Source organism: Bartonella phoceensis (assembly GCF_902825145.1).
In the GTDB taxonomy this organism is placed as follows: Bacteria; Pseudomonadota; Alphaproteobacteria; order Rhizobiales; family Rhizobiaceae; genus Bartonella; species Bartonella phoceensis.
Window position 1 is genome coordinate 346,029 of record NZ_CADEAD010000002.1, and the last position, 57,671, is coordinate 403,699.

General features: G+C 38.1%; 50 protein-coding genes, 3 tRNA genes and 4 pseudogenes (1 of these 57 only partly in view). 34 read left to right on the forward strand and 23 right to left on the reverse strand.

Annotated features, from left to right (window positions below):
• On the forward strand, window positions 1-589 hold the 3' end of the coding sequence (locus J7R07_RS03645; RefSeq protein ID WP_208435576.1) for an NADP-dependent malic enzyme. The gene continues 1,709 nt to the left of window position 1, outside the view; only the last 589 of its 2,298 coding nucleotides appear in the window; its start codon lies off the left edge, out of view; it ends in the stop codon at window positions 587-589.
• A gap of 54 nt (window positions 590-643) precedes the next feature.
• On the opposite strand, the gene secB is transcribed toward J7R07_RS03645, so the two are convergent.
• Window positions 644-1,126 carry a protein-export chaperone SecB gene (gene secB, locus J7R07_RS03650; protein WP_208435577.1) on the reverse strand — a complete coding sequence of 161 codons (483 nt, stop codon included), beginning with the start codon at window positions 1,124-1,126 and terminating at the stop codon, window positions 644-646.
• A gap of 146 nt (window positions 1,127-1,272) precedes the next feature.
• Entirely contained in the window at window positions 1,273-1,779 is a 507-nt protein-coding gene (locus tag J7R07_RS03655) for an FxsA family protein (protein WP_208435578.1), read from the reverse strand.
• Window positions 1,780-1,961: 182 nt separating this feature from the next.
• On the opposite strand from J7R07_RS03655, the gene J7R07_RS03660 reads away from it, so the two are divergent.
• Complete coding sequence (locus tag J7R07_RS03660; RefSeq protein WP_208435579.1) at window positions 1,962-2,654, forward strand: Tim44/TimA family putative adaptor protein; 693 nt, start codon at window positions 1,962-1,964, stop codon at window positions 2,652-2,654.
• Window positions 2,655-2,712: 58 nt separating this feature from the next.
• Window positions 2,713-3,303 (forward strand): Smr/MutS family protein, encoded by a 591-nt coding sequence (locus J7R07_RS03665; protein ID WP_208435580.1) that lies wholly within the window; start codon window positions 2,713-2,715, stop codon window positions 3,301-3,303.
• 975 nt (window positions 3,304-4,278) lie between these two features.
• Here J7R07_RS03665 and J7R07_RS03670 read toward each other — a convergent pair.
• Genes J7R07_RS03670 through J7R07_RS03680 form a run of 3 tightly spaced genes read right to left on the reverse strand, consistent with a single transcriptional unit; the run spans window position 4,279 to window position 7,468 of the window.
• Window positions 4,279-5,286, reverse strand: a complete 1,008-nt coding sequence (locus J7R07_RS03670; RefSeq protein WP_208435648.1) for an Hsp33 family molecular chaperone — start codon at window positions 5,284-5,286, stop codon at window positions 4,279-4,281.
• A gap of 35 nt (window positions 5,287-5,321) precedes the next feature.
• The gene (argF, locus tag J7R07_RS03675; protein WP_208435581.1) at window positions 5,322-6,257 is read right to left on the reverse strand and encodes an ornithine carbamoyltransferase; all 936 of its coding nucleotides are present in this window, start codon (window positions 6,255-6,257) and stop codon (window positions 5,322-5,324) included.
• Entirely contained in the window at window positions 6,254-7,468 is a 1,215-nt protein-coding gene (locus tag J7R07_RS03680; RefSeq protein ID WP_208435582.1) for an aspartate aminotransferase family protein, read from the reverse strand. The genes argF and J7R07_RS03680 overlap by 4 nt, the downstream gene beginning before the upstream one ends.
• A gap of 458 nt (window positions 7,469-7,926) precedes the next feature.
• Between J7R07_RS03680 and J7R07_RS03685 the strand changes: the two genes are divergently transcribed.
• On the forward strand, window positions 7,927-8,454 hold the full coding sequence (locus tag J7R07_RS03685; RefSeq protein WP_208435583.1) for a GcrA family cell cycle regulator: 528 nt from the start codon (window positions 7,927-7,929) through the stop codon (window positions 8,452-8,454).
• A 605-nt stretch (window positions 8,455-9,059) separates the two neighbouring features.
• Here the strand turns inward: J7R07_RS03685 and J7R07_RS03690 are convergent.
• The 5 genes from J7R07_RS03690 to ccmA are packed head-to-tail and all read right to left on the reverse strand — an operon-like array spanning window position 9,060 to window position 11,987.
• Window positions 9,060-9,662 (reverse strand): DsbE family thiol:disulfide interchange protein, encoded by a 603-nt coding sequence (locus J7R07_RS03690; RefSeq protein WP_208435584.1) that lies wholly within the window; start codon window positions 9,660-9,662, stop codon window positions 9,060-9,062.
• Complete coding sequence (locus J7R07_RS08345; protein ID WP_246464839.1) at window positions 9,646-9,888, reverse strand: hypothetical protein; 243 nt, start codon at window positions 9,886-9,888, stop codon at window positions 9,646-9,648. The genes J7R07_RS03690 and J7R07_RS08345 overlap by 17 nt, the downstream gene beginning before the upstream one ends.
• Complete coding sequence (locus tag J7R07_RS03695; RefSeq protein ID WP_208435585.1) at window positions 9,876-10,652, reverse strand: heme ABC transporter permease; 777 nt, start codon at window positions 10,650-10,652, stop codon at window positions 9,876-9,878. Before J7R07_RS03695 ends, J7R07_RS08345 begins: the two co-directional genes overlap by 13 nt.
• 46 nt (window positions 10,653-10,698) lie before the next feature.
• Entirely contained in the window at window positions 10,699-11,364 is a 666-nt protein-coding gene (ccmB, locus tag J7R07_RS03700) for a heme exporter protein CcmB (protein WP_208435586.1), read from the reverse strand.
• Window positions 11,361-11,987, reverse strand: a complete 627-nt coding sequence (gene ccmA / locus J7R07_RS03705) for a heme ABC exporter ATP-binding protein CcmA (protein ID WP_208435587.1) — start codon at window positions 11,985-11,987, stop codon at window positions 11,361-11,363. Before ccmA ends, ccmB begins: the two co-directional genes overlap by 4 nt.
• Window positions 11,988-12,273: 286 nt before the next feature.
• Here ccmA and acnA point away from each other — a divergent pair, with 286 nt between their 5' ends.
• The 11 genes from acnA (at window position 12,274) to gpsA (ending at window position 26,803) form a co-directional block, all read left to right on the forward strand.
• Window positions 12,274-14,961 carry an aconitate hydratase AcnA gene (gene acnA / locus J7R07_RS03710; protein ID WP_208435588.1) on the forward strand — a complete coding sequence of 896 codons (2,688 nt, stop codon included), beginning with the start codon at window positions 12,274-12,276 and terminating at the stop codon, window positions 14,959-14,961.
• 229 nt (window positions 14,962-15,190) lie between these two features.
• Window positions 15,191-15,454, forward strand: coding sequence for a 30S ribosomal protein S20 (gene rpsT, locus J7R07_RS03715; protein ID WP_208435589.1), 264 nt, complete (start codon window positions 15,191-15,193; stop codon window positions 15,452-15,454).
• A gap of 716 nt (window positions 15,455-16,170) precedes the next feature.
• Window positions 16,171-17,742, forward strand: coding sequence for a chromosomal replication initiator protein DnaA (gene dnaA, locus J7R07_RS03720; protein ID WP_208435590.1), 1,572 nt, complete (start codon window positions 16,171-16,173; stop codon window positions 17,740-17,742).
• Window positions 17,743-17,929: 187 nt separating this feature from the next.
• Window positions 17,930-19,051 (forward strand): DNA polymerase III subunit beta, encoded by a 1,122-nt coding sequence (gene dnaN / locus J7R07_RS03725; RefSeq protein WP_208435591.1) that lies wholly within the window; start codon window positions 17,930-17,932, stop codon window positions 19,049-19,051.
• Window positions 19,052-19,071: 20 nt separating this feature from the next.
• Window positions 19,072-20,205, forward strand: a complete 1,134-nt coding sequence (gene recF / locus J7R07_RS03730) for a DNA replication/repair protein RecF (protein WP_208435592.1) — start codon at window positions 19,072-19,074, stop codon at window positions 20,203-20,205.
• Between the two features lie 52 nt (window positions 20,206-20,257).
• Window positions 20,258-20,722, forward strand: a complete 465-nt coding sequence (gene aroQ / locus J7R07_RS03735) for a type II 3-dehydroquinate dehydratase (protein ID WP_208435593.1) — start codon at window positions 20,258-20,260, stop codon at window positions 20,720-20,722.
• Window positions 20,723-20,837: 115 nt separating this feature from the next.
• Window positions 20,838-21,809: a ubiquinol oxidase subunit II gene (cyoA, locus tag J7R07_RS03740; protein WP_208435594.1), complete on the forward strand. Its 972-nt coding sequence runs from the start codon at window positions 20,838-20,840 to the stop codon at window positions 21,807-21,809.
• Between the two features lie 92 nt (window positions 21,810-21,901).
• On the forward strand, window positions 21,902-23,920 hold the full coding sequence (gene cyoB, locus J7R07_RS03745) for a cytochrome o ubiquinol oxidase subunit I (protein ID WP_208435595.1): 2,019 nt from the start codon (window positions 21,902-21,904) through the stop codon (window positions 23,918-23,920).
• A complete protein-coding gene (locus J7R07_RS03750) occupies window positions 23,917-24,582 on the forward strand; it encodes a cytochrome (ubi)quinol oxidase subunit III (RefSeq protein WP_208435596.1) in 666 nt (221 codons plus the stop codon). Before cyoB ends, J7R07_RS03750 begins: the two co-directional genes overlap by 4 nt.
• The gene (gene cyoD, locus J7R07_RS03755) at window positions 24,582-25,358 is read left to right on the forward strand and encodes a cytochrome o ubiquinol oxidase subunit IV (RefSeq protein WP_208435597.1); all 777 of its coding nucleotides are present in this window, start codon (window positions 24,582-24,584) and stop codon (window positions 25,356-25,358) included. Before J7R07_RS03750 ends, cyoD begins: the two co-directional genes overlap by 1 nt.
• A gap of 422 nt (window positions 25,359-25,780) precedes the next feature.
• Window positions 25,781-26,803 (forward strand): NAD(P)H-dependent glycerol-3-phosphate dehydrogenase, encoded by a 1,023-nt coding sequence (gene gpsA, locus J7R07_RS03760; RefSeq protein WP_208435598.1) that lies wholly within the window; start codon window positions 25,781-25,783, stop codon window positions 26,801-26,803.
• Between the two features lie 275 nt (window positions 26,804-27,078).
• Here the strand turns inward: gpsA and fabI are convergent, their stop codons facing one another.
• From fabI to fabA, 3 genes are read right to left on the reverse strand one after another with little or no spacing between them, the layout of a single operon-like run.
• Window positions 27,079-27,897: an enoyl-ACP reductase FabI gene (fabI, locus tag J7R07_RS03765; RefSeq protein ID WP_208435599.1), complete on the reverse strand. Its 819-nt coding sequence runs from the start codon at window positions 27,895-27,897 to the stop codon at window positions 27,079-27,081.
• 49 nt (window positions 27,898-27,946) lie between these two features.
• Window positions 27,947-29,167: a beta-ketoacyl-ACP synthase I gene (gene fabB / locus J7R07_RS03770; RefSeq protein ID WP_208435600.1), complete on the reverse strand. Its 1,221-nt coding sequence runs from the start codon at window positions 29,165-29,167 to the stop codon at window positions 27,947-27,949.
• Window positions 29,168-29,223: 56 nt separating this feature from the next.
• Window positions 29,224-29,733: a 3-hydroxyacyl-[acyl-carrier-protein] dehydratase FabA gene (gene fabA, locus J7R07_RS03775; protein ID WP_208435601.1), complete on the reverse strand. Its 510-nt coding sequence runs from the start codon at window positions 29,731-29,733 to the stop codon at window positions 29,224-29,226.
• Between the two features lie 232 nt (window positions 29,734-29,965).
• Here fabA and irrA point away from each other — a divergent pair, with 232 nt between their 5' ends.
• Window positions 29,966-30,460 (forward strand): iron response transcriptional regulator IrrA, encoded by a 495-nt coding sequence (gene irrA, locus J7R07_RS03780; protein WP_208435602.1) that lies wholly within the window; start codon window positions 29,966-29,968, stop codon window positions 30,458-30,460.
• A 63-nt stretch (window positions 30,461-30,523) separates the two neighbouring features.
• On the opposite strand, the gene J7R07_RS03785 is transcribed toward irrA, so the two are convergent.
• The 4 genes from J7R07_RS03785 to J7R07_RS03800 all read right to left on the reverse strand — a co-directional run bounded on the left by J7R07_RS03785 (window position 30,524) and on the right by J7R07_RS03800 (window position 35,047).
• A complete protein-coding gene (locus J7R07_RS03785) occupies window positions 30,524-31,078 on the reverse strand; it encodes an SH3 domain-containing protein (RefSeq protein ID WP_208435603.1) in 555 nt (184 codons plus the stop codon).
• Between the two features lie 1,228 nt (window positions 31,079-32,306).
• Complete coding sequence (gene rpsU, locus J7R07_RS03790; protein WP_208435604.1) at window positions 32,307-32,540, reverse strand: 30S ribosomal protein S21; 234 nt, start codon at window positions 32,538-32,540, stop codon at window positions 32,307-32,309.
• Window positions 32,541-32,739: 199 nt separating this feature from the next.
• Window positions 32,740-34,413 carry a formate--tetrahydrofolate ligase gene (locus J7R07_RS03795; RefSeq protein ID WP_208435605.1) on the reverse strand — a complete coding sequence of 558 codons (1,674 nt, stop codon included), beginning with the start codon at window positions 34,411-34,413 and terminating at the stop codon, window positions 32,740-32,742.
• A gap of 557 nt (window positions 34,414-34,970) precedes the next feature.
• Window positions 34,971-35,047 (reverse strand) — tRNA-Arg (locus J7R07_RS03800).
• A gap of 380 nt (window positions 35,048-35,427) precedes the next feature.
• On the opposite strand from J7R07_RS03800, the gene J7R07_RS03805 reads away from it, so the two are divergent.
• From J7R07_RS03805 to J7R07_RS08545, 9 genes and pseudogenes are all read left to right on the forward strand, one after another.
• Window positions 35,428-36,567 carry an efflux RND transporter periplasmic adaptor subunit gene (locus tag J7R07_RS03805; protein WP_208435606.1) on the forward strand — a complete coding sequence of 380 codons (1,140 nt, stop codon included), beginning with the start codon at window positions 35,428-35,430 and terminating at the stop codon, window positions 36,565-36,567.
• A complete protein-coding gene (locus J7R07_RS03810; protein ID WP_208435607.1) occupies window positions 36,564-39,701 on the forward strand; it encodes an efflux RND transporter permease subunit in 3,138 nt (1,045 codons plus the stop codon). The genes J7R07_RS03805 and J7R07_RS03810 overlap by 4 nt, the downstream gene beginning before the upstream one ends.
• Window positions 39,702-39,904: 203 nt before the next feature.
• Window positions 39,905-41,551: a glucose-6-phosphate isomerase gene (gene pgi / locus J7R07_RS03815; protein WP_208435649.1), complete on the forward strand. Its 1,647-nt coding sequence runs from the start codon at window positions 39,905-39,907 to the stop codon at window positions 41,549-41,551.
• A 92-nt stretch (window positions 41,552-41,643) separates the two neighbouring features.
• A pseudogene (locus J7R07_RS03820) lies at window positions 41,644-41,883 on the forward strand (ParB N-terminal domain-containing protein); the annotation flags it as partial.
• Window positions 41,870-41,977 carry a tail protein X gene (locus J7R07_RS03825; protein WP_246464841.1) on the forward strand — a complete coding sequence of 36 codons (108 nt, stop codon included), beginning with the start codon at window positions 41,870-41,872 and terminating at the stop codon, window positions 41,975-41,977. The pseudogene J7R07_RS03820 and the gene J7R07_RS03825, both read left to right, overlap by 14 nt.
• Window positions 41,978-42,057: 80 nt before the next feature.
• A complete protein-coding gene (locus J7R07_RS03830; protein WP_208435609.1) occupies window positions 42,058-42,237 on the forward strand; it encodes a hypothetical protein in 180 nt (59 codons plus the stop codon).
• Between the two features lie 213 nt (window positions 42,238-42,450).
• Window positions 42,451-42,545 (forward strand): annotated as a pseudogene (locus J7R07_RS08585) (DNA adenine methylase); the annotation flags it as partial.
• 195 nt (window positions 42,546-42,740) lie between these two features.
• Window positions 42,741-43,088, forward strand: coding sequence for a VOC family protein (locus J7R07_RS03835; RefSeq protein ID WP_208435610.1), 348 nt, complete (start codon window positions 42,741-42,743; stop codon window positions 43,086-43,088).
• A 191-nt stretch (window positions 43,089-43,279) separates the two neighbouring features.
• Window positions 43,280-44,028: pseudogene (locus J7R07_RS08545) on the forward strand (DNA adenine methylase).
• Between the two features lie 172 nt (window positions 44,029-44,200).
• On the opposite strand, the gene J7R07_RS03845 reads toward J7R07_RS08545, so the two are convergent.
• Window positions 44,201-44,290, reverse strand: a tRNA-Ser gene (locus tag J7R07_RS03845).
• A gap of 290 nt (window positions 44,291-44,580) precedes the next feature.
• Here J7R07_RS03845 and rplU point away from each other — a divergent pair.
• The 4 genes from rplU to J7R07_RS03865 all read left to right on the forward strand — a co-directional run bounded on the left by rplU (window position 44,581) and on the right by J7R07_RS03865 (window position 49,852).
• Window positions 44,581-45,072 (forward strand): 50S ribosomal protein L21, encoded by a 492-nt coding sequence (gene rplU / locus J7R07_RS03850; RefSeq protein ID WP_208435611.1) that lies wholly within the window; start codon window positions 44,581-44,583, stop codon window positions 45,070-45,072.
• Between the two features lie 11 nt (window positions 45,073-45,083).
• Complete coding sequence (rpmA, locus tag J7R07_RS03855; protein ID WP_208435612.1) at window positions 45,084-45,353, forward strand: 50S ribosomal protein L27; 270 nt, start codon at window positions 45,084-45,086, stop codon at window positions 45,351-45,353.
• 1,426 nt (window positions 45,354-46,779) lie between these two features.
• Complete coding sequence (gene ptsP, locus J7R07_RS03860) at window positions 46,780-49,284, forward strand: phosphoenolpyruvate--protein phosphotransferase (RefSeq protein ID WP_208435613.1); 2,505 nt, start codon at window positions 46,780-46,782, stop codon at window positions 49,282-49,284.
• Between the two features lie 478 nt (window positions 49,285-49,762).
• Window positions 49,763-49,852, forward strand: a tRNA-Ser gene (locus J7R07_RS03865).
• 417 nt (window positions 49,853-50,269) lie between these two features.
• Here the strand turns inward: J7R07_RS03865 and J7R07_RS03870 are convergent.
• Genes J7R07_RS03870 through J7R07_RS03880 form a run of 3 tightly spaced genes read right to left on the reverse strand, consistent with a single transcriptional unit; the run spans window position 50,270 to window position 51,397 of the window.
• Window positions 50,270-50,788, reverse strand: coding sequence for a 3-keto-5-aminohexanoate cleavage protein (locus J7R07_RS03870; RefSeq protein ID WP_208435614.1), 519 nt, complete (start codon window positions 50,786-50,788; stop codon window positions 50,270-50,272).
• 59 nt (window positions 50,789-50,847) lie between these two features.
• A complete protein-coding gene (locus J7R07_RS03875) occupies window positions 50,848-51,183 on the reverse strand; it encodes a GTP cyclohydrolase II (RefSeq protein WP_208435615.1) in 336 nt (111 codons plus the stop codon).
• The gene (locus tag J7R07_RS03880) at window positions 51,152-51,397 is read right to left on the reverse strand and encodes a hypothetical protein (protein ID WP_208435616.1); all 246 of its coding nucleotides are present in this window, start codon (window positions 51,395-51,397) and stop codon (window positions 51,152-51,154) included. Before J7R07_RS03880 ends, J7R07_RS03875 begins: the two co-directional genes overlap by 32 nt.
• Window positions 51,398-51,814: 417 nt before the next feature.
• On the opposite strand from J7R07_RS03880, the gene J7R07_RS03885 reads away from it, so the two are divergent.
• The 4 genes from J7R07_RS03885 to J7R07_RS03900 all read left to right on the forward strand — a co-directional run bounded on the left by J7R07_RS03885 (window position 51,815) and on the right by J7R07_RS03900 (window position 54,125).
• Window positions 51,815-51,964, forward strand: a complete 150-nt coding sequence (locus J7R07_RS03885; protein WP_208435617.1) for a hypothetical protein — start codon at window positions 51,815-51,817, stop codon at window positions 51,962-51,964.
• Window positions 51,965-52,407: 443 nt separating this feature from the next.
• The gene (locus J7R07_RS08590) at window positions 52,408-52,581 is read left to right on the forward strand and encodes a hypothetical protein (protein WP_425489179.1); all 174 of its coding nucleotides are present in this window, start codon (window positions 52,408-52,410) and stop codon (window positions 52,579-52,581) included.
• Window positions 52,499-53,053 carry a riboflavin synthase gene (locus tag J7R07_RS03895; protein ID WP_425489182.1) on the forward strand — a complete coding sequence of 185 codons (555 nt, stop codon included), beginning with the start codon at window positions 52,499-52,501 and terminating at the stop codon, window positions 53,051-53,053. The genes J7R07_RS08590 and J7R07_RS03895 overlap by 83 nt, the downstream gene beginning before the upstream one ends.
• 748 nt (window positions 53,054-53,801) lie before the next feature.
• Window positions 53,802-54,125 (forward strand): alanine--tRNA ligase-related protein, encoded by a 324-nt coding sequence (locus J7R07_RS03900; RefSeq protein ID WP_208435619.1) that lies wholly within the window; start codon window positions 53,802-53,804, stop codon window positions 54,123-54,125.
• A 203-nt stretch (window positions 54,126-54,328) separates the two neighbouring features.
• On the opposite strand, the gene J7R07_RS03905 is transcribed toward J7R07_RS03900, so the two are convergent.
• Window positions 54,329-54,610 (reverse strand): hypothetical protein, encoded by a 282-nt coding sequence (locus J7R07_RS03905; RefSeq protein ID WP_208435620.1) that lies wholly within the window; start codon window positions 54,608-54,610, stop codon window positions 54,329-54,331.
• Window positions 54,611-54,902: 292 nt separating this feature from the next.
• Between J7R07_RS03905 and J7R07_RS03910 the strand changes: the two genes are divergently transcribed.
• Window positions 54,903-55,091 (forward strand): hypothetical protein, encoded by a 189-nt coding sequence (locus J7R07_RS03910; protein WP_208435621.1) that lies wholly within the window; start codon window positions 54,903-54,905, stop codon window positions 55,089-55,091.
• 1,341 nt (window positions 55,092-56,432) lie between these two features.
• Here the strand turns inward: J7R07_RS03910 and J7R07_RS08550 are convergent.
• Window positions 56,433-57,015, reverse strand: a pseudogene (locus J7R07_RS08550) (MFS transporter); the annotation flags it as partial.
• Between the last annotated feature and the right edge of the window lie 656 nt (window positions 57,016-57,671).

Below are 57,671 nucleotides of genomic sequence, written 5' to 3' on the forward strand. Positions count from 1 at the left end.
TTATGAAACAGCCTTGATTGATATACGCCGAGCGATTGATGAAAAACCAAAAGAACGTTTGATTGGTATCTCAATGGCTATTTGCCGTGGGCGTACTATTTTTATTGCCGATACAGCCGTTTACGAGAAGCCGAATGCTAGAGAACTTGCTGATATAGCAGAACAAACAGCATCTTTCGTTCGTGGCTTCGGATATCAGCCACGGGTAGCGTTTGTAGCATTTTCTACTTTTGGTTATATGAAAGGGCAGGTTACACAGCATATTCAGGATGCTGTTAATATTTTGCATGAACGCGGAGTTAGCTTTGAATTTGATGGAGAAATGAGTGCTGATGTAGCGCTCAATTTTAAATTGATGCAACAATATCCCTTTATGGGACTAACAGAACCAGCTAACATTTTGGTAATGCCTGGATATCATGCTTCTTCCATTGCGAGCAAAATGTTGCAAGAACTTGGTGAAGCAATCATTATTGGACCTATGCTGATTGGATTAGAAAAATCTGTTCAAATTGTACCGTTTAGTGGAAACGATACGGATATCGTTAATATCGCAATGTTGGCTGCGTATCATGCGAAAAAGCTATAAAAAATAAAGGCCTCTGATACCTCAGGGCCTTTTTTATAATAAAAAAACAAACTTTTAAGATGGTTGTGCTTGACTCTGATTATCTTTTTGTTCTTCAGCAAGACGCTTTTGAAACAATGCTGCAAAATCGATCGGATCAATCCACAGAGGTGGGAACCCACCATTTTGAGTGGCGTCAGATATGATTTGTCGTGCAAATGGAAACAAAAGACGGGGACATTCAATAAAAACAAGAGGCATAACATGTTCTTGTGGAATATTTTTAATATGAAAAACACCACCGTAAATAAGCTCTACATGAAATAACGTTTCAGTATCATCATTCGCTTTAACAGAGAGAGACAAAACGACATCATAATTATCATCACCAACTGGATTAGCATTGACATTAATGTTGATATCAATTTGTGGTGTCTTTTCACGTGGACGCAGTGAACGAGGAGCATTAGGGTTCTCGAATGAAAAATCTTTTAAATATTGAGATAATACAGCAAAGATCGGCTCTCCACCACTGTTGTTCATTTCACTTTCGGCCATAGTACAAACCTTTTCATTATTATAATGTATAATTTCTCTTTTAGATCTATAGATAAAGCTGGTTATCACGCCTTGCAAAAGGTTGCAAGAAACGCCCTCCTTATCGTGATTATTATTTTGAGTTCGTTACAGATTTTTTTGGCATTTCAATGATTATCATCACTTTTATGCCATGGAGATTCTGTGGTATTATGAACTTTATAATCTTCTACTTTAAGATCAATTATTTTTTCAAAATTATTTTGAGCATTGGGTTTATTTTTAGTATGCATATTTATTTTATTTCTTAGTGATGAAAAAAAATACCATACGAGAGAACGGATTGGTCTAATAAGGAGTAATATTCCTAAAATATCGCTGACAAAACCAGGAAGAATAAGCAAAATTGCGCTAAGAATAACGAAGGCATTATCAAGAATATTGTTTTCTAATGGATGTCCTTGGATCAATTCATTTTGTATATTTTTTAAAAGACTAATTCCTTGGATTCGCAACAAAATACTTCCGATTATTGTTGTGAGGACAATCAAACTCAAAGTTGCTAGAATTCCAATTTCTTTTCCAACAAAAATAAAACCAGCGATTTCAATCAAGAAAGCACTGAGGAGGATAATAATAAAAAAGCGAGGTTTTATAGGGTAAGATTTTATCACATGAAAATTCCCTTCTTAAGGTTTAAGGTAAAAAATTATAAGAGCCATCTTTTTAACAATAAATAAATAAAGGCTATAAAAATATTTGAATGATGGATTCCTTATTTTACATATTTATTGATAAATGATATTGACTGCAATGTTTATTGCAGATTACCTAGATTTGGAGATTGATCATACCTATGGAATTTGACGTTATACTTGTCATAGCTCTTGTCATTATGGTTATCGTTTTTGTGCAACTCCGTAATGTATTAGGAAAACGGATTGGTTTTGAAAAGCCTCCTTTTGATCCTTATTCGCATTCTTCTAAAAAACAGGTTGAGGCAGAAACGGGTGACAATGTTGTTTCGTTCCCTCATCAGGGCAATTCGCAAAAAGGTGATTTTAGCGAAATTGATGCTATCGCACCGGAAGGAAGTGCACTGAATGAGGGTTTGCGAGCGCTCCGCAAGATTGATTCTCATTTTTCTCCTCAACTTTTTATAAAAGGTGCGCAAGTTGCTTATGAAATGATTGTAACAGCTTTTGCTAAAGGTGATCAAAATCAACTTAAAAGTTTGCTTTCTCAGGATGTTTTTGAAAGTTTTTGTGCTGCCATTGAGAAGCGAAAAAACAACAATGAAAGGGTTGAGTTTACTTTTGTTGGAATTAATAAGATCGAGTTTATTTCAGCTGCAATACAAGACAAGGATGAATTTATAACTGTGCGGATTATAAGTGAAATGATTTCTGTAACCTATAATGAGCAGGGAGAGCGTATAGATGGAGATCCTGAGGCTATTGTAGAAATTAAAGATATTTGGACTTTTGTTCGCAATAGCCTATCGTCGAATCCAAATTGGAAACTTTTTGCAACAGAAGATGAAAATTAAGATCTCTTTTGTTCATAAGATCGTATAAATAAGTTTTAATAAGAGATTGAAAATTGAAATGTCCACGGATGAATGGCTACAGGAGGAGGATTTATTAACTTCACAGGATCGTCTTTTATGGGAGAGGGTCCGTCGCACAGTAGTGCCACTTCGTGATAAGCTTCATTTATCTGTCAAAAAAGACGCTACAAATATCGATCATAAAAAACAGCGCGAAACACCAATCTTTTCATTATTTCAAAAGAGCCAACAGGAACCAACAGTGGTTAAAAAAGAAAGAAGAACGATTGCACAAATACATAAGATTCATTTCTTTGATCGTGTTACACATCGTAAAATTGCCAGCGGTTCTTATTCTATTGAGGCGTGTCTTGATCTTCACGGTTGTATACAGGAAGAAGCTTATTTTTTCTTAAAAGATTTTTTGCAGTCATCTCAGCAAAACGGATTGCGTTATGTGCTTGTGATTACAGGAAAAGGTCGGTCATTTGGAAGTGATGGTGCTTTGTATAAGTTTGTTCCCCTTTGGTTATCAACACCAGCTTTTCGATGTTATGTTCATGCCTTTGAACGAGCGGCTCGTCAGCATGGTGGGGGAGGTGCGCTTTATGTTTGGTTGCGCCGTTTTGTGCCGGGAAAAGGAGCATGATGTTATTTGGGTTGTTTCAATTTCAATATGAGTTTTATCAGCTATAGTATTTTACAAGCTATGTTTTTTGGAAGAGATGTAAGCGTATAGAATTTTATCACAAGATTCATGATATTGCGTCCAGTTTTTACAAACAATGGTTCTGCTGAGACAATTTTTTATAAGAATATTTCCCTTATCGCCAAAAAATATTTGTAGAATAAGTGATTTGTATAAAAATATCCAAAGCGTTACATGATTTTTGAGAAATCCAGATTTTTCTACAACAATAAAATGGTTGTTTTTTTGATTTTTTGATACTGAAGATAAACATAATAACATATTTGTATTGTTGTAGGCTACAGACAATTAAATTACCAAAAATCATACAACATTTTATTTTTGTTATTTTTCTTAAGAATATATACGGTAATGAAGTTTTATTGATATTATTCTTATATGTATAAAATAACATACTAATAACGTTATTATATTTACTATTTTCATACTATACCTGTATTTGCATCAAGATGATACATAAGAGCTATTTTCCACTTCTTTTACCTCCACGACAAGTACATCTTTTTGCTTCTCAATAGGAAGATTTGAAAAATAAAATACAGCTATATTCGGAGATTTTATTCAATATCAATGAAAAAATTTATTATTCAAATCAATTTCTTGTCAAAAGAGAAAAGGGTTTTTCTGAGGATTTATTCATTGTAAGAAACCAATGTTTGAAATCTCAAAAGTAAAGGAAAGCTTTTCTGAGAAAGAGAAAAATATATTTTAAAATATGTGCTATTTTTATAAAGAACAGAGAAAGTATATGCTGCTTTAAATAAGTGTACGATTGCATCAACAATAAAAGAGCAGTGTGCTCTACAAGATACACAAAATTTTTAACGGTTGATGTCAGCTACTTCTCACTTTTAATAGTGTCATTAAAGGGATTGTAATTGCAAGAAGCATTTTCTTATTTGTAAGAAATATGTGTTACGTTTTATTTTTATTTTCAGAAAATTCTTGAGGTTCAAAACGATAAGTTGCTGAGCAAAATTCACATGTGACTGAAATATATTTATTTTTAACCATTTTATTACGTTCATCAATGGGAAAACCTTCCAGCATTTCTTTAATTTTTTCACGTGAACAAGAGCATTGATCGACAAGAGAACAGGGATTAAAAACTCTAACACCGTGTTCATGGAAAAGACGAAACAATAGACGTTTACTGCCAACTTGGGGATCTGTCAATTCTGCATTTTCAATGGTTGCTGTTAGTGCTTTTGTTTCTTGCCACTGGTCTTCAAGTTGTGCATGGATTTTCGTTTCTTCTTGTTTTTTGTCCGGTTCACATATTTTATGATGAGATGATGCTTTGGGCAAGAATTGAGTCAAAAGTCCTCCTGCTCTCCAGCTTTTCTGTGGTTTCCCTTGTTGATCTCGCTTGATCAAGATGGCAACTGCCAAACAGATATCGGTGGGAATTTGTTCAGACTGATCAAAATAGATACGGGAAGCTTCTTGTAAATTTGATCCCTCTAATGCCACTATGCCCTGATAGGGTTGTGTATGGGGTCCTTGGTAGATGGTGAACGCTAGAGTACCTTTTCCCAAAAGTATTTCTGAAGATATTTGATCATTGTCTATGGCTTTTTTTAACTGTTTTTTATCAAAGCGAGCATAACCGCGTAAACTGGAAGGGGAAGCAAAGTCGCACACCAACATATTAACCGGTCCATTGGAATGGGTTTGTAAAATAAATTTCTCCTTAATTTTTAGAGAGGTCGCGAGCAGAACAGTCAAAACTAAAGCTTCTGCGAGAAGGTAAGAAACCGGTTCAGGATACTGATGTCTTTTAAGAATAGAATTCAAAGTTTCTCCAAGTTGTACAGCACGTCCACGGATATCAAGTTCTTCGACTTGAAAAGGAATAACAACATCATCTTCACTCAAGTGGATATTGTTGTGAGAGGATGTATCTGTGGCTTGTTCGTGCATCATATTTTTGCCTTTTATATGATTTGTTGTATAAGCTATTGTGAAGAGAAAAACGTATCTTGTAAACACCAGGAAAGAATTGCTTTTTGGGCATGAAGGCGATTTTCAGCTTCATCAAAAACAACGGAATGTACTCCATCTATCACAGAATCTACAACTTCTTCACCACGATGAGCAGGAAGGCAATGCATGAAAAGGGCATCGGGCTTGGCCAGTTTCATTAAAGCGTCATTAACTTGATAAGGCTGAAAAATAGAGCGATTGTGAGCACGAAATTCTTGTCCCATGGAAACCCATGCGTCAGTCATAATACAATCAGCATTTTTAGCTGCTTTTTGTGGATCATGGGTCAGTGTAATATGTGCCCCTCGTTCACATGCCCAGTTTACAAATTTTTCTTGTGGTTCACTGCCTTTTGGAGTTGCAATACGCAGATGAAAGCCAAAAAGAGCAGCAGCTTCAATCAAAGAATGAAGTACATTATTTCCATCTCCCATCCATGCAAATATTTTGTCTACAATTGGTCCACGATGTTCTTCATAGGTCATGATATCTGCTAGAATTTGACAAGGATGTGTATCATCTGTGAGGGCATTAACGACAGGAATTTGTGCGTATTGTGCTAACTCAAGCATTCGGTGATGGTATGTTGTACGGAATATAATAATATCCACAAAACGCGATAAAACGCGTGCAGTATCAGCTATGGTCTCACAATGGCCAAGCTGCATCTCTGACCCTGTAAGCATGATTGTATCTCCACCAAGTTGGCGCATGCTGATATCGAATGAAATACGGGTTCGTGTAGATGGTTTTTCAAAAATCATCGCGAGTATTTTGTTCACAAAAGGCTTTGAACCTTTCCCTGCTTTAAAAGAAGCTTTCAGGTTTTTCGCACAATCAATAAGAGCACGGCCTGTTGATGGGGTTAAAACGGATAAATCGGTGAAGTGGCGAAAAGCATTTGTCATGTTTTATAATACTTACTTTTTTTGTTTGTTTGCGAAATATAAGCAATTGCTTTTTCAATACGAAACAAGCTTTCATTTACTTCTTCTTCTTTAATGATAAGGGGAGGTAAGAAGCGCACTACATTGTTGTTAGCACCAACACTTAGAACATATTCCTTTTCCAAAGCATTTATGACTATATTTGAGGGAACAACACACTGAATGCCTATCATAAGGCCCACACCTTCAATTGCGCAGATAATATCAGGATAGATATTGAGAATATTCGAAAGTCCACTTTTGAACTTATTACCCATGTTTTGAACGTGGTCGAGAAAACCTGGTTCTAATATAGTATCGAGAACACTATTGCTTACCGCCATTCCAAGAAGATTTCCTCCGAAAGTTGACCCATGAGTCCCTGGTATCATACATTTTGCAGCTTTCTCTGTTGCAAGACAAGCTCCCAACGGAAATCCTCCACCCAGTCCTTTTGCGAGGGTCAGAATATCAGGTGTGATATCACTCCATTCATAAGCAAAAAGTTTTCCTGTTCGTCCAATGCCCGTTTGGACTTCATCCAGAATTAATAACAGATTATTATCATCGCAGATTTTGCGTAAAAATCTTAAATATTCGTGAGAGACCATTCGTATTCCTCCTTCACCCTGAATAGGTTCAATAAGAATAGCTGCAGTATTTTTATTGATAGCGTTCCGCAAAGCGTTTTCATTACAAAAAGGAATTTGAATAAATCCAACAGCTTTTGGTCCAAAGCCTTCAAGATATTTTTCGTGTCCGGTAGCAGCAAGCGTTGCAAGTGTACGTCCATGAAATGCACCTTCAAAAGTAATAATTTCAACGCGTGTCGGATGGCCAGATGCGTAATGAGTACGACGAGCAGTTTTGAATGCGCATTCAAGTGCTTCAGCGCCAGAATTGCAGAAAAAGACTTTATTGGCAAAACTGTTTACACAAAGTCGTGTGGCAAGAGCTTCTTGTTCAGGTGATTGAAAAAGATTAGAAATATGCCAAAGTTTTTCAGCTTGTCTTTTGAGGGTTTCGACCAACTTTGGGTGTGCATACCCTAATGCATTGACAGCAACACCAGATGTCAAATCAAGATAACGCTCTTCTTTATCGGAAATAAGCCATACGCCATTGCCTTTTTTGAAATGCAAATTACGTCGAGTAAAGCACTTATAAAGTGATTGTATAGCGGTAGAGCTCATTACTATTTCCTTTATATTTTAAATGTTATCGTACAATAAACAAAACACTGCTGCAAATAAGACAGTATTTTATCTTTATGTACAGCACGTTTTTACAATCCACATGGTAGGTCGTTATACTGCTTAGAAAAAAGCAATAAAGCTTTTATAAGAAACGTTTGCAGAAAAAAGTTTTAAGCAAATACAATAATTTAGTTTGTACTTTATTTGCAAGTTGGGGAAAACATTCTAAATAGACTTTTTAGGAAGGAAAGGCTCTTGTCATAAAGTGAGTGCATATTGTAGTTTGAATCAGTAAATAAAATTATGTGTTAGTTTATAAGTTCCGTAGGTTGAATGAGTTTTTTATGTTTGAGGTAGGCATAGAATTTTTCATTTGATTCATTGGGGACATTATTCAGACCTTTGAGGATGCAAAGGGGTGCATCTCATTGAGGTGATCAGAATGGAGTGCTGATATGGGTTGGACATATGAACGCGTTGAACTTCTTAAGAAGTTTTGGAGTGAGGGGTTAAGTGCAAGTCAGATTGCAGCTCAGTTAGGTGGGGTCAGTAGAAATGCAGTAATCGGTAAAGTGCATCGGTTGAAGTTACCGGGGCGTGGTAAGACAGCACAAGGGGCATCGCGTGCACAAAAGACACCTGCTAGCCCATCATCTCCGCGTGTGCGGCGCACGCCATCGACGGTTTTGCCAACAAATGCTACGTCTTGCAATGTTGGAGCAACAGCCTTAAAGATAGAGTCTGTAACGGAAGATATGACAGAAACGGATGTGCAGGCGAAATCAAATGTAGTGGTTCCTATATCACGCCAGCTTAATCTTTTACAATTGAGTGAAAACACATGTAGATGGCCTGTTGGAGATCCTTTAGCATCAGATTTTCATTTTTGTGGCGCTGATTCTGGTGAAAATAGTCCTTACTGTGCTTTTCATGCTAAAATAGCATTTCAGCCAGTATCTGAAAGACGACGTATAAGAATATAAAATTTGCAATGTAATTTCATATTGTCTTCTCTATCTTAGTCATTAATGATGGAGTTCTGTTATAAGAGAGATATTTGCGAAGGTGAGATTTCTCGTGAAATAGAGGCTATTTCCATCAAAGAATTTATTCACGTTTTGTATTTTCGTATCATTATGTGCTGTAAAGATGCAAATTTGTATCCATTTTCCTCATCTTTCTGTCTTTTACATTCTGTAGTGGAATTGTACTTTGCATGAGGAACAATACACTATTTGTTTATTAATATACTTATTTGAAAGAGACTTCTTTTTTGCTCCAAGTTTTATCCCGTGTGAGAATAGTATAATGTAAGATTGGTAGGGTAGAAACATTGTTATACTTATGAAAATACAAATCAGTACTATTATTATATTTATCAGTTTCTAATGTTATATCTTTTTTTAATATTAAAAGTTTTCATAAGAAATATATTCTGCCTTTTTTCAAATAGCTTTTACCTATGCATCGCTTTTTTTTGTGACATGCAAATAAATATTTTGAAGGATTCATCTTAAGGTGGAGTGAAATAAGAAAACCTAACAATGCTCTTATTCAATAGAGAGTGATGATGAATTAATTTTATGAATCAATGTATTATATCTTTTGTTATGATAGCTTTTTCAATTTTTGGCAGGATTTTTTTCTGATAAATTTGCCATGTTAAGGGTCCAACATGTTTGGCAATAATAATGCTCTCCTTATTTAAAAGAAAGGTTTCTGGTGGTCCATACACCCCCCAGTTAATGGCTGTATGACCTGAAACATCAAGACCGATAACTTTAAAAGGATTACCAAAATTATTCAAAAAGCGTTGGGCATTCTCTTTGCTATCCTTGTAATTAATGCCAATGAGGTCAAAACGTTGATCTTGTGCAATTTTCATAAGAAGTAAGTGCTCCTCGCGACAGGATAAGCACCAAGATCCCCAAAAATTGACTAATGTTACACGCCCTTTAAAGTGTTCTGAATTAAGAAAATTATTTTCATTACCAAGGATGGGAAGACGTGTTTTAGGAACTGGTTTTCCAGCGAATGTGTTTGAAAGAAGAGAAGCATCATGGGGATGCTTGTTCTCTATAAAGTAGAAGAAAAGTATCATAAGAAGAAAAAAAAATACAAATGGTCCAAAAAGACCTAAAAAGAGGGGTAAAGATATGTTTTTTTTAGGCTTTTTAGGAGTGATTTTCATTATGTTTTTCTTTCCGAAACAACTCTTTTTTATTTAGCTGTTGAAGGATTTTTTTTTGGTATGCAGCTTTGCAAAGGATATGCCCAATAAGGCATAAGAGGGAAATTGCAGAAAGTATGTAGCTCAAAACAACAATTTGCTCGTGGTGAAGGGTACCAAGAAACCAGTCAATTTGTTGAGAGAGATTTCCTAAAAGTCCGCTGTGAAGGCTATTTAGGTGGAACATGATGAGGAATCCTTATGTTGTGCACGACGGGCTTTTTTGATCTGAAGTATTTGAATATAACGACTATTGATTTCGTTTCGCATGGACATCAAATAGAGCAAAATAAACATAAAGATAAAACAAAATAGCATTGTTATGAGGGGCCATAACATAGCATTCTCAATTGTTGGGCCTCCTGAACGCAAAAGCGATGCGGATTGATGGAGTGTATTCCACCAATTAACGGAAAATTTGATAATGGGGATATTCACAAGTCCAACGAGTGTGAGAATTGCTGTTGCGTATGCAGCCTTTTCTTGATTATCAAAAGCGCGCGCAAGCATGATAATGGCAAGGTAGATGAAAAACAAGATAAAAACCGATGTGAGTCGCGCATCCCATACCCACCATGTTCCCCATGTAGGGCGTCCCCAAAGCGCACCTGTCATCAGAGCCAAAGCTGTAAAAATTGCTCCAATGGGTGCACCACATTTGAGTGCTACATAAGCAAGAGGATATCTCCTTAAACTTCCTAAGGCAGCAATACTTATGATGATATAACAAAATGTAGAAAGCCACGCGAAGGGCACGTGAATATACATGATCTTGACGGTGATACCTTGCTGATAGTCATCAGGAGAATGCATAATAAGAATAAGCCCTAAGATAAGAAGGCATAATGTTATACCAGTTAACCAGGGCAAAACGACACTACTTATTTTCATAAAACGGATTAAACTTATTGGGAGTAACCTCATTTTATGTGTGCGAGATATTTTATTCATGAAGTTTATAATAGGCAGAGTTTTACTGTGCGGCAATCATCTTTTATTATTCTGCTAAAAGCTTGAGTGTTATAGCGGCAACAGAAGAGCTAAAAAGGCTCAAAAGAAGTGAAAAAGCGATAAGAAGAGTCAAGGAAGTGAGAAAAGAAGCATTTGGATTTATTGGAGCTGTAGCAGCTGAAACGCCGAAAACCATGATTGGAATGATCCATGGTAAAATGATAATAAAAATGAGGAGAGTGCTGTGTAATAATGTTGTTGCAAGTGCTGCTCCTATAGCACCAATAAAAATAATAGCAGGTGTTCCGCATAAGAGAGTGAGTGTCGTTGTGAAAGTTATCGTGGCATTTAAATGGAGCATGAGTGCTAAAAGAGGCGTAACAAAAATAAGGGGAAGCATTGTTCCAACCCAATGGGCAAGGCATTTGATAAACACAATCAGTATGAAACTTTGTCTTTGTCCAGAAAGGATAAATTGATCGAGATTTCCATCATCACGATCGGTTTGAAAAAGCTTATTGAGATTAAGAAGTCCTGCGAGAAGGGCTGCGAACCATAATATACCTGGACCTATCTGTGCAAGCACTTTAGGATTTGGTCCGATGACAAAAGGGGTAACCACAATAACAGCGATGAAAAATAAAAGCCCTCTTAAAGAAGAGGCTTGTGGCGCTAGGGTTAATTTAAGATCACGCCAGAACAGTGCTTTCATTCTCTTCTCTCCTGGGGAGGTAAGAATTTTTCCAAAGCAATTTTATGATTTTCTGGAATGCCGAGGGGACTATGGGTTGCAGCAATAATCATACCGCCTTGATTGAGATGGTGCTGAAAAATATTGGTAAGAAGGGTGTGAGCGTAGCTATCAATTCCTAATATTGGTTCATCTAAAATCCAAATAGGACGATAAGAGAGCAAAAGGCGGGCAATAGCTACACGTCTTTTTTGTCCCGTTGACAGAACATTGAAGGATAAGTGTTCAAGATCAGAAAGGCCAATATCAGCAAGGGCTTCATGTGGATAACGTAGAGGTTGTCCATAAAATTTTGACCAAAATTGCAGATTATCGATAACAGACAAAAAAGGTTTCATAGCATTTTGAGGGCTGAGATAATGGCATGCAGTTGCTACCGGGTATGTTTGTTCCTGATCTTTGAGTATTATATTGCCTTCTGCAGCTTCAAAAAGGCCGACGATGATTCGTAATAATGTAGATTTTCCGATTCCATTTGGGCCTGTAATGGTCATAAGTTGCTGTGGCAACAAACAAAAGGAAAGGCCCTGAAACAGAACTTCTGCATTTCTGTGAGCTGCTAAATTTTCGCCCGATAACATCATATGCTTACCTATTTTACTTTTTTCTATAACCTTTATTGCATTCTAGGATAAAAAAATACGTTTTTTATGCAATTGTACCTAGAATAGTTCTAGAAATAGTTCTATAACGCGGATGTTGTATCAAGATCTGGTGTAGAATAGTTTTTAGTACCGATTTCCGAATTTACTAAAGAAGGGAATAGAAGATAAAAGTGATTACGTCTGCACTCAAGCTGCGACCTTGACTCGTAGTTTGTGTTGTTTGTTCCGAGAAATTGTATGGTTTGTAGTATGAGGGTAGACAGTCGTGACTCAAATTGATAGCTTTAATTGTTGTAGAACTTTAAATGTTTGTGGCAAGGAATATACTTATTATAGTTTGATTGAAGCGGAGAAGAATGGACTTCAAGGTGTCTCTCGCCTGCCGTTTTCAATGAAAGTAATTCTTGAAAATTTATTACGTTTTGAAGATGGTCGCTCGGTGAAGAGAGAGGATATCTTAAATGTTGCAAAGTGGTTAAACGATAAAGGGAGTGCTGGTGCAGAAATCGCCTATCGCCCTGCACGCGTTCTTATGCAAGATTTCACAGGTGTTCCTGCAGTCGTTGATCTTTCTGCGATGCGTGATGCTATGGTCAAACTTGGAGGGAATGCTGAAAAAATCAATCCTCTTATTCCCGTCGATCTTGTTATTGATCATTCAATTATTGTTGATGACTTTGGCAATCCTATGGCTTTTAAGGAAAATGTGGAGCATGAATATGAACGTAATGGTGAACGCTATCGTTTCCTAAAATGGGGTCAGCAGGCATTTCAGAATTTTCGCGTTGTACCTCCAGGAACAGGGATTTGTCACCAGGTTAATCTAGAATATTTAGCACAATGCGTGTGGCTGAAGAATGAGGCGAAGCATCAGACCGTTTACCCTGATACCTGTGTGGGAACTGATTCGCACACGACTATGGTAAATGGTTTAGGTGTTTTGGGTTGGGGAGTTGGTGGTATTGAAGCTGAAGCGGCAATGTTAGGCCAGCCTGTTTCTATGTTGTTGCCTGAAGTGATTGGTTTCCGTTTAACAGGTAAACTTAAAGAAGGTGTAACGGCTACCGATTTGGTATTGATGGTAACACAAATTCTACGCAAGAAGGGTGTTGTTGGTAAATTTGTTGAGTTTTTTGGACCTGGTCTGGAACATATGACGCTTGCCGATAGGGCAACGATTGCGAATATGGCTCCCGAATATGGAGCAACCTGTGGTTTTTTTCCAATTGATAAGGAAACGGTGCGTTATCTCAATATGACAGGGCGTGATGAGAATCGGATAGCTTTAGTGGAAGCTTATTCCAAAGCACAAGGGATGTGGCATGATGAATTCGTAACTGATCCCATTTTTAGTGATACAATTGAATTAGATATGGGAAGTGTTGTGCCTTCTATGGCCGGTCCTAAACGTCCTGAAGGGCGTATTGCATTGGAAGGTGTTGGTCAAGGTTTTGAGAAGGCATTGATCGAGGATTATAAGAAAACTTCTGAACAAGACAAGCGTTATCAAGTTGAAGGTGAAGAATACGCGCTTGGCCACGGTGATGTAGTAATTGCTGCAATTACTTCTTGTACAAATACGTCAAATCCAAGCGTTCTTATCGCAGCCGGTCTTTTGGCACGTAATGCTGTGGCAAAAGGTCTCAAAAGTAAACCATGGGTTAAGACTTCTCTTGCACCTGGTTCACAAGTTGTTGAAGCTTATCTGCATAATTCTGGTCTGCAAAAAGATTTAGATGCGCTAGGGTTTAATTTGGTGGGGTTTGGATGCACGACATGTATTGGAAATTCTGGTCCTTTGTACCCAGCTATTTCCAAAACAATTAATAATAACAGTTTAATTGCAGCTGCGGTTCTTTCAGGAAATCGTAATTTTGAAGGTCGTGTCTCACCTGATGTGCAGGCGAATTATTTAGCTTCACCACCTTTAGTTGTTGCACATGCTTTGGTAGGAACGGTGCGTAAAGATTTAACAAAGGAGCCTCTTGGAGTAGGTTCAGATGGTCAACCAGTTTATTTGCGAGATATTTGGCCAACCTCTAAAGAAATACAAGAGTTTATCGAAAAAAATGTCACCCGTAAGATTTTTGCTGAAAAATATGCGGATGTGTTTAAGGGGGACAAAAATTGGCAAAAAGTGCAGGTTCCAACGGGTTCTACCTATTCCTGGGATGAGCAATCGACATATGTGCGTAATCCACCATACTTTGATGATATGCGGAAAATTCCTGATGTTTTACCAGATATTAAAGACGCAAGAATTTTAGGTCTGTTTGGTGATAAAATCACGACAGATCATATTTCTCCTGCTGGTTCCATTAAGATTGATTCTCCTGCGGGTAAATATTTAACAGATCATGGGGTTCAAGTGGTTGATTTTAATCAGTACGGAACACGCCGTGGGAATCATGAAGTGATGATGCGTGGGACCTTTGCCAATATCCGCATTCGTAATTTCATGCTAGGAGAAAATGGTCGTGAAGGAGGTTATACAGTTCATTATCCATCGGGAGCAGAGCAAGCAATTTATGATGCAGCAATGGCGTATAAACGGGAAGGCGTTCCGCTTGTTGTTTTTGCTGGTATTGAATATGGTAATGGGTCATCGCGTGATTGGGCAGCTAAGGGTACCAATCTTCTTGGTGTAAAAGCAGTGATTGCTCAGTCTTTTGAACGGATTCATCGCTCTAATCTTGTTGGTATGGGAATTGTTCCCTTTGTATTTGAAGAAGGGGCGAGTTGGAAATCTTTGGGCTTAAAGGGAGATGAAAAAATAACGATAGAAGGGATTCATAACTTAAAACCGCGTCAGAAAACCATAGCCACAATCACTTTTTCTGATGGAATAATAAAAACTGTTCCACTATTGTGCCGTGTTGATACTGAAGATGAGTTGGATTATTTGCATCATGGTGGGATTTTGCAATATGTTTTGCGTAATCTGGCAGTTTAAATGCATTATTCATTGGGGAATAATTTAAATTATAAATGGAGTTTTCAAGGAATTTGGCTTTGTTTTTATACCTCTCTTTGAAAATTCGATTGACGTTGACTTGAGGATTGCATTATAAACTATGCAATTATCAGCAACTTTATAATGTTGTGTAGCTTAGATTTGTTTGGATTGGTAGAGTTGTCGTTTAGACTGGTCCTATCCAATGTGTTGAAAGAGAGATATATTTATGGCGAATACACCTTCCGCTCAGAAAGCGGTGCGCAAAGTTGCAGCACGCACGCAGGTTAATAGAGCACGCCGTTCACGCGTTCGTACTTTTATACGTAGGTTTGATGATGCTTTGGCTGGTGGCGATAAGGCATCTGCAGAGATGGCGTTTAAGGACTTTGAACCTGAAATTATGCGTGCGGTTTCTAAAGGAGTTTTTCATAAAAATGCTGCTGCACGAAAGGTATCGCGTTTAGCGAAGCGGTTAAAGGCTCTTAACTAAGGTTTTTTCATTTTGTTAGAATTGGACCAGCATTTTTTACAGATGCTGGTTTTTTTTATTTTTAAAAAATCCGACATTTTTAAAAGAGGGGAAGTTGCAGCGATTCTTTTCATGAAAAGGCAGAGAAGATTTAGAGAATTTATATGGTTATCCACAACCTTTGTGAATTTTTACAGAGTCTTTTTTGTCAAGCATTTTTATTTTTTTTTTTTAATCGGAAAAGATTCTTTAATTATCGGTAAATTTAGAGAAAAAAAATGAATTGAATCAATTATTTTTCTCATTCCTTATTTATGTGAGCAGATTTATAGCGGTTTTTTAGAGGCTTTTGATTTTATTTTGACCCCTTGCATTTTACCTCTGCTGTTTTGTATGGTTCTTATGGAAATTAAAAAATGTACAGGGGTCACGTCAACTCATTATCCTGTGTTATGTTGAGTGTAAGATTCTTTGGTTTAGGTTGTTATGGGCTCTTATTTTGTATAGGTGTTCTAGCGTGTTTTTTAATTTTTTTGATCGGTATGTTTGCCATTTTAGAAGAATGGATCGTATCATGAGGGCAAGTAAATCTTATTGGTCATCTTTATTTATGGGGTTGTAATGAAACTATCCTAGGGGGGATGAGTAATCTTATTTGGGGTAGGGCGTTTTGCCGTTGCTAAGTTTATTTTTAGCTGTTTGGCAGGACAAAATTTTTATTTTTATCAGGATGAAAGATGGTGGATAAATTGAACTCTAAAGCTAGTTCCTGTAAAGGGGTTTTGGTGAATGTCCTATCGGCAGAGAAAATAATAAAGAGTAGGATGACGGATAGAGGTAGGGCAGTTGACGGAAATGCTTCTAGAGAGCATCCTATTATTTCAGAAGAAGAAGGTGCAGCGGCTTTCGTGCGTGTGATGGCGCAATTAAAAGCGCAGGTTGGCATTGAGGCTTATACGAGTTGGTTTGGTCGTGTGAAGCTTGCTGAATATAGCCGTAATCTTGTAAAGCTTTCTGTTCCTACAGCATTTTTGCGTTCATGGATTAATAACCACTATGGTTCTCTTTTAACCAGTTTATGGAAACAAGAGAATTCAGCAATTCTTCGCGTTGAAGTCATAGTTCGCGGTATGAAGCGTGTTTCAGGAGGTGTAGTCTGTAAAACGAGTGCAGCTCCTGTTGCGCTGGAAGAGCGAACGCCTCCATCTTTTGTTGAGAATTACACAGAGCATTCCGTAAAGAATGTTCCAGCGGGTGTTTTTGGTTCACCGCTTGATTCTCGCTATACTTTTGAAAGTTTTGTGGAAGGTTCTTCTAACCGTGTTGCTTTAGCCGCTGCACGTTCGATTGCAGAAGGACATAAAAGTGCTTTAAGATTTAATCCTCTTTTTATTCATGCATCTGTCGGTTTAGGGAAAACGCATTTGCTTCAAGCTATTGCAGCTGCAGCTTTGAAGCGTCTAACACCTGCGCGGGTTATTTACTTGACCGCTGAATATTTTATGTGGCGTTTTGCAACAGCTATTCGTGATAACGATGCTCTTTCTTTTAAAGAGCAGCTTCGTGATATTGATATCCTCATTATTGATGATATGCAATTTTTGCAGGGAAAATCGATACAGCACGAATTTTGTCATTTGCTTAATATGTTGCTTGATAGTGCAAAACAAGTTGTTGTGGCTGCCGATCGTCCACCAGCAGAATTAGAATCGCTTGATCTTCGTGTTCGGTCTCGTCTTCAGGGAGGCGTAGCCCTTGAAATTGAAGCGCCAGATTATGAGATGCGTTTGAAAATGCTACATCAGCGGTTAAAGGTGGCACAACAAGATGATAATATGGTCTCGATTTCTAATGATATTTTAGAGTATATTGCGAGAATAGTTTTAGGGTCAGGACGTGATATTGAAGGAGCATTTAATCAGTTATTGTTCCGTCAGTCTTTCGAGTCTGATTTATCATTAGAACGGGTTGATGAGTTATTAGGTCACTTGACACGTTCTGGTGAACCTAAACGGATCCGGATCGAAGAAATTCAGCGTACAGTTGCGCGTCATTATAATGTTTCTAAACAGGATTTGTTATCTAATCGTCGGACACGTACAGTTGTGAAACCGCGACAAGTTGCAATGTATTTAGCAAAAATGTTGACACCTCGCTCACTGCCAGAAATTGGACGCCGTTTTGGAGGGCGTGATCATACGACAGTGTTACATGCTGTCCGTAAAATTGAAGATTTGGTTTGTGGTGATCAGACATTGGCCAAAGAGCTTGAATTGCTTAAGCGTTTGATTGGAGAGCAGGCTGCGTAGTGTTTATAGTTTGGCCTCTTTTGAGGAAATCTCGAGAGTATTTCATGAAGACAGCTATTTTTTCTTATAAAGGATTCACTTGCCATTTTAAAAGGGGTTGAATAGAATTTTGCAGATGATTCTTAAGAGGATCAGTTATGTTTCTAAAGAGTTTCTGTAGTTTTTGGTAAATTATAACGGAGATTTTATGCGTATTACAGTTGATCGCAGTCAATTTCTCAAGTCTCTTGGTCGCGTTCACCGTGTTGTGGAACGTCGTAATACTGTTCCTATTTTGTCAAATGTGCTGATTGATGCAGAGAATGGGAGTATGCAATTAAAGGCAACAGATCTTGATTTAGAGATTACAGAATCTTTTGTAGTCAATGTTGAACAAGCAGGGGCAATAACTGTTCCAGCACATTTGTTGTATGACATAGTTCGGAAACTTCCTGATGGCAGCGAGATTATGTTGTCAGTTGGTGAGAAACAAGCAAATAGGATGTCCGTTGTTTCGGGTTATGCACATTTTCAGCTTCAGTGCCTTCCGAAGATAGATTTTCCAGAGTCGCTTCCGGGTCAGTTTGGTTATCGTTTTTCCCTATCGGCATCAAAGTTGAAACGTTTACTTGATTGTACGCAATTTGCTATTTCTACTGAAGAAACCCGTTATTATCTTAATGGTATTTATTTTCATGTTATTAATGATGGTATTTTAAAGCTGCGTTTAGTTGCTACTGATGGTCATCGTTTGGCACAAGTTGACATGGAGGCTCCTTCAGGTTCTGATAATATGCCAGGTGTCATTATTCCTCGTAAAGCTATAGGAGAATTACAAAAACTTCTTTCAGAAGAGATTGATGGTGATGTGTGCGTAGAGCTCTCAGAGACAAAGATTCGTTTTTCTGTAGGTTCAGTAGTTTTTACATCAAAATTGATTGATGGGACATTTCCAGATTATCAACGTGTTATCCCTCTAGGGAATAATAAAAAATTAATCGTCAATAGGCAGGACTTTTCTTCTGCGGTTGATCGTGTTTCGACAATTTCAAGTGATCGTGGGCGTGCAGTAAAGTTAACGATTGAACATGAGCAATTAAGGCTTGTTGTTAATAATCCTGATTCAGGAAGTGCAGAAGATCAGTTAGTAGCAACTTACGCATTTGATCCGCTTGAGATAGGGTTTAATTCGCGTTATCTTTTAGATATTGCTGGGCAACTTTCAAGCGATGAGATGATTTTTATGTTGGCAGATGCTGTAGCGCCGGCTTTGATTCGTGATAATGATAATGCGGATGTGCTTTACGTGCTTATGCCTATACGCGTTTAGGGACAATTATTTTGCAATGCATGGCTGGTCATGTGCATAAAGTAGCAGTGAGACAGCTTAGGCTTGTGCGTTATCGCAATTATCCTTCTTTTAATATTCGTTTTTCAGGTCAGCATGTAGTTTTCATTGGTCATAATGGTGCTGGTAAGACAAACCTGTTAGAAGCGTTATCTTTTCTCTCTCCCGGTCGTGGACTACGGCGTGCGGCTTATTCTGATGTTAGCTTTGCAGATGGTATAGGTGGAGGGTTTGTTGTGTTTGCGCGTCTTCAATGTGCTCTTTATGGTGAAGTCAATATTGGTACAGCCTTGGACATTGATGAGAACAGTCGCAAAATACATATTAATGGTGTGAGCGAAACAAGTGATTATCTAACAGATTATTGCCATATAAGTGTTTTAACTCCTTCTATGGATGGACTTTTTACAGGTCCTTCTCTTGAGCGTCGTCGTTTTTTGGATCGTATGGTTTTGGCTATTGATCCTTTACATAGCCGCCGCATAACAGATTATGATAGGGTCATGCGTGCACGTAACCGTTTGTTTTTGAATGGAAATAAAGATTGCGCTTGGTTTGATGCTTTAGAAAAGCAAATGGCAGAGCTAGCAACGGCTATTGCTGCGGCGCGTATCGATGTTATTCGGCTTTTAAATGATTTGTTTGCGCAGATGCCATCTCAGATACCTTTTCCACGGGCTTTTTTGCAAATTGATGGTTTTTTAGAAGCGGCTCTGAGTAAGATATCAGCGGTTGAGGTTGAAGAGCAATTTTGTGATCGATTGCGACATAACCGTGCAATAGACCGTGCGGCTGGTCGGACATTAGAAGGACCACATCGCACAGAATTGCAGGTTTTTTATGCTGATAAAAATATGGCTGCTACATCGTGTTCAACGGGTGAGCAAAAGGCTTTACTGATAGGTTTAGTTTTATGTCATGCACGTTTAACAGGTATGATATCGGAGAAGGCTCCCATTCTTTTGCTTGATGAAATGGCTGCTCATCTTGATTCTCATCGACGAGCTGCTTTATTTGATATTCTTGATGAGTTAGGTGGGCAAACATTTATGACAGGAACAGATCGCCTTTTATTTGATGTCTTAAAAGGAAGAGCAGAGTTTTTTGAGATTAAGGATGGAGTTTTGTTGCAATAAGAGACATGCTAAAATTTTTTATAAAATGATCGTTGAAAAGAAGAGGCTTATTATGTCTACAATTATAACGGTTTTAAATGGTCCTAATTTAAATTTTCTCGGGAAACGTGAGCCAGAAATTTACGGATCTGAAACTCTAGAAGATATTGAAAAATTTTGCAAAGAATGGGCAAAAAAAGCTGGTGTGATAGTGCGGTTTCATCAGAGCAATTATGAAGGGCAATTGGTAGAATGGATACAGGCGGCAATTGGGATAAGCGCTGGATTGATAATCAATCCAGCTGCTTATAGTCACACATCTGTTGCAATTCTTGATGCTTTAAAAATGTTTTCAGGGCCAAAAGTAGAAGTTCATTTATCTCATATCTATCAACGTGAAGCTTTTCGGCATCACTCTTATACGTCTGCTGGTGTGGATGCAGTTATTTCTGGTTGTGGGAGTAATGGGTATTGGTTTGCGCTTGAATATATTGCTAAAAGACTTAAATTTACTATAGAAAAGACAAAACTTGTATAAGAATGGTGAGTGCATTTTAATTTACTTGATAATTCTTTTTAAATAGGTAAGCATATCATTAAGGTTTTGTTATTTTTTGATAACAACTTCCGATATATATGATAGGGCAGGTGAAATGATAAACTTTGTTAAACAAATAAAGATGCCCGTACTTTTAGGAGTAGCATTGCTTTTGTCGAGTTGTAAAGTAGATGTTCTTCAACCGGCGGGTTATGTAGCACGTCAACAGCTCATGTTAATTGTTATTTGTGTAGCTGTTATGCTTTGCGTTGTGATCCCAGTAATGGTGAGTGTGGTATTTTTGGCCATTAAATATCGTGCATCGAACACGACGGAAGAGTATTTACCTGATTGGGGGCACTCAAATAAAATTGAAGCATTTATGTGGGGTATTCCAATAATTATTGTGTTGATTTTAGGTTCATTGGCAGCCTATTATACCTATGAACTTGAGCCAGAAAATCCACTTCCAGTAGAAGTCGTTGGTGAAGGGAAGCCATTGCAAGTGGATGTTGTGGCTCTTAAGTGGAAATGGCTCTTTATGTTTCCTGAATATGGTGTTGCATCTATCAATGAAATTTACGCGCCTGCAGGCCGTCAGGTTTTGTTACAATTAACATCACATAGTTCTATTAATGCTTTTTGGGTACCAAAACTCGGCACGGTTCTTTATGCTATGCCACAGATGAATTCTAAGTTGCATTTGTTAGCTGATAAGCAAGGGATCTTCAACGGGGCTTCGGCAAATTACAGTGGTGATGGTTTTTCAGGGATGCGGTTTAAGTGGCATTCTGTATCTTCGCAGGATTTTGATGATTGGATTGCTAAAGCACGTGCTAATGGCAAAATCCTTGATCGTACATCTTATCGTCAACTTTCCATTGCGCCTCGTATGGGTGATATTCCTGCAAAGGAAAAGGATGCTGAAGTGCGTTATTTTGCACCCATTGAGGATCGGCTTTATTACCGGATTGTTAATCGATGTGTTGATGAAAATACGGTATGTAATGAAGATTTAATGAAGCGTGCTGCGGCTCAGACGCTTTGGGGTGCACTTTGTTCTGTTTTTGATCCTGATGTTATTTAGAATGTTGCTAATATTATTAGAGTATCGATCAAGAAAGAGCCTTTTTAAAATAAGGCTCTTTAAAGTGAAGTTTATTTGATACGGGTTAAGAAATGTTTGGAAGACTTACAGATCCTACTGCTGGTGCTTTTCATGCACTAGCACATGAACCGATTGTATTATACACATGTATTGCGATTGTTGTGGGTGGTTTAGTTGCTGTTATTGCTTTGACAGTACTTGGTTGGTGGGGAGTTCTATGGCGAAATTGGATTACAACAGTCGACCATAAACGCATTGGTATTATGTATATCGTGCTTGGTATTATTATGCTCGTTCGCGGTTTTGCGGATGCAATTATGATGCGGACGCATCAAGCTTTTGCTCTTGGGAGTGAGACAGCAGGTTATCTACCTCCTGAGCATTTTGATCAGATTTTTTCAGCACATGGCACTATTATGATTTTCTTCATGGCTACGCCGATTTTATTTGGTTTGTTCAATTATCTTATACCACTTCAGATTGGTGCCCGTGATGTTGCTTTTCCCTTCGCAAATAATTTGGGTTTTTGGATTACAGTTGCGGCAGCGGTGTTGATTAACATATCACTCGGTGTTGGGAATTTTGGTCGTGGTGGTTGGTTGATGTACCCACCTTTCACAGAGTTGCAAGATAGTCCAGATACAGGGGTAGATTATTATTTATGGTCACTTCAGCTTTCTGGTATTGCGACAACAATGGGGTCAATCAATTTTGTCGCAACCATTATTAAGATGCGTGCTCCTGGGATGACAATGATGAAAATGCCTGTCTTTTGCTGGAGCGCCTTTGTTAGCAATGTTCTTATTTTAGTTATTTATCCGGTCTTAGCTGTAGCATTTGCGCTCTTGGCATGTGATCGTTATTTAGGAATGAATTTTTTTACCAATGTTGGTGGTGGAAATCCGATGGTATGGGTTAACTATGTTTGGGTTTTTGGCCATCCTGAAGTGTATGTTTTGGTTGTTCCTGCTTTTGGAATTGTTTCTGAAGTTGTTTCAACTTTTTCTTCAAAGCGCCTATTTGGTTATACTTCAATGGTATGGGCAATGTTGGTTATTTTGATTCTTTCCCTTCTTGTTTGGGGACACCATTTCTTTACGATGGGTGGGGGTGAAGCTGTGAACACCTTCTTTAGTATTGCTACGATGATTATTTCGGTTCCAACAGGTGTGAAAGTCTTTAATTGGTTGCTGACTATGTATAAGGGGCGAATTCGCTTTGAGCCTCCAATGCTTTGGTGCATGGGGATGATCTTTACGTTCGTTGGTGGTGGATTAACGGGTGTTTTGTTGTCTATAGTGCCTGCTGATTGGCAGTTTCATAACTCGCTCTTTTTGATAGCGCATTTCCATCATACAATTATTGGAGGTGTCGTTTTTGCTTATTTAGCTGGGCTTGCTTTTTGGTTTCCAAAAGTTTTTGGTTATAAACCGAATCGGATGCTAGGTATTGCATCTTTCTGGTGTTGGTTTATTGGTTTTTATCTTGCTTTTTTCCCAGTTTATGCTCTTGGGCTCATGGGTGCGACGCGCCGTCTTCAACATTATATGGAGCCTAGTTGGCAGCCATTGTTTATAATTGCTGCAGTAGGTGCTTTTATTATCTTGCTTGGTATCCTTTGTTTTGTAGTCCAAGTTGTTTTGGCAATTTGGTATGGTATTAAGCATAAGGGACGCTTACCGGTAACCGTAAATGATTCTTGGGGTGATGCACGGACACTTGAATGGTCTATCTCTTCTCCGCCTCCTGCTTACAATTTTGCGATACTTCCAAATGTACAGTCTGATGATGCTTATTGGAATATGAAGAAGAATGGTTATCAGCGTCCAACAAGTGGTTTTTCAAAAATTCATATGCCGTCAAATACATCGGCTGGAATTGTTGCGGGATTCTTTTCGTTAGTTGTTGGTTTTGCGCTTGTTTGGCATATATGGTGGCTTGTTGCGATTGGAATGATCGGCTTTGTTGCAACGATTGTGTGTCATTCGTTAAAAGGTGATCACCATGGTTACTACATTTCAGCTGAAGAAGTGCAAAAGACAGAAGATGCTTTTACAGCTGTTCTTAAAAAACAAGGAGCAACCGTATGAGTACGATAACAATGAATAATACTCACCTTGATGAGCATCATCATGACAATAGCTCGACAATGGTATTTGGTTTTTGGGTCTATATTCTTTCGGATTTAATACTGTTCTCAACACTGTTCTCAGCTTTTGCCGTTTTTTCTGCTTCTTATGGTGGAGGAAAAGCGGGTAACGAATTTATTGATTTAAAATTTGTTTTGGTTGAGACCGCTATTTTATTGCTCTCATCAATTACTTATGGATTTGTAATGGTACAAGCGCATAAAGGTAAGCTTAGTGGCGTCCGTTTATGGATGGCTATCACATTTGTGCTTGGATGCTGCTTTGTTGGAATGGAAATTTATGAATTTCATGAACTTTTGAGTGAGGTGTACTATTACGATCCTGGTGCTTATGCTGGTATTGATCCTGCAACGGGTTTACAGCTTTTTGGACGAGAAGTCTTATCCGCTTATTGGTCAGCATTCTTTGCTTTGGTTGGCACCCATGGTCTTCATGTGAGTACCGGTCTTCTCTGGATGGTGGTGATGTTTTTTCATCTTCGCCGTCATGGTTTAGATCAAGATAATAAAACACGTTTGGCGTGCCTTTCAATTTTCTGGCATTTACTTGATATTGTGTGGGTTGGTGTTTTCACCATGGTTTATTTATTAGGAGCACTGTAATGAGCACGCATAACGAAGTACATGGTCCCAGCACTGGTTCCTATTTAGTTGGTTTTATTCTAGCTGTATTCTTCACTTTAGGTTCTTTTATTCCTGTGATGTATGGAATGATGGGAAGTTGGGCAATTAGCACAAAGGTTACCTATCTTATTGGGATGGCGATTATTCAGATTATCGTGCAGATTGTTTTCTTTTTGCATTTGAGTTCTGGTCCAGATGCTAAATGGAATTTAAGCGCTTTGTGGTTTGCGGTTATTTGTGCTTTTCTGATTATTGGAGGTACGTGGTGGGCTATTTCACATTTGAATTATAATATGATGGGTGGTTCAGGACGTATCGTTGAGTTGGAAAGATCGGAAAGGGATAGTTCTATATCAGCGGAGAAATCATCAAATACGCAAGAGACTGAGGGAGGTTTATTGAGTGACAAGATGCCCATGGAGCAATCACCGAGTATGGACTCCCCTGTAGAGCAGGCACCAGGCGTAGAAATGCCCGTGGGGCAATCACCAAATATGCAATCCCCTGTAGAGCAGGCACCAGGCGTAGAAATGCCCGTGGGGCAATCACCAAATATGCAATCCCCTGTAGAGCAGGCACCAGGCGTAGAAATGCCCATGGGGCAATCACCAAATATGCAATCCCCTGTAGAGCAGGCACCAGGCGTAGAAATGCCCGTGGGGCAATCACCAAATATGCAATCCCCTGTAGAGCAGGCACCAGGCGTAGAAATGCCTATGGAACAGGTGCCAAATGGGCAGACTTCTGTAAAGTAGGTTGCTAAAAATAAAAAACAATCCATGAAGCCAATGCCAAGTGCATTGGCTCTTTTTGTATGTGTGAGTTGCAAAAAAATTTGTGTGATGGAAGGTAAGAAATAGATACAGGAGCTATAGAATAATCATACAATTTTGAATGTGCTTTTATTTTGAACAATAAAGTTGAGTTTAGTGAAACCTTAATTTTGATTTGAGAGAAACAGTCATTTATAGAAAATACCAAGAATAACATTTATATAATTTAATTCAAAGAATATGAGAATCTTGAAAAGGTTTTAGGTTGTGTTAGAATAAAACTATAAGAGAGTAGTGTTCTTAAAAGCGAGTTTCTATTAAAAGTATCTTACTTGAGAGTATTTACCGCAATAGCCTATAATTAGTATTAAAAGCTGAAATTTGGAGAATAATCAGAAAATTTAATGAAAGCCATTTCGATGACAATTATTGGTGCTGGTTCTTTTGGCACTGCCTTGGCTATTGCTCTTGCCCGTAACGGCCATCGTGTTTTACTTTGGGGATATAATCCTCAACATATCAAAGAATTACAGAAGTATCGCTGTAACCGAGTATTTTTGCCAGATATTCGATTTCCTGAAAATCTATTGCTTGAAGCCTCACTTGAAACTGCAATAACAGCAAGTCGCGATATATTAATTGCTGTTCCAAGCCATGTATTTCACCAGGTATTATATAATGTTCAGCCTTATTTGGATCAACATTCACGTGTTATTTGGGCAACGAAAGGTTTGGAAAATGGTACAGGACGTCTCTTACAAGAAGTTGCTCGCGAAATTTTGGGCGATAAAATTCCTTTAGCTATCCTTTCTGGACCAACTTTTGCTAAAGAACTTGCTATCGGTTTACCTACTGCAATTACAGTAGCAGCTTCTGATCCTGAATTTAGTAAAGAGTTACAGCAACTTTTCTATTGTAGCAAAAGTTTTAGAGTATATAAAAGTTCGGATATGATAGGTGTTCAATTAGGAGGAGCGGTTAAAAATGTCATTGCTATTGGTGCAGGAATATCAGACGGCATGGGATTTGGAGCAAATGCTCGAATAGCTCTCATTACACGAGGCTTAGCTGAAATCAGTCGGCTAGGTGTTGCTATGGGTGCTGAGCTTTCCACATTTATGGGTATGACAGGTTTAGGCGATTTGGTTTTGACGTGTACTGATAACCAGTCACGAAACCGAAGTTTTGGAATGTTGCTCGGCCAAGGAGTGAATACAAAAGAAGCAGCCAAACAGGTTGGTCAAGTTGTTGAAGGCTATTTAAATACTAAAGAAGTATATACATTAGCAAAACGTATAGGGGTAGAAATGCCCATTACAGAGCAAATTTATCAAGTTCTGTTCTGTAATAAAAGTGTGATTGAAGCAGCTAGTACATTACTGAACCGGTCACTTAAAGATGAAATGCATGATACAGTATGCTTTTAAATTATTCAAACACATGAGAAATGCGATTATAGTTAATGGAACTTTGAGAAAGGTTGCGTTGACTATTAGGTAAGACGCTAATGCTTTAGCGCATTGGAGAGGTATATAAATTAATTAAATGAAAAAAATCTGCTTTATTGCTTGAGTTATATCTTTGAAAACGAGCTATTTCTTTCAATTATAGGCATTATACCTTAGAGAAAATAGCCAATAAGACACGTTTCAAACGATTGGCACATGACCCCTTCTGTACGTTTTAAAAGTACTGTAGTTCATTATTCACCACGAGTTTCTTCGCTTTGTTTTAATTCTTCAAGTGTTGGCATAGACATAATGTTATAACCTGAGTCAACATAATGAATTTCTCCAGTAACACCTGATGATAAGTCAGAGAGTAAGTAAAGAGCGGATTTTCCTATTTCATTAATATTTACGGTGCGGCGCAATGGCGCATTACGGCGTTGATACGAAAAAATTGCACGCGCAGCCGCAATACCATTACCAGCTAAAGTTCTCACAGGTCCCGCTGAAATTGCATTAACGCGAATATTTTGTGGACCAAAATCTGCGGCTAAATAACGTACCATAGCTTCTAAAGCAGCTTTAGCTACACCCATGATATTATAATTAGGGACAACTTGCTGTGAAGCTCCATAGGTGAGTGTTAAAAGCGTACCTCCATTGGGCATAAGCTTACCAGCACGCTGGGCAATCTCAGTAAAGGAATAAGCTGAAATGACCATTGTGCGCTTAAAATTTTCGCGTGTTGTAACATCAACGTAACGTCCCTTTAGTTGAGCTTTATCTGAAAAGCCAATAGCGTGTACAACAAAATCAATAGTTTTCCATTCTTTCTCAAGATATTCAAAGACACGATCGATATTTTCAATTTTTTCGACATCGCATTCAAGTAACAATTTACAACCGAGCTTTTCCGCTAGTGGTTGAACCCGCTTCCCGAAAGCATCTCCTTGATAGGTAAATGCTAATTCGGCTCCTGCTTTTGCTAGTTGGCATGCAATGCCCCATGCAATTGAATGGTCATTTGCAACCCCCATAATAAGGCCACGTTTGCCCTCCATCAAACCTTTCATATTATTCTCCGTAAGACCATGCTTTTTTCAACCAGCTAAGAATCCTTATTTATGTATAGCGTTGGAAAATGAGCGTTGCATTGGTACCGCCAAAACCAAATGTATTCGACAATACAGTATTAAGTTGTTGATTATCACGACGTTTGCGAACAATGGGCATATCGGCAAAAGCCGGATCAAGCTCTTCAATATGGGCGCTTTCACAAATAAAGTTATGATTCATCATTAACAATGTGTAAATTGCCTCATGAACACCCGCCGCTCCTAAAGAATGGCCTGTCAGAGATTTTGTGGCAGAAATTGGTGGGCATTGATCACCTGTTCCAAAAATACGACGAATCGCTTCTATTTCAGGGGGATCACCAACAGGCGTTGCTGTTGCATGAGGGTTGATATAATCAATTTTATCATTTACGGTCGCAAGCGCCATGCGCATACACCGTTCTGCTCCTTCACCAGACGGAGAAACCATATCATGACCATCGGATGTAGCACCATACCCAATAATTTCTCCGTAGATTTTTGCGCCACGTGCTTTAGCAAGTTCAAGCTCTTCAAGAACCAAAACACCAGCTCCCCCAGCAATAACAAATCCATCACGATTAGCATCATAGGCGCGTGAAGCTTTCTCTGGTACATTATTATATTTACTAGACATGGCGCCCATAGCGTCGAATAGAACAGATAATGTCCAGTCCAAATCTTCACAGCCACCGGCGAAGATACGATCCTGCCTGCCATATTGTATTAATTCATAAGCATTACCAATACAATGATTAGAAGTGGCGCAAGCTGAAGAGATTGAATAGTTCACTCCTTTAATTTTAAAAAAAGTTGCAAGCGTTGCGGATGCTGTAGAACTCATTGCTTTTGGTACAACAAAAGGACCAACACGCTTTGGACCTTTTTGACGTGTAACGTCAGCAGCTTCAACAATGGATTGCGTTGAAGCACCTCCAGAGCCCATAATGATGCCCGTACGCTCATTTGACACTTCATGAAGTTCTAAACCTGCATCAACGATTGCTTGATCCATAGCGATGTGATTCCAAGCAGTTCCACGTCCGTGGAAGCGTAAAGCACGCCGATCAACGAGTTCCTCTACATTAATATCAGGTTTGCCATAAACTCTACTACGAAAGCCTAATTCGGCATATTGGGGTGCATAGGAAATTCCAGATTTTGCTTCATACAAACTGGACAAAACAGCACCAGGATTATTTCCAATTGCGGAGACAATTCCCATTCCAGTTATAACAACTCGACGCATCCATACCTCCTTGTTTCATACAGAATAATAAAATATTCTTTTTACTGGAAATTATTTCAGTCTTCTTTAAATAAGGCAACACGTAAATCACTTGCTTTATAGATGGCTTCTCCATCTGCTTTTACCCATCCATCAGCTATGCCCAAAACTAAATTCCCACGTCGGATACGTTTAAAATCTATTCCATATTCAAGAAGTTGGGTTTGTGGAGTGACCATACCGGATAACTTTACTTCACCTGTTGATATAGCTCTTCCTTTTCCTGGTTCACCTAACCAACCGAGAAAAAAACCTGTTAATTGCCACATACCATCTAAACCGAGACATCCTGGCATGACTGGATCACCTATAAAGTGACAATCAAAAAACCATAGGTCCGGAGTAATATCAAATTCAGCGCGAACCATTCCTTTATTATATTCACCACCAGTTTCATTGATTTGAGTGATTCGATGAATCATTAACATTGGCGGTGCTGGTAATTGTGCATTACCCTTACCAAACATTTCGCCGCGAGCGCAGCTTAGAAGTTCTTCATAAGTATAGCGAGACTTTTGTTCAGCCATTGTTACTCCATTTATTTGTGTATATTTTGATTTCTGCGCTTTTCCCCATCTTACTTTTAGAGCAAATTTTAAGGAGAGGGAAATGATTTTATACCATTTTTAATGACAAAAGCCCTTTTTTATGTATTCTACGTGAATTGTATTTAAAAATGGAATATAAGAATTGTATTGTACTATTTCCATTTTTTGTATTTTAATCTTATTTGAACAAAAATATATTGTGGTTTTTAACATGTCAGTGAGCACAGACAATTTAAGTTTAAATGAAGAACAACAAACTGCGGAAGATTGTGGGAATGTTATACGTTATTATTCCAGTTCTATTTTGGAAAAACGTTTGCGCCAAAGCGGTTTACGGCCAACACGTCAGCGGTTAGAACTTGCTCATATGATTTTTTCTCAAGGTAATCGTCATATTGCTGCTGAAGAGCTATATGAAGAGGCAAGTAGGTTAGGTGTTCCGGTATCTTTAGCAACGGTTTATAATACACTTCATCAGTTTACTGAAGCAGGATTATTACGGATTATTGCTGTAGAAGGTTCGAAAACTTGGTTTGATACTAATACATCTGATCATTATCATTTTTATATAGAAGGTGAAAATCGTATTCTTGATATTCCTTGCAATTTAGGAGAAGCCCCTATTATTGGTAATTTGCCTCAACCACCAGAGGGCATGGAAATTTCACATGTTGATTTGATAGTTCGATTGAAACCGAAGAACTAATTTTATTATAGGACAGGGAAAGTTCAATAAGGAATAAAGATTGAATTTGATTAATGGAGAACTTTACCAGCTTTTAATTTTTTCATCCGGATAAATTCCCCATAATTGGGATTGTAGTAGCCATCCTCGGATATTATTAATATTTAGTTCGCACCAGTATCCATCGCATTGGCGGATATGACCAATGACATTTGGCTCTATTTCTGCTACAAGTTCCGCGTTATCAGTGGGGTTTTTGCGTAGCATCAATCTTTTTGTTTTATCTTTTTGCCATGGAATAGTTATAGCAGTTCGTTTTCCTGATAAAAGCGATTGATATACCCACCCCTCATCGCCTTCAGCATCGCGAATTTTGCGCCATTGATCATATTCTTGGATAATTTCAATAGGCAAGCCCGGTTTTTTGTAGGTAAAAATGATAGAATAATTACTTCCTGGTCCGATGCGCACATTAACACGGGTGGGTTTAATTGAAGCAAACCGTGGAAGCGGTAAACCGCTTGGTCCTACATTGAGTGTTTGTGCGTGCAAAAAGCGGGATGAACTTAATACAAAAAAACCTGCTATTAGAATACATAATGCAAATACTAAGAATCGAAACCAACTAGAATGTTGCACACTTAAACCTTTTTATCTCTTCATTTCATATATTGGCCATCTAGGAATTGGAAGATAGGATCGAGAATTGATTAAAGCTATGGCATATCGCTGGTTAAAGAGATCTAAATAATAAAGAAATTATTACAAAAATAATGGAATAAATAAGATAAAAATTTGAACTTTTTAATACAGATTTGTTTATGGGGGATACTTTTCAGTCAACCTCCAGTTCACGACAGCATCTCTGAATGCTATAATATAAAATCCATTGAGTATTACCATCTTTACTTATATGAGGTATAAACTGGTATCATCATTTTGTTTACTGGTTCAAAGTGTATCTAACCGCCCTTGTATTAGGGAAAAGCCAAGGCGTGATGGTTTTTTTGTAATTTCATAAACATAACGATAGTGGTTATGAGTGTTAATATTTCTACAGATTTTGCGATTATAGGGTACTAAGATCTGATTAATGGGTAATACTGTGTACAGTGCTTTAAAAAATAAAACGGGCTACATGGGCATATATAAATTTCAGATTATTATCTTGTAGCACTGTAGAACAATCGTTCTGAAGGGCGGTGATAGAAGGCACATTCATGCATGTTAAAAACACATTTGTCATTGATACCTGATTTAAACTTTTTGCATCAATTAAGTATGGAAGTGTAAAGTTGAACGGAAGATTCAGAATAGAACTTGCTCGTAGAATCTATACAGTAAATCACATAAGCGGTAAGTAAGAAAACAAATTAAAAAACTAATTTTTAATGAGATTGTTGGTGATTCAGAATCTTTGTCTTTTAGGGTGAGAAAAAGAAGCCAAGAGATATCAAGAATTATAGAATTTTATTGCTTTTATTGAAAATAAACAAGAGTACTGTGTATTTTATATTTTATCCTTTGCATACATAGTTATATATTATGACAGTATATTTATATTTTATGATCCAAGATGATTGCGAGAATTTAAAAAACACCCTACAATTGTTGCATGCCTCATAGAGTAACAACAAACTCTAACACTTTATAAGTAATAACTTATCATTTTTTCTTGAAACAGCTAAAAGTAAAGTAAAAACTACAATACGCATCAAAAAAGCATAAACCTTATATCTAACAACAAGAAAATAAAGTAGTGAAAAACCACACCCATAAGCTTGCAAACACAAAACACCCCTCCCCAATCATGTTTACATCCCTAACGATATAGCTTTTACACGACTCTAAAAAAGTTCATCGCACACTATTTTGATGAAGTAACTCGACCGTTACTAACAAAACCTTCTCTCTGTGCACGTTTACGAGCAAGCTTCCGTGTACGGCGAACAGCCTCAGCTTTCTCACGAGCACGCCTCTCTGATGGTTTTTCATAATAACCACGCATTTTCATTTCACGAAAGATACCTTCACGTTGCATTTTTTTCTTCAACGCACGTATCGCCTGCTCAACATTATTATCACGAACAAGTACTTGCACTATTTATCCTGCTTTGTTTTAGTGTCATAAATAATAGGAAAAAACCCATTTCCTTTTAGAAGAATATCTAAAAGGACATATACTGTAATAGTGTATATCATATAAAGAAAGCATTTGTCTATATCGCTTTTTAAAATTCTATTCTTTGTTACTATGGGCTACTTTTTTATAATGGACGATTGAGTTTATAAGTCTAAGGTCATGAAAGTCCTTGGATTTGATCATTTTCGTCAAGATAAATTTTTTCAGCGGCAGGGTAATGTGGTAAGCCAGGCATAGTCATAACATCTCCGCAAATAACTACAATAAAGCCTGCGCCTGCTGAGAGACGAACTTCACGCACAGGAATTTCAAAATCGACAGGAGCACCATATTGAGTAGGATCAGCAGAGAATGAATAGGGTGTTTTTGCCATACAAATAGGGTATGTACCATAACCTTCTTTTTCCCAAGATTCCAGCTGTTTGAGAATGGGATCTGCAATTACAGCTCCACGGCCACCATAGAGATTTTTTATAATAGAATTAATTTTCTGAACGAGTGACAAATCATCTTGATACAGAACTTTGAAATGGGAATCTTTTTCTTCAATCAAAGTTACAAGTTCTTGTGCAAGTTCTACAGCACCTTTACCCCCTTGTTCCCAATGTTTGCAGACAATAGCTTTGTATCCGGTTGTTGCGACTATTTTTTGTAATGTACTTATTTCAGCATCACTATCAGTGTTGAAATGATTAATGGCAACGATACAAGGGATGCCGTAGTATTCTATGTTTTTAATATGCCGTAAAAGGTTGACTGCTCCCTTTTGTAAAGCAGTGATATTTTCTTCTGCCAGATTATTTTTGTTCACACCACCATTCATTTTTAATGCACGAATTGTTGCAACAATCACTGTTGCATTTGGTACAATACCTGCTTGTCGGCATTTAATATTGAAAAATTTTTCTGCTCCAAGATCGGCTCCAAATCCTGCTTCTGTAACAACATAATCCGCGAGTTTTAAAGCAGTTTTTGTTGCTATAACTGAATTACAACCATGAGCAATGTTGGCAAAAGGTCCTCCATGAACAAGAACAGGGTTATTTTCAATTGTTTGTACGAGATTGGGTTGCATAGCATCTTTGAGAAGAGCCGTCATTGCTCCTTCGGCATTGAGATCAGCAACTGTTACAGGTGTTTTATCATAACGATAGGCAACAATAATTTTTTTGAGTCTTTGCGTAAGATTTTCTAGATTTGTGGCAAGACAAAAAAGTGCCATAATTTCTGATGCAACAGTGATATCAAAGCCTGTCTGGCGAGGAAAGCCATTGGTTACTCCACCCAATGAAACAACAACATCACGTAATGCACGGTCATTCATATCAAGGACTCGTTTCCAAACAACGCGGCGTGGATCAATATTTAGAGTATTTCCCCAGTAGATATGATTATCGATCATTGCGGCAAGAAGATTATGAGCAGCTGTAATGGCATGAAAATCACCGGTAAAATGCAAATTAAGATCATCCATTGGTACGACTTGGGCATAACCACCGCCAGCAGCACCACCTTTTATACCAAAACACGGACCTAAAGACGGTTCCCTTAAGGCAGCTATTGTTTTTTTTCCGATGAGATTGAGGGCATCATTGAGTCCAACTGTTGTTGTTGTTTTTCCTTCTCCTGCAGGTGTTGGATTGATTGCCGTGACAAGGATAAGTTTACCATCCGGATTTCTATTAAGCGATTTTATATATGCAGAAGAAATTTTAGCTTTATCATGTCCATAAGGAATGAGATTTTCATGTGCGATACCAATTTTTTGTGCAATTTCAGTAATGTGTTGTTTTTGAGCAGTGCGAGCAATTTCAATATCTGTTTTAGTCATAGGAAAATTCTTTAAATTTAGCTTTAGTTGACATCGAGGCGTGTATTATAAATTGGATGAGAAAGCCTATAGCATGTAGAGATAGGATAGTGCATTATAAAATTTGATAGCATACTGTGCAAGCAAGAATGCTTTCGTAAAATGGAAGTATTTATAATTTTTATGGGAGCACTCTATTGCACTTTTTGATTCTCTAAACAATTCACTCTATTCAGGACTTTTTCTATCTTACTAAAAAAGAATGCTGAAGGCCTAAAAATTTTGTGGCAGGAGTTTTTATGAAAATGATAAAGATTCTTCAAAAGAAGACAGAATATTTTGTTTTGTATTTTAAGAGCTGAAAGAGATCTTCAAAAACTGCCATCTTTGAAGAGTAAGCACACCTTAGAATCTGATGCATCTAAAAATAACTCGAAAAGAAGCTCTGATTCGCAATCAAGAGAAGCACGTATGGTGCCATCTGGCAACACTATAAAATACAAATGGAAAGTGATCCAATGAGAAGGGATACTATTTACAATTCCAACAATTACTGAAAAAATGGAAAATCCACACAATGGCGCACCCGAAGAGATTCGAACTCCTGACCCCCAGATTCGTAGTCTGGTGCTCTATCCAGCTGAGCTACGGGTGCACACACTATCCAATTTTGTCTTATCAAGACAAGGGGTTCCTAATCGTTTCATTGGGGAATTGCAAGTAAAACTTGTTGAAATTGAAAATTTTATCATTTTGTCAAGGATACATTTCAAAAAAGGCTACCGTATATTTTCGGTTTAGCTGTATTGTGATATGACTGTTTCTTGGTTGTATGAACGGTATAATTCAAGATGAACGATAGTTAACTTGACGTTTTAATTTACGAAAGATAGTCAAGCAAAAGATGAGATATGTTTTTTTCGGTGGGGATAAGACATGCTGCCTGCAGTTCAATCTTTATATGAAACTCGGATGTTACTGTTGAGGACTGTTTCAGAATAATTTACGTATTCATGATACAGCAAGGGTGGGTATATGGCATTATTAAAAAAGATTTTTCCATTGGTATTTTTAATTGTCGTTCTAACGATTACTTATTGGGCTGGGAAACAGAGTGCAGAACAACCCATTTCTATAGTGGATAAAACGAGTGTATCATATAAAGCTTCAAAAGGAAAAAGAGGAAGGCCACCGACAAATGTTGTCGTTGATCTTGTAAAAACTCAAGCTTTTTATGAACAACTTAATGTTCTAGGCAGTGGACAAGCACTTGCAAAAGTTGAGCTTACCCCTTTATCTTCAGGTGTTATTGATAAGCTATTTGTGTCAGCTGGTACGAAAGTACAAGTAGGTGATGTGATTGCAAAGCTTGATTCTAAAAAAGAGGAAATAGCGGTTGCAAAAGCAAAAGTACAACGTGATAATAATGCGTTAACGCTTTCACGCATTCTTAAATTACGTGCTAGCAATACAGCAACGGAAGTTCAAGAAATTACAGCACGTTTAGAGCTGGAGAACGCAAATTTGGTTTTGCGGAATGCTGAGGTAGATCTTGATCGGCGGACGATTCGTGCGCCGATTCCTGGAGTTGTTGGTATTTTACCAGTTGATGCGGGAGATAGCGTGACCCTTAATACCGTAATAGCTCGTATTGAGAATAGAGAACGGATTTTGGTCGATATATGGGCTCCTGAACGATATGTATCACTCATCCATAAAGGAGATGAGGTAACGGCAACATTAACTGCGCAACCAAATAAATCTTTTATTGGTCATATTTATGCAATTGATAATATTGTTGATCCAGAAAGCCGCACACTTCATGCTCAGGTTGAAATCAATAATGAAAAAGATACGCTCATGTCTGGTATGTCCTTTTCTGTCGTCTTGCGATTTCATGGTGGTTCTTTCCCTGTCGTTAATCCTCTTGCGGTTCAATGGAATAGTAAAGGGTCATTCGTTTGGCGTGTGAGAGAAGGAAAAGTAGAGTCTATTCCCGTATCAATTATTCAACATAGAGCGGATCAGGTTTTTGTAAAAGCTCCCCTAGAAGATGGTGATCAAGTTGTCATTCAAGGAGTACAAACGCTTTATCCAGGAAGTAAAGTAACTATAGATGATCCACAAACCCATCAACAGCAATTATCATTAATTTATGGAACAGATATACAATGAGCCAAGAATTGAGCACAAAGCAGCCAATGTCGCAGGTGAAGCAAAGTGGTCTCATTGCTTTATTTATTCGCAGACCAGTTTTTACTTTTGTTTTAAATGCCATGATTATCATTGCAGGATTTGCAGCATGGTTGAATGTTGATGTGAGAGAATTACCCGATGTTGATACGCCAGTAACAACGATTGTGACGATGTTTTCTGGTGCATCAGCGGAAACAATTGATCGTGAAGTAACAAAAGTTATAGAAGATGCTGTTTCTCGTGTTTCAGGTGTTAAGACGATTTCTTCAACATCTTCTTTTGGACGCTCCCGTGTGCAGATTAATTTTAATGTCGGAGTTGATTTGAATGTAGCGGCATCTGATCTTCGGGATGCTCTGTCCCGCATTGCTTATTCTTTACCCAAAAATGCAGATTCACCTTTGATTATTAAAGCAGATTCGAATGCTGCTGCCATGATGTATTTAGTTGTCACTTCACCAACAATGAGTATTGATGATTTAACAACAGTTGTAGACGATCAGATTGTTGATGCGATTTCTGCTGTTGATGGTGTCGGTGATGTACAGGTCGATAGTGCTCGCACAAAGATTTTTCAGATTGATATAGATCAAGCAAAACTTGCAAGTTATGGATTAACTGTCGCAGATATTTCACGTGTTCTTGCTGATATGACAACGGATGTGCCAGTAGGATCGTTACGCAATTCTAAGCAAACTTTAGTTGTTCATGCCACGGCACGTTTAACAACACCAGAGTCTTTTGAACAAGTTGTTTTAAAGCCTCATGTACATCTTGGTGACGTTGCGCATGTTACTTTATCACCCGATATAGAAAATGTTATTCTTCGTATCAATGGAAAAACGGGGATTGGATTAGGGATTGTGCGTAAAGCACAGTCCAACACCCTTAATATTTCGGCAGGTGTGAGAACCGTTGTTGATAATCTCAAAAGTATCGTTCCTGCTTCTGTACATATAGACGTTATTAGTGACGATGCAATTTTTATTAAAAGCGCTCTTCATGAGGTTGAAGTGGCGTTGGTTATTGCTGTTTTAAGCGTTATTTTGGTTATTTTTCTTTTTCTCAGAGACATTCGTGTAACGCTGATACCTGCTGTATCTCTTCCAGTTGCTTTGATTGGTACCATTGCAGCTATTTATCTCGTAGGTTTTTCATTGAATATTCTCACATTTTTAGGACTTGTTTTGGCAACAGGGCTTGTTGTGGATGATGCCATTGTTGTTCTGGAAAATATTGTTCGATGGCGCAATATGGGGATAGGTTCTAGAGCTGCAGCAGTGTTAGGAACCCGTGAAGTCTTTTTTGCCGTTGTCGCAACAACATTGACTTTAGTGGCTGTGTTTGTCCCTATCTCCTTTCTTCCTGGACAAGTTGGAGGACTTTTTAGAGAATTTGGTTTTGTTTTGGCAATTTCTATTTTGCTTTCTTCAGTTGTTGCCTTAACGCTTTGTCCTATGTTGGCTTCACGTTTTCTTAAAGAACATATTGAGGAGAAAGAGGAACAGACTCATCATCATTTTACTTTTTTATATAAATTGGGTTCTTTGTTTCATAAGGCATATACCGACAGTTTACATAAGTGTTTAGAAAAGCCTTGGACGGTTGTTTTTGCTTCGTTTGTTTTTGCAGTTCTTTGCCTTGGAGGCTATACGAAGTTGCAACAAGAATTAACGCCAGCAGAAGACAGGGCTCTTATCTTTTTGGTCATTAATGGACCACAAGGTATTTCAACACAATATTTGAATGAGCAGGTAGAGCAAATTGAAGAAAGTCTACAGCCATTACGTGATGCAGGTGAGATTGCTAATAGTTACTCTATCGCTGGTATTGGTGGTTCACCCAATACTGCTTTTTTGGTTTTATTGCTTTCATCTTGGGATAAACGTTTACGCAGTCAGAAAGAAATCGTAAAAGATGTTAATGCAAAGGTTAAACAGTTTCCGGCAGTGTTTGTATTTGCTGCGGAGGGAAATTCTCTAGGTGTGAGAGGAACGGGGCAAGGGTTACAATTTGCAATTCTTGGCAATGATTATGCAACATTACAACCCATTGCTGATAAGTTGGTGCGTGCTTTACAAGCTGATCCGCGTTTTATTCGTCCACGTCTTACTGTTGATGCCACACAACCGCAATTTTTTATTGAAATCAATCGAAAAAAAGCTTCCGATTTAGGGATTGATATCACCAATTTGGGTGATACATTACAAGCAATGTTGGATGGTAAAAAGATTGGTTCCATTAACGTAGATGATCATTCTTACGATGTTAAACTGATATCACGTAAAAATTCTATGAAGAGTCCTAGTGATTTAGAAAATATTTTTTTAAAGACCAAAGACAATCGATATGTTCCTTTATCGGTTATTGCGCGTTTGCATGAAAAAGCTATCGCCCCCCAGTTAAAACGGGAAAAGCGCATGAATGCTATCATTTTAAGTGCAAATATTGCTCCAGGTATCGCTTTGGGGGATGCTTACCAGACTGTACAGAAAATTGCATCTCCTCTGTTATCGAAAGGAACCTACGTGATCCCCTTAGGGGAAGCCGAAACGCTTAATGAAACATCTTCCAATTTTACAATTGTTTTTGGAATTGCCTTTTTGATTATTTTATTGGTTTTGGCTGCACAGTTTGAAAGTTTTATTTCAGGTTTCATTATCATGGCTACTGTCCCATTAGGGATTGGTTGTGCGGTCATTGCTATGCTTTTGAGCGGAGTGAGTCTTAATATATACAGTCAAATTGGATTAATTTTATTGATTGGTGTTATGGCTAAAAATGGGATTTTGATTGTGGAATTTGCAGATCAGTTACGTGATCAAGGTAGAAGTGTACGTGAAGCTGTAGAAGAGGCGGCGAATATTCGTCTTCGTCCAGTTTGTATGACAATGATTTGTGCCATTTTAGGGGGGATTCCTTTAGTTCTAGCCAAAGGTGCTGGTGCGGAAGCACGTGTAGCTTTAGGTTGGGTTATTGTTGGTGGTTTGGGCTTAGCAACTGTTTTTACGTTGTATCTCACTCCGGTTGTTTACCTTTTTCTTGGGCGTTTTATAAGACCAAAATCGGAAGAAGCACTACACTTAACAAAGGGACTTAGACAAATTGAATGATTTATCTTTATAGAGAAGTTTTAAATTTTTTATTTGTGTTTAAAAAATGTCATTTTTGTATTTTACCTTTCCACCTTCATTTTTTATGCAAACAGTAAAAATTGGTTACAATAAAGGAGACGCTCTCTATTTTATTATTGTATGAGTGTAAATTTCATAGTCAATGATAATTGGAAAATAAGACTAAAGGAGATGGCTTGTTGATGCGGAATGAAGAAGCTTTTGAGGCAGCTTTGAAAGCTTTGAGAAGACATGCTACAAAGGATGGGGTGAATGATATCCGTAGGCATTTCCTAGAAGATGAGAAACGTTTTTCTCATTTTTCTTTAAAACTTGATGATCTCCTTTTCGATTTTTCGAAATGTGGCGTAACATTTAAGACATTACAACTTCTAGATAACTTGGCTGTTGCAGCGGATGTGTTAGGTCGGCGTGAGGCAATGTTTTCGGGCCAGATCATTAATACAACTGAAAAGCGCTCGGTTCTTCACATTGCATTACGTTTGCCTGCTGACAAAGTTCTTATGTTGAATGGCTATGATATTATTCCGGATATTCAAGCTGTTCTTAACGATATGGAAAGATTTTCTGAAAGAGTGCGTAATGGCAGCTATAAGGGAAGTGGTGGTGAGAAGATAATTGATATTGTAAACATTGGTATTGGCGGCTCAGATCTTGGACCTGCAATGGTTACAAATGCTTTAAAACCGTATCATGATGGTCCGCATTGTCATTTTGTTTCTAATGCTGACAGTGCGCATATTTCTGATATTCTCTCTGTTTTAAATCCAAAAACGACGCTGTTTATCATTGCTTCTAAAACTTTTACAACAGCTGAAACAATGGCAAACGCTCAAGTTGCGCGTCAATGGATTCGTTCACATTTAGGGGACAAAGCTGTTTGCACACATTTTGTTGCTGTTTCGAGCGCGCTTGATAAAGTAGCGGAATTTGGCATAGATTTTTCAAGAGTTTTTCGATTTTGGGATTGGGTTGGAGGGCGTTATTCCATTTGGTCAGCGATTGGTCTTATTGTTATGTTAGCAATAGGAGGGCAGAATTTCCGTCAATTTCTGAAAGGCGCCTTGCAGATGGACCAACATTTTAAAATAGCGCCTTTACATAAAAATATTCCTATTCGATTTGCTCTTTTAGGATTCTGGCATCGTGTTATTTGTGGTTATTCATCACGTGCTATTATTCCCTATGCACAGCGTTTAGCACATTTTCCAGCTTATTTGCAGCAACTTGATATGGAATCAAATGGTAAGCAGATTTCTTTGGAAGGCAAACCATTAAATTTTTCAAGTGGTCCGGTTGTTTGGGGTGATTCAGGGACGAATGGACAACATGCTTTTTTTCAACTGTTACATCAAGGAACAGATGTTATTCCTGTAGAATTTATTTTATTTATAAAAGGACATGAGCAAAATTTACATACTATGCATGACATGTTAGTAGCGAGTTGCTTAGCGCAATCAAAGGCTCTCATGAAAGGACGTAGTGTTGAAGATGCTCGGAGTATCCTTGTAAAAAATGAAATTGATAAATGTGAATCAGACAATTTAGCTATTCATAGAAGTTTTGAGGGAAACCGCCCTAGTATTACGTTAGTTCAAGATTTGTTGACACCCTTTACCCTTGGTCGCCTCATTGCACTTTATGAGCATCGTATTTTTGTCGAAGGCATTTTAATGAACATTAATTCATTTGATCAATGGGGTGTTGAACTTGGTAAAGAATTGGCAAATGAATTGTTACCAATACTCCGAGGAGAAAACCAAGCTGATAAACGCGATAGTTCAACATTAGGATTGTTGGCACATATTCAGGCAAGACGTGCAGAATAAATATAATTGAATCAGTTTTTGCCAAAGCTTATCGAAGATGGGCAGGGTGTGCGATGGATTTTTTTTGAAGAAATAGAAAAAGCGGGGGCGTTATGGCACAGTTTCAAACAATTCCTCTCGATGTGGTTGTTGTTCCCGAGTGTATTCGCCCTGTTGATGATGGGCGTGCCAAGGCGTTGGCACAACCGATGGTGTGAGAGGAATTGATAAATCCGATCACTGTGCGCCATACGCCCAATGCTAAAGAAGGAAATTACGCGCTGATTGCTGGAGCACGTCGGTTGCATGCTGCTGAGCTTTTGGGCTATAGCGAAATTGATGCCGTTGTGTTATCTAGAAGTCAGCTTGGCAGCCAATCCAGAGATTATAGAATATGGACCAATTTTGCCACGGGGTTTAACTGTTATTCTGCCTGATGATGCATGAGAAAACAGCGTGGTAGAGCGGATATGCGATTAATGCACATACATCCCTTTATAGGGGTGAAAGTAGGAACAAGCTTGTTCATGAGATTTTTACCAGCGTCTTTGTCAATGGCAACTATCACCGAACATGCAGGCAGTGAAGCCGATACATTTGAAGTGGAATTTAACGATAGCGGCAATGATTTAGAGGTTCCACAAAGTAACAGTGGGCTGCAAATCATCTTTGAGGTTATGAGAACAGTATCCGTGCATTTATTATGAAGAATAAAGTGGATACACCGTAGAAATTACTCTAGAAGCACGCGATAAGGAAAAAAGTAACAAAGAATAAAGACTGGGTTGGCCACTCAGCCAACGGGACAAGTTAGTGACCAATCCGTCCGAGATCAGACAACGCAACATAGCAGCCACTTCTTATTACTTAAAACAATGAGAAGATGGCTAGTATATAGGTAGAAGAATATTTAAAAAATTATGGATACACTTTGTAAAGAAACATTAAAATTGTTGGTCCTATAGAACCAGCTGCTGCTTATGTTGGTGGCAAAATCAAGTTGGCGAAAACTATGTAATAGCGGTTTCAATATTTTAGCATATAGCAATAAGCGAGTAAAAACATATAAACAGAGCACACCGTGAACGGCAGCATCACAAACTCTTGTTGAAATATTCTCTACATAGGTATAGAGACTCGGAAGATCACGACTAAATAGGAGGAATTCGTGAGCAATATACCTACTTATTCTGTCACCCCAAATCTATAGTTGATATACGTATCAAACGTAGAGTGTTCTACCGCTTTTTACAAATTCATCTTCAAAAAAGAGCCTGTATTCGTCTCACCACGCTATGTTGCATTTACTTCTTCGGGAGATGCGCTTTTTGCACTATGGTCTGGAGGTGATGTGCCTGAGAGAAATGTGCCTCGTTTTTCAGAAATCGGCATTATGTTGCCGACAGGAGAGGACGTAGATAAGCTCTATGCAGAATGGCAAGAGCAAACCAGCGTTGAGATAAATGTATTAAAGAAACCCTATACTACTGTATTTGGACGTACCTTCCTAACCAAAGATCCCGACGGCCATATCATTCGTGTTTGTCCACTGGATTAAAAAGCCTAAGACCCGATTTTTAATTGTCTGAATTATAATAATTGTCTGTTTCCAGAATCTATAAGCTATGCACGCTAGAGGCTTACTGATGATGCGTGGCTTATCCGTTCGGTACTGTTCTATTGCTTTCGGCTTCACAACCTTCCTGTTTCCGCAGGTGGTCTAATTGGCTTGGGGATTAGTCGGCGTTATTGCATGGCCAGTGTAGTACCTATATCAAAATCATAAAAGCTATCCCCCATTGGCACTTATGCTGAACCTTTTATTGGAATGGGAGGAATATTCTTTAGGAGGAAATCAATATCCTTATATGAAGTTATTAATGATCACTCAGGTGATATGGTGAATTTTTTCAGATGTTACAACGCCATTATCACCCTTTTATAGATCTTGTTGTAGTCCCAGATAAGCAACCGTGAGGTGCTTCAATGTTTCGCTTTACAAGATCCAAAACTCCTCACGGATTTAGAGCGGACTTTACGGTTTTTATATTTGCATTGTTTGGGTTTTTGTGGGCAGGTGGCAAAACGAACATTTGGCGTTGATCCTAACCGTGGTGCACGGTTTAATCGTTTTAAATTTGAGGGATTATTAAAGTTTATATACTGCCACTTAGTGGGTGTTCCCATTGAACATCGAGATTGGTTTGATTTTCTTGTACGTTATGATCGACTAAATACTTTGTTTTATCTTGATCCACCTTATTTTGGTGTTGAGGATTACTATGGAAAGAACTTATTTAAGCGGGAAAATTACCAGATGATGTCTGCGCTACTTGCGTAATTAAAGGGGAAGTTTCTACTGTCTTTTAATGATGTGCTTCAGATCCAAGAAACCTTTAGCCAGTTTAAGATAAAAGAGGGTAAATACATCTTATACATGTAGTTCAAATAATCCAACTTCTGCTAAGAAGCTCATAATTGCAAATTGTAATTTTTAGCAAATAAGAGAAAGATCCTTAAAAGGGTCTTTAAATGATCTTTGAACGAATTTTGAAGACTCTTTGAGAACCCCTTAAAAAAACTTTGAAAAAAAGAAATTGATGTAAAACCTGCTGACAAGCTACAAACAAGCTATAGATATTTTAAAAGGGAGTATTTTATCCAATACTCTGGCGGAGAGAGAGGGATTTGAACCCCCGATAGAGTCGCCCCTATGCCGCATTTCGAGTGCGGTGCTTTCAACCACTCAGCCATCTCTCCATATAAAGTGCGACAAAACTTCATATTGTTTAAGTATATGGTGGGTAGATAACCTCCAATTGCTTTTAGTACAACCCTTTTTTTGCTTTTTTGTGGGACTTTATTGACAGAGAATAGAAATTCCGTCATATATGCAAAATACAAGCGGGGAGGGATCTGCGCGTGTTTGCGTTTAGAAGGGTGTCTTTATCCTTCTTGAAATCCGATTACGACTGATAAAAAGCAGCCTATTTTCTCTTATTGATGAGGTGGAAATCAAATAAGGGCTGGAATGAACGAAAGGACAAAAAATGTTCGCAGTCATTAAAACCGGTGGTAAGCAATACCGTGTTGTTGCTGACCAGATGGTGAAAGTTGAAAAAATTGTTGGCAATGCGGGTGATGTTGTTGAGTTCAATGACATATTGATGGTTGGGCAAGAAGGTAATGCGGTTATTGGTGCGCCTGTTGTCGCTGATGTTTTGGTTACGGCTGAGATTGTAGAGCAAACACGTGGGCGTAAGGTTATCGCATTTAAGAAGCGCCGTCGTCAAAATTCGAAGCGTACACGTGGTCATCGCCAAGAACTAACAACACTTCGCATCCTAGAAGTTTTAATGGGTGGTGCAAAGCCTAAAAAGATAGCTACAAAATCAGTTAAAGAGGAATCAGCTGCATCAAAAGAGGCAAAAAAGGAAACAAAAGCATTTGCTTCTGTTAAGAAAACAGCTGACAAAACCGCTGAAAAAAAGGCTGCGTCGCAGAAAAAAGCAGCTGTGGCATCAAAGAGTAAAGAAGATTAAAGGAGAACTTCATGGCACATAAAAAAGCTGGTGGTTCCTCGCGTAATGGTCGCGATTCAGAATCGAAACGTCTTGGCGTTAAAAAATTTGGTGGTGAGACCGTTGTCGCTGGAAATATTATTGTTCGCCAGCGTGGTACACGCTGGCACCCTGGTGATAATGTTGGCATTGGAAAAGATCATACCCTTTTTGCATTATCAAATGGCACGGTTTCTTTTCAAAGAAAAGCAAATGACCGTTCCTATGTTTCCGTCGTTCCTATGGTAGAAGTAGCAGAATAGGCTATGACGTTTTTTATAAGCTGATGTGCCGTTGGGCTTCAGTTTTGAAATTATGAATTTTAGAAAGGAAAGATAGAACACTATCTTTCCTTTTTTGCGTTGATGCCATAATAAAATGAGCTGTATATAGAAAACTGAAAAAGCAAGATTAGAATAATTATTTTCCTCAAACAATTAAAAGATTTTTGTTTTGTTTGGTTTGCACTGAGGACATTGAAGTGATTAGAATTCATCGATAAATTTATTGTATGCCTATGAGAAAAATTTTTTCTCTTTATGCATGAAAAAGTGCTAAATGAGTTATTTTCAGAGCATTTGAAAGAAATTTTATGGGAATATTTATACGATCATTTTGGTAAAGATAAGCCAGTTTATGGGTATCGATGGTGTTCATAATATTTTTTAAATGGTTATGGATATTGCTTAGGCTTTCTGTTTAGAAGAAAAAAATATGTAAGAGGGATTATGGGAGTTACTGACTAAAACTATTTTGCAAATGATGTGCGTTTAGAGGGGCAATGAATCTAAAGTAAAGCGATATTCAAAGGGATTGGGTTTGAGATAATCGAAATGTCAGGTGTGTAATCAGTAATATCAAAAGTATTTTTGATGGATTTATTATGGAGCATTGTGAATAAACGTTATGAATATTTAAGAGAAAAGAGTGGTTTAAAATAAAAGCATTTTTCAGTGTGTAGATTTTTTGATTTTATTTATCAGGGTACCTAAAAATTAAAGGCACGTGTGTGGCATTTTGATTAATTTTAGCTGTTTAGCATATGGGTTTTAGGTAGAAATACTTTATAGGATGTAGACAAAGAATATGCTGTAGTTGCTATATTTATTTAAGAAAAAGAAACCCTACAATATCGTTAAGGTTATACCTTGAAGATTTGATGCCATGAGATGTTTAGCCACGTAAAATTTTAAGAAGATAAACTACATGTAGAAATTTGTGATCCTATAATGGAGCAGAAAAAGAAAAAGGTGGGTTGCTCACTTTAGGGGGATCAGTTAGAATGTCAGTTAAAGTTGCGGGTGATTGGGGAGTTGCTTTCTTATATGAGGAATGATGACAAGTTATATCGAATAGCTTGAAATGATGGGAGCATTTTAAAAAATAGCTTTTCAGTTAATTGGGTATGTAAAAATCAGAGTATTTATCTTTGCGCAGTAAAAAGTAGGAAACAGGTTTTCTTATAGTGATTTTAAGCTCCTTGGGGGACAGCGATATCCAATTTTGATAGTTCATGTTCGGGTGTTTAAACGCCTTACTTGGTTATATTCCGTACAAAAAGGAAAATCGTAGTGTTATTTATAATTTGTATTTTGGGGAATGTTGCTTTGAAATAAAATTTATCGGACATGTTCATATTCAAATGTGAGGCGGCTTAAATGCATTATGAGATGTGAGGAAGTAGAAACGATGAATACAGATTTTAGTGAGAGTGAAGTCTTGTCTATAAGATCTGTACAACTTGCAGCTGCTTTTGATCATAAAAATGATGCGATTCATGCTGCTGCTAAATTACTTATGCGGGTTGGTGCAGTCGATAAATGTTATCTGGCAAGCATGCTCAAATGTGAGGCAGTAACAAATACTTGGCTTGGGAATGGTATAGCAATTCCTCATGGAATGGTTGAAAGTCGTCATTTAATTATTAGAGATGCTGTTGCTGTTATACAGATTCCTGCTGGTGTTGAATGGAGGGAAGGAAATAAAGCGCGTTTAGTTATTGCGATTGCAGCTTGTCTAGATCGCTATAGAGAGATTTGCAAACAATTGACGCATCTTTTATTTGATAGGGAACGGCTTGAAGCGCTTTTGACGACTGCTGACAAACAACAGATTATTACAACTCTTTTTGGTCAGGGTATGAAAATGAGAAAGGCTGTTATAGGTGACCTTTCGGTGTGTCAGGAATGGATTTTAGATTATCCAAGTGGGCTTCATGCCCGCCCAGCTTCTCTTTGGGTTGATTTCGCAAAAAAAGCTCATAGCTCTATCAGAGTTCGACATGGTCAGTATGCCGTTGAAATGAAAAGTTTGGTTGGTTTATTGCAATTAGGAGCAAAAAACGGTGATGTTCTCATTTTTTCAACGGATGCTGCAGAAGGCGCGCGACTTCTTAGGGATGCGATTTCTGTTGTGAAGAAAGTAAGTGTAAGTGAAAAATGTATGATGAGAGAAATAGAATCTCAAACAAAGACTTTTCATGGTTGGTATCCGCGTTTCAGACAAGGAAGTATTTCTGGTGTTGGAGCAAGTTCAGGGCTGGCTTTTGGCAATATTTTTGTTTTAAAACAAAATGATATTTCCATAGTAGATCAGCCAGTAGATTTTGCAGTTGGTGCGGCATGTCTTGAAAATGCTCTTACAAAAACAAAACATAAAATGGCTTCTGTTATTGCTGATATTACGGCACGTATGGGGGCAGATTCTGCTGCGATTTTTTCTGCGCAAATGATTTTGCTTGAGGATGAAGATCTGATAGCTCAAGCCTGCCGTTTTATGGCAGAAGGTCATGGTATTGCTTGGTCTTGGGATAGAGCGGTTCGGCAATTTGCAGATATGTTTTCTAAGGTGGATAATCCTTTATTAGCGGCGCGTGCTGTTAATTTAATTGATGTTGGTCGTCGTGTTCTAGGTGAAATCAATCCATCGTATAGATCATTCTTTTTCAATGATATTCCATACGGTGTTATTCTTGTTACAGATGATCTCTCTCCTTCTGATATAGCTCAGCTTGATTGTGCAAAAGTGCAGGGATTAGCTACGGCATGGGGGGGACCACTCTCTCATACAGCTATTTTGGCACGCACTCTTGGTATTCCAATGGTTGTTGCTATGGGTGTGGACGTTTTAGAGATTAAGTGTGATGTTCAGGCTATTATTGATGGTGATAATGGGTTCATTTATCTTGATCCCGCTCCTGAAGATGTTGAAGATGCTCAAAGGCAGATGAGTATAGTTTCGCAAAAGCGTAACAGTGAAATACGTGTGTGTAGATTACCAGTGCAAACGACAGATGGTCACAGGATCCGTATCATGGCTAATGTCAATTACGCGAATCAAGTTCCTGTTGCACTCAATTTAGGAGCTGAAGGTATTGGACTCATGCGTACAGAATTTTTGTTTTTAGATGGTCCACATATTCCAGACGAAGAAGCACAATTTGATGTGTACCGCGCGATGATTGCAGCAGTAGGTGACAAGCCATTAATTATCCGTGCGCTCGATATTGGTGGGGATAAACAGGTTCACCATTTGCATTTGTCTAAAGAGGACAATCCCTTTTTAGGTGTTCGGGGAACACGGCTTTTGTTACGTCGGCGTGATCTTTTTGTTCCTCAGTTGCGTGCTTTGTATCGAGCAGCAAAAGAGGGCGGAGATTTATGGATTCTGTTTCCGATGATTGTGTCTGTTTCAGAGATTTTTGCTATAAAAAAGATCACAGAAGAAATTCGCAATGATATTGGTGCACCAAAATTAAAGCTTGGTATTATGATTGAAGTTCCAGCAGCTGCCGTTATGGCAGATATTTTGAGTGCCTATGTTGATTTTCTCTCGATTGGAACCAACGATTTAACCCAGTATACCATGGCTGTTGATCGACAGAATCCTTATCTTGTTTCTGAAGCTGATAGTCTTGATCCAGCGGTTTTGCGTATGATTCATCAGACTATTCAGGGTGCAGAAAAACATAAGTGCTGGGTTAGTGTGTGTGGTGGTATGGCTGGAGATCCTTTCGCAGCGATGATTTTGTCTGGATTGGGGATTAATGAACTTTCTATGATAGCTTGTGATATTTCTTCAGTAAAAGCATGTTTGCAGACCCATAGTATTGAAGATATGAAAATTTTAGCAAAAAAAGCATTGCAGTGTGAGACTGCGCGAGCTGTACGCGCTCTTAGCAATGATATAAAGTAACGAGAATTTTAAGAGGAAGAGTACGGCAATTTACAGTTTGATCAAGCAAGCGCATTATAAATTCATTTTTGTTGAAATAAATTTCATGATTCCCATGAAGTACGTTTTCGGGTATCAAAAAATTAATACAGTAACTTACCCTACTGATTGCTAGATAAAATAAGTAATAATAGGTTGGTGGTATTGCTTCATCGTTTGGTTTTTGAAAAAACATGGGAGCATAATCTCTTTGAAGATAATGCTGTTTATAAGTGAGAAAATGTGTGTATGAACTAAAAAATAGCTTATTTATGATAAACTAGGGATTGTATTCTAGATATAGAGTATCCACGGAAAATTTTTTTCTTAAAAGGAGAGGATGTGCTTGTTATTCAACAAGTATCACACTTCATTTTGATAGATGAAGTGTTTTTTGAATTTTGAGTATATAGTTTAGACTTGCACGTTGTTTCTTTATGGGTATAGTGTGCAGGCCTCTGGAGAGGTGGCCGAGTGGTTGAAGGCGCACGCCTGGAACGCGTGTATATGGGAAACTATATCGAGGGTTCGAATCCCTCTCTCTCCGCCATTAACACCAAACGAATTTGTTTATGCTCGAAATAGCATAACCTCAAAAGCTCAGAATTTGCGGGTTTTTTTGCTATTTGCAATTGGCGTGCCTTCTATAAAAACACCCCGTTTTTCTCTAATTTTTCTCTTAATATATGTCTCTTTCCTGAAAAACACCGTACTTGAAAAAGCGAAGTCCGGAGCTTTTAACTATGTAAAATCAATTGTTTAGCAATTTACCAGTTCGCACCAGTCTATGCCTAGCATTTACAACGTGTTTTTTGGAGCTCTGCAGGTAAAACGGCACTTATAACCTTCTCCCTTAATGTGAGGTATAGGATCATCGAACTGCCAGAATGCTTTTTAAGTTTCCTAATCAGTTCCTTCTTTTGTGTTTTAACATTATCGGCGGCAGTCTAATCTTCCCATCGACAATTCATCCACCAAAATCGAAGAGTGCTGCGGAATCGGCTGAGCTCCAAAGAGATTGCCCAAGATCACGTTGTGATACCAGACCATTTTTTTGAAAATATCGGACGGCATTCGACATCCCAAGATCGAATATCTCGAGTTCGAGCTTGATGCCTACTTTGGTTATGCGCTTCGCTAGCACATCTATCGTCGAAGGACTATTAACACTCACTGATTTTGCGAAGTTGAGAGATGATGTGGTCAATGAAGCCATATCCGGCTTAGCTTCTCCTTCGCAACGCAAAGGTGTCCTCTTCACTTCAGGGTCAGAAATATTTTGTCCACTAAGCGAAGCACAGACGATAATCTCGGGATTGAATTTCCGAATCGAAGAGATGATTGTTTTCCAGTAAGCGAAATCTGAAGTGGGAAGACCCGTTGCTTCGTTCTGGGTATGCAAATGAACGGTCGTAGCCCCAAGTTCTGCCGCCATCAATATATCTTCAACTATTTCACTGACGAATATTAGGATGTGATGCGCCATTTCTTTCGTCTAAACCATACCTGTCAGCACAAAATTTATTATTAGAGTGTTCATTGAATTTAAGTCTCCAAATGATGACCTATTTTTGCCTTTGCTTCCAAATATGACTTGTTTTGGGGTGATAGAAATGTCGGCACCGGGATAGCTTCGAGCTCATCCAATCTTGAATTTTCGAGTGCTTGAACCTTGTCGGGGTTATTGGTGTGAAAGTAAATCCGCTTGATACTAAGCACGTGAAGCATTTCTACGGCAATCGTAAAATCACGCGCATCTTCCGGGTGATCCAGCGCAAGATTAGCAGAAAAGGTATCAATACCCTTCTTCTGTAGAGCGTAGGCTGCTATTTTTTCACTAAGGCCGATACTACGGCCCTCCTGTCGGAGATAGCAAATCACTCCTCCTTCGACGATAAATCTCTTGCGCTACAGCAGATATCCGAAGAGGCCACCCGTAATGCACTCTGCCATTGCAATCAGCACTGATTTTAGCCTCGTTTATGGCAAAAGAAGAATGCTCAATATCGATGCCGTCCTGTCGGAATGTAACAATTCGTATGGAAGCGTCAACGTCGGTGTACGAAAGGAAAACCTTATTTCTAACACTGAGCACTATAGATCTCCTAAGCTAACTTTGAATTGAAAATGGTTTTATTTTTTTACTCGGTGTCTTCCGACGCCATATAACGTAGAGGATCTCTCCTAGGGATCCGCTCCTATGAAGCACAAAATTAGAAACCAATGAGAGAGCTTTGAATGAAGTCACTCCCAGTTCCGGAACTCCATCCACCCATCAGTAAATGCATATTATTTCGTTCACTAAATCATAATCAGTTAGATAAGAACCTAGACATCCTCCCTTCACAGAGAATTTCATTAATACCAAGTCTTCCAAGCCCATCTCGTACCGGTATCAAATTCAGCTGATCGTTTTACTCTTCAACTTCAATGAGTTGAGCACTGCCCTCGCTCTAACGGGCTTTATTAATATTCGGGGCGTGAGAACCATGAGTAGGGCGACGGTTTCCATGTGTGGTCGACCACAATCGTTGCGCGTGCATCTGCAATTACTTGGCCGTTCTTAACAAGGATGCAGCCAACTGAAGGGTTTTCTGCGGCGCGTCTACAACCCCCTCTACTCAGTCGAATGGCTGATTCCATAAAACGTGTGCAATTTTAATGATTTATCAAAATTCTTCAGAAAATGGTGCAATTAACAATAAGTCTATTGATAGCATCAATTTGGGTTTGCAATAGTCAAGAGCGCGTTTTGATCAGATCGGTGTTCTAACCTTGTTCATTCTAAGCAAAATCTTGACTCCAGTTAGATTATTCTCTAAAGCCGGATCAGGTTTGATCTTGAGGCCAAGGAAACGCAAGTTGAAAAGCGTAACAAGTGCAAATCGCTTGTGTGCTGCTTGTGATGGCAGTTGAGCTCATTGCGTTATGAAAGAATTATTTTGTTCACTGGTATCATTCAAGGCATAGCAAAAGTAGAGTCTGTCGAAGGAAATGACGAACTTTAAACTTTCTTCATTCAATCCCCAAGTGGTTTCTGTCGTGATTTAACCCGGGGAGGCCAGCATATCCATCAATAGCGTATGTCTTACCGCCACGCATGAAGTGGCTAAAGACAAGTGGGTCCTTGAGGTTATGATGAAGAACTTAACAGTGACCTATCTTCGTGACATCAAGAAAGGTTACCTCGTAAATGCTGAGCGGGCAGCAAAGGGAAGGCGCGGAGATCAGAGGTCACCCTTTATCTGGTCACGTGGACTCCACAGCCGAAATGATTGAGGTGAAAACGGGTGCAAAAAACAAGCTCATTCGCTTTGCTATTCCCGAAACTTTCACCCCATATATTTTCTCGCAAGGATATATCGCCGTAGATGGAGCGAGCCTAACTATTGCTGATTTCTCAAAAACTGAGCATTGGTTTGAGGTTTGGCTAATTCCGGAAACAAGGAAATCGACAATCTTTGACAAGCTCTCCACCGGCGATCATGTCAACGTCGAGATCGATCGAGGCACGCAAGTCGTCGCTGATACAATCAATCACACAATCGAGGCCTTTCTGGAGAAGAAGTTTCCCCTTCTTGAAGCTGACCTTCTGAAACTCGGTATTTCGGTGAATGATCTCCTCATAGACAGAGATACACCCAAGCTTATTCAGAATATCGCAACGAAGGAAAAATCATTCAAGGCCGCAGACTCCCCAACTCTACCTCGAAACGCTAAATCAGCACATCTATCCAAAATAAACACGTAGCAATGTAAATTAACTAAGCTGTTTTTGGCTAGGTAAAAAAACCAAGTAAATATAAATTAAAAGAAGCTGCTAGAACAAGGCCTCATTTTAAGTTCATTTAAGCAGGAACGCTTTTTTTACTAACCTACAAGAGACTTATTGTTTTCAGCAAAACCCAATTGAAAATATACTAAGAGCAGAAATTGAATCCGCACAAGGCATTGCAATATAAAACTTGCTTTTCATTGTTTTAAAGGCGATTATTTTTTGCAACACAATAGAAGGCGTATGAGATTTGAATCTAAAGAACACCAATACACCGCCAGATTTTTTAAGGAAACTACTCTTACCATCACCAAAAGCTGTTATTGTGAGGAATCGCAGATGACGAAGCAATACAGTAAATGCCTGAATTGCCACACTTTTTCAGGGTTTGCGATGACAATTGAGAGCTATATTGCACTTTTTCCAATTGCGCCATTTCACCCCTAAAATCTCTTTTTTATCCTCTCCTGCTCCGATGTATACGAACACTTTGGTGGAGGTGCGTATGTCATAAAAATATTGATTTACCTTGATTTTTTGGAAATGAAATTTTTTTGACTCTTCATTTTTTAGAGACAAAAACTGAAGTAGCGATAGGGATTAAATGAGAGAACCATTTGATCTTATGATAATAGCAGGATAATATTAAGATAATAAGTCTAGATATCCTTATTTTATGATATTATGGTTATACCTATCCTTTATTTTAAAATGATAATACTGATTGCCACAACAAATTAATGGTGAACATATAGCTACTAAAACATTGTACTTAGAAGATACACACGAGTTTCATTTTAAAGATTTGATTCAAGAAGCAGAAAAAGATGATAAAGGTATCTTTATTATCCTTGATCAAACAGCCTTTTATCCGCAGGGTGGTGGTCAGTCTTCAGATCATGGGGTTATCAGAAACGATCATTTCAAGGCTCATGTCATCCACATTACAAAGTATGGCGATAAAATAAAGCATTATACAGAATTTACAACAACTAAAACACTGGCAGCTCAAAAACTGTATGATATCCTGGATAAAGAGAGCAGTTAAGAAATGCCTGTTACTATACTGCAGTTTATTTGCTTAAGTAATATCGTGAAAATACTCAATCTAAAACCAAAAGCAATTAAAGGTCATTCTATCGCTCTTGATCGATTGGTGCAAAACACCAGGGTATTCTCGCATAACGAACCAATCTAAGAGGTTAGTTAGTTAATGCCACAACATTAGAGTGACCTTGTCTGCCCTTATTATTAAGACAGCCATTGATTTTGAAAGGGGCTGTAGCCGGTTGTACGCAAAGTTGTCAATGTTGAAACCCCTGATGGCCTTGAGAAGCTAAGCAAAACCCTAAAACTATGTCGCAGGAGTTTCTTCTTTGCAGTCGCAAACTTTACACAAATTGCCGCAAGCGGTGGGTAACTGAGTATTGCCACTAAAATCTTATCTGTATTCATCAATACGGTTGGTTGCAAAGATGGCAACCGCTTTTGATCTGCAGAAGAAGCTGGTGGTGCTACGGTAAAGCTTGCCAATGTTTATCAAATTCCCATAACTACAATAACTAGGTCTGAAGATGTCATCAACTGTCTTTTTGATAATACGCCAGCTAAAGCCAAAGATATGGTGCTAGACCTCAATTACATTGATGGTAAACACGGCAATTTGGGTTAACCACTGTGCAAGCAAGTGCTCTTGCTGGTGTTTTTATCATCCTTGATAATATCCCTAAAAAGCAGATACGACTTTATTAATGCTATGCTCAGAAAACTGAAAACAGCGAAAAAATCAGGAAAGAAGCTCCAAGATGTTTTGCGTTGAATGGGAATGAGTGCCAAGCAACTTGAAAAAGATATCGGCCAAGATGCCCAAGGGGCTTTAATTAAATTCTTTGAAGCCATGGAGAGGATAGATAAGCAAATATGCCCAGGCATATTCGATCTCTTTAGTTTTTGGAATATCAAGACGATGTGGTGTTGGTGGTGGGAAGTCTTAATGAATCCAAAAAAGCTGTAAATATGATCAATGATGGGACCAAGTGCGCAGGTTCTATACAACGTGAATTTACCAATTGCACTAATACAACTGCCAATAACTTATAATTTCCGAAAAATGATCTTGCAGAGGTTAACATAAATTTAGGCTCAGTGCTTTTGCCACCACTTAATGCGATTGTGGGCGTTTAAAAAAATGCTACACTCAAATAGTCGGCGTTGCTCAAGTGCATCCTCTTCCAACTAGAGTGATTATGGGTATAACCGTTACATTGATTGGCGGGAAAATAGCCACGATCTGCGTTTGATTATGCGTAGACCTATAAGGGCACGCGCTTGTTATTCTAGAAAATCAAATTTTAGATACTGCGGCGTGAATTAATTTTATTAACTTGTATAAAGCAAAGAGTTTTGCTTACCCCATAGTAGCCAATGGTTTATTAAAAAACGAAACTACACTCCAAGATTTAATTGTTGGTGGAGACACTTTTAAAATCAGTTTTCTTGAAGATTGGTCTGTTAAGTATAATTTGTGGAATGTTTACGGGCCAACAGAAGGGACTGTTTGTATTTTCTTACATAAATTTTAATCAAAAAGTGAGGATATTGTTTTAGGTACTCCTCTTTTAAAAACGTATTAAAACTTGATACAAAATCTGACGAGCTAGTTAAAGGCATCTATCATAGATCCAATTTGGACAAGTAAAAATTTTTTATTTGATATGATTGACAATTTACTGTTTGTTGCTGGTATTTATGAAGAGCTAGAAAGCAAATATTTAAAACTACAGTTTCATCATAGTTTATGAGATGGTTGGTCTGTTAGTAAATTGATAAAAAATATCCGCTTTATACAATAACCAAGACGTTAATCCAGCTCTTGAATATGCTATATAGGCTAGTTCCGTGTGCCCCCCCTTCAAATAAAAAATATATTAAAATCCATATTCTTTTCTTAAGAACAGTCATCAAAACGTTGTATGCGCTGGCCAGATTATTCGTATAAACGAAAAAACGCCAGCTGGTATTATGGAATGTGCGTGTTTAATAAAGAAAGTTTATTCGCTACCTTAATTTACATAATTATTGATTCATTCAAGGTTTATTATAATCTAGATGGTATAGATTTTGCTATACTATTTTCCTCAAGAATTACTGGCAATTAAGAAAAAGTAGGAATACTTGACGGTACGCAGTTATTATCATTAAACAACAAACTAGATCATATTTTACCTAGGGGAAAATTTTGCGGATATTTGCTATTAGCTATGCACAACCGTGCCTATGACGCGCCCAACTTTATAAAAAGCGGAGATTGGAGGTTGAAAGCCCCTAAATCCTACAGTGATATATAAATGCTCCACTACGACACCCCATGAAACGCGCGTGATAATGATAAGGTAATCTCACTGAGATTTTTTGGGGTCCCCTCTAAAAAAAGCACTACAAACAAATAAATGAATAAATATACACCAAAAACGTAAACTAATGAAAAAAAACAAACATATTTACCATATATGCGCTCATGTAAAAAAATACTAATAGGTTAAGCTTTCCAACGGTTGACAAGAAAGATTCATATGTGGCCCTGAGATTGTCGCTAATACTATCGTGCAAGGTAATTTCTACACGAATATATGTATACTTAATGAGATAAAAAATCATGCATACTAAAATAACAATAATTTCTTTTCTCGGCTCGAAGAAAGCAACGGTAAAAATCATAGAAGCTGGAAGAAGCAGTAGTAAAATAAAATTCATTCTTTTACTCAGTTTTATAAATAGAAAACTAGTAAGTAGCTGAGATAACAATATAAGAGAAAATATTATACCAAGATAAAAATAAGTTACATGAATATGATAATCTTTAAATATTCATTGATAATATTGCGAAAATATATTGAAAAAATAAGTGACAAATAAACACATAAAGATATAGAAGGCAAAAGCAATCAATAAAAGGAGGCTATAGATGATAATCCACCTTTTGTATAAATCTATCAATCGTAGTGAGTTCTTAATACGCACAAGGCGGCTTTTTTTCAAAGGATAGGGTGTAAGGGTTCCCACAGCCATGGTCACATCCAGGAAAACCGATGAGGATGTTATGTGATAAGCGTTCCAAAAGGTTACTTAAAAAGAGCACCATATCAGAAAAATACAGTGCAACGACAGGTCCATAAAACCGAAATATTAATTCTTTGTGCATATCACCCCCACCATGACTACATACCGAAAAATATACAATATTTTAATTAATATACCAAGTGGTTAGTACACGTATTGCTGGGTATATCAAGTTTTTTAAATAGGGGTATGTATAAATTTGAATGCTGAAATTTATTGTAGCGATAGCTAATTTTTAGGAGATTAAAGAGCAGGAGGGCAGTAGTTGCTATTTGCGCTACGTCTATTGTGGAACAGTCTTACCGATAAGAAGTTGCTTCGCTAAGTAAGTAGCATAACTATGTCCTTGAAAGAGGTATGCTTTGTGCTTTTAGGACTGCTCTCCCGTTTATGCTCAAGATTGAGATTTTTCTATATGGTCAAGCAAAAAATCATTTGTGACCTCAGAGTGAGTGTGCAGTCCTGGTAACGGCTT

Excerpts from the sequence above, each read along its gene's own strand:
- secB (WP_208435577.1), bottom strand. The coding sequence starts at position 1,126 with ATGGCCGAAAGTGAAATGAACAACAGTGGTGGAGAGCCGATCTTTGCT.
- J7R07_RS03660 (WP_208435579.1), top strand. The coding sequence starts at position 1,962 with ATGGAATTTGACGTTATACTTGTCATAGCTCTTGTCATTATGGTTATC.
- J7R07_RS03665 (WP_208435580.1), top strand. The coding sequence starts at position 2,713 with ATGTCCACGGATGAATGGCTACAGGAGGAGGATTTATTAACTTCACAG.
- J7R07_RS03670 (WP_208435648.1), bottom strand. The coding sequence starts at position 5,286 with ATGCACGAACAAGCCACAGATACATCCTCTCACAACAATATCCACTTG.
- argF (WP_208435581.1), bottom strand. The coding sequence starts at position 6,257 with ATGACAAATGCTTTTCGCCACTTCACCGATTTATCCGTTTTAACCCCA.
- J7R07_RS03680 (WP_208435582.1), bottom strand. The coding sequence starts at position 7,468 with ATGAGCTCTACCGCTATACAATCACTTTATAAGTGCTTTACTCGACGT.
- J7R07_RS03685 (WP_208435583.1), top strand. The coding sequence starts at position 7,927 with ATGGGTTGGACATATGAACGCGTTGAACTTCTTAAGAAGTTTTGGAGT.
- J7R07_RS03690 (WP_208435584.1), bottom strand. The coding sequence starts at position 9,662 with ATGAAAATCACTCCTAAAAAGCCTAAAAAAAACATATCTTTACCCCTC.
- J7R07_RS08345 (WP_246464839.1), bottom strand. The coding sequence starts at position 9,888 with ATGTTCCACCTAAATAGCCTTCACAGCGGACTTTTAGGAAATCTCTCT.
- J7R07_RS03695 (WP_208435585.1), bottom strand. The coding sequence starts at position 10,652 with ATGAATAAAATATCTCGCACACATAAAATGAGGTTACTCCCAATAAGT.
- ccmB (WP_208435586.1), bottom strand. The coding sequence starts at position 11,364 with ATGAAAGCACTGTTCTGGCGTGATCTTAAATTAACCCTAGCGCCACAA.
- ccmA (WP_208435587.1), bottom strand. The coding sequence starts at position 11,987 with ATGATGTTATCGGGCGAAAATTTAGCAGCTCACAGAAATGCAGAAGTT.
- rpsT (WP_208435589.1), top strand. The coding sequence starts at position 15,191 with ATGGCGAATACACCTTCCGCTCAGAAAGCGGTGCGCAAAGTTGCAGCA.
- dnaA (WP_208435590.1), top strand. The coding sequence starts at position 16,171 with ATGGTGGATAAATTGAACTCTAAAGCTAGTTCCTGTAAAGGGGTTTTG.
- dnaN (WP_208435591.1), top strand. The coding sequence starts at position 17,930 with ATGCGTATTACAGTTGATCGCAGTCAATTTCTCAAGTCTCTTGGTCGC.
- recF (WP_208435592.1), top strand. The coding sequence starts at position 19,072 with ATGGCTGGTCATGTGCATAAAGTAGCAGTGAGACAGCTTAGGCTTGTG.
- aroQ (WP_208435593.1), top strand. The coding sequence starts at position 20,258 with ATGTCTACAATTATAACGGTTTTAAATGGTCCTAATTTAAATTTTCTC.
- cyoA (WP_208435594.1), top strand. The coding sequence starts at position 20,838 with ATGATAAACTTTGTTAAACAAATAAAGATGCCCGTACTTTTAGGAGTA.
- cyoB (WP_208435595.1), top strand. The coding sequence starts at position 21,902 with ATGTTTGGAAGACTTACAGATCCTACTGCTGGTGCTTTTCATGCACTA.
- J7R07_RS03750 (WP_208435596.1), top strand. The coding sequence starts at position 23,917 with ATGAGTACGATAACAATGAATAATACTCACCTTGATGAGCATCATCAT.
- cyoD (WP_208435597.1), top strand. The coding sequence starts at position 24,582 with ATGAGCACGCATAACGAAGTACATGGTCCCAGCACTGGTTCCTATTTA.
- gpsA (WP_208435598.1), top strand. The coding sequence starts at position 25,781 with ATGAAAGCCATTTCGATGACAATTATTGGTGCTGGTTCTTTTGGCACT.
- fabI (WP_208435599.1), bottom strand. The coding sequence starts at position 27,897 with ATGAAAGGTTTGATGGAGGGCAAACGTGGCCTTATTATGGGGGTTGCA.
- fabB (WP_208435600.1), bottom strand. The coding sequence starts at position 29,167 with ATGCGTCGAGTTGTTATAACTGGAATGGGAATTGTCTCCGCAATTGGA.
- fabA (WP_208435601.1), bottom strand. The coding sequence starts at position 29,733 with ATGGCTGAACAAAAGTCTCGCTATACTTATGAAGAACTTCTAAGCTGC.
- irrA (WP_208435602.1), top strand. The coding sequence starts at position 29,966 with ATGTCAGTGAGCACAGACAATTTAAGTTTAAATGAAGAACAACAAACT.
- J7R07_RS03795 (WP_208435605.1), bottom strand. The coding sequence starts at position 34,413 with ATGACTAAAACAGATATTGAAATTGCTCGCACTGCTCAAAAACAACAC.
- J7R07_RS03805 (WP_208435606.1), top strand. The coding sequence starts at position 35,428 with ATGGCATTATTAAAAAAGATTTTTCCATTGGTATTTTTAATTGTCGTT.
- J7R07_RS03810 (WP_208435607.1), top strand. The coding sequence starts at position 36,564 with ATGAGCCAAGAATTGAGCACAAAGCAGCCAATGTCGCAGGTGAAGCAA.
- pgi (WP_208435649.1), top strand. The coding sequence starts at position 39,905 with ATGCGGAATGAAGAAGCTTTTGAGGCAGCTTTGAAAGCTTTGAGAAGA.
- J7R07_RS03825 (WP_246464841.1), top strand. The coding sequence starts at position 41,870 with ATGCCGTTGTGTTATCTAGAAGTCAGCTTGGCAGCCAATCCAGAGATT.
- J7R07_RS03830 (WP_208435609.1), top strand. The coding sequence starts at position 42,058 with ATGAGATTTTTACCAGCGTCTTTGTCAATGGCAACTATCACCGAACAT.
- rplU (WP_208435611.1), top strand. The coding sequence starts at position 44,581 with ATGTTCGCAGTCATTAAAACCGGTGGTAAGCAATACCGTGTTGTTGCT.
- rpmA (WP_208435612.1), top strand. The coding sequence starts at position 45,084 with ATGGCACATAAAAAAGCTGGTGGTTCCTCGCGTAATGGTCGCGATTCA.
- ptsP (WP_208435613.1), top strand. The coding sequence starts at position 46,780 with ATGAATACAGATTTTAGTGAGAGTGAAGTCTTGTCTATAAGATCTGTA.
- J7R07_RS03870 (WP_208435614.1), bottom strand. The coding sequence starts at position 50,788 with ATGGCGCATCACATCCTAATATTCGTCAGTGAAATAGTTGAAGATATA.
- J7R07_RS03910 (WP_208435621.1), top strand. The coding sequence starts at position 54,903 with ATGAGTGCCAAGCAACTTGAAAAAGATATCGGCCAAGATGCCCAAGGG.